The sequence below is a fragment of the Wolbachia endosymbiont (group A) of Acrocera orbiculus genome (assembly GCF_947250015.1).
Lineage (GTDB): Bacteria > Pseudomonadota > Alphaproteobacteria > Rickettsiales > Anaplasmataceae > Wolbachia > Wolbachia pipientis.
In genome coordinates, this window is the sequence record NZ_OX366272.1 from 1,268,770 (window position 1) to 1,326,440 (window position 57,671).

The following is a 57,671-nucleotide window of genomic DNA, read 5'->3' on the forward strand; positions in this document are numbered from 1 at the left end:
TAAACAAAAGTAAAGAGATGATAATATAGATAAAAATCTTACGCATAGCTAATCACTCCCCTGTTTATCCAATGATATATTTCTTGTACCCCTTGGTATGGTTACACACAAGCCGTCGATATCTTTTGTGATTTTTATTTGGCACCCAAGTCTTGATGTCTCTGTTAAGCCGAAAGCTAGGTCTAACATATCATTTTCCTCATCAGATATGGGATTATGCGTTTCTACAGCATCATAAGATTTTGGATCAACAATCACGTGGCATGTAGAACAAGCAAGAGAGCCTTCACATGCACCTTCAAGCAGATCTGGATCACTTCTATGGGCTAAATTGAGCAGAGTTTCTCCCTCTGCAGCTTCATAACTTTTCTTACTCCCATCAGGTAAAATAAAAGTAACAGATGGCATATTATTCCTATTAAAATCCTTACTAATTTCTCTATATCCTACAGGTAATAACTAATATTTGCAAACTCTTTGCAATTCCAGTGCCTATATTTCTTGTTATCCAAGTAGCTCTTTGTTGTCATCCGAGTAGCTGACACTGGTTCCTTTATGACGGCAGTGCCCTCTTCTTGTCATCCCAGTGCCCTGATTACTTGGATCCAGAAAAAAGAATGGTGTCATGCAAGTAGCCTCCTTCTCCTGTCATCCGAGTAGCTGACACTGGGATGACACCCCACTTAACCGTCATACCGCGATTCATTCGCGGTATCTCAGCCGCTAACAAGAGATCCCGCTAACAAGCAGCGGGATGACGATTGTCGTTTAGCCATAAATATTAAGAAATTTACCAAATGAAAAAAAGGCAAAAGAAGCCCCGTGGTTGGCTAATTACTTACATTATACTTTCAAGTATGGCGTTTTTTTATTCTAAACGTTTAATAACCGCGATTCAGTTGCTTTTAAGCCGCAACTAATCTAAATTATAAACATTAAGAAATTTACTCAACAGAAAAAAAGGCAAAAGAAACCCTAGGGTAGCTAATTATTCACTATCCATTTTTTAAGTTGGCGTTTTTTTATGTTTTAAATGCTTTATAAGCGCATTTTAGCTTATATTAGGTAAAAACCTAGAAATTTTATAAAGACATAAGGTGCACATAGTGCAAAAAATTAAACATGAGACGCCAGATACGTGAGTTTTTTTGTCATTTAATCTGTACAGAGAAGATAAATAAATAGCTTCAGTTTCATGATAAGGGGACTGGCGGAGGGTGTCAAGTAAGTTTTTTCGTTTCTATTGAATGACAGTTGTGACCTATGCAAGAAGTCTGTTGTAGTTTGTACGATATCTTTATAAAATGGTTCGCATAAGTTATCTAGCAGTGCAACTAAACAAATACAAAAATCAAAACGTTGCGGTTTTTGGTCTTGGTAAAACTGGTTTATCCGCCATTAACGCTCTAACAAAGAGTGGTGCAAGAATATATGCATGGGATGATCATGAAGAGCAAATAGCAAATGCAAAAATGATGTATAAAAAATGTAATTTTATTCATCCCAAGGAATACAATTGGCATGAGATCAGTGCATTGGTTTTAAGCCCTGGAGTGCCAACAGAGCCACATTGGATAGTAAAACTTGCAAGGAGATTTGATTGCAAAATAAAATCAGACATTGAGCTATTTCTTGAAGCTAAAACTACGAACCAGAAGGTAATAGGCGTCACAGGAACAAATGGTAAATCAACCACTACATCACTAATAGGGCACATATTAAAATCTGCAGGGAAAAAAGTAGCTATTGGTGGAAATTTAGGCGTTCCTGTTTTGGATCTAGAAAGAGATGCAGAAATTTATGTAATCGAACTCTCCTCTTTTCAATTGGAGTTGATGAATGAAATTAACGTGGACATTTCAGCACTGCTCAATATTACACCAGATCACATAGATAGGCATGGAAGTATGGAGAACTACATAGCAACTAAATTAAAACTGATAAACGGTAGTGAGGTTGCCGTAATAGGATGTGACAATGAGATTACTGCTGATATATTCAACAAATTCACTGGAGACAAAATTCCAATCTCAGTAACATATTCCCCGATGTCATTCCAGCGCGTGACGCTGGAATCCAGAAAAGAAAAACCATTGCCAACTACTCAGATGACAGAGGGTGGTGCCAGAGATCTAATATCATTGGCAGGTAACAATTTGCTTGATTATAGTGAACAGATTACTGGTATAGATCGAAATTATCTGGATCCCAGTGTCAGCTACTTGGATGACAAAAGGGGCACTGGGATCCAGAAGATCTCGTTAAAACTAGAGAATCATAGCTTATCAGTAAGCGACGTGAAAATAAACCTAATATCCAACGCAGAAAACATAGCAGCCACATATGCCGTATGTAAGGTACTTGGAGTAGATAGCAACACTATTATCAATGGAATCAAGTCCTTTTCAGGACTGAGGCATAGGAATGAACTGCTTGGCAAAATAAGAAATGTGTTTTTCGTGAACGATAGCAAAGCAACTAATGCAAAATCGAGCGAAAAGGCGATCTTATCTTATGAAAACATAAATTGGATCGTTGGTGGAAGAAGCAAAAAAGGTGGAATAGAATCATTAAGCAAGCATTTTACAAGGGTTAGAAAAGCTTTTCTTATTGGAAAATCAACCGAAGCTTTTGCAAATGTTATGGAGAATAAAGTAGATTATGTTAAATGTTGCAATCTAGAAGATGCATTCAGATTGGCTTTTGAAGAGGCCTTAAATAGCACAGAAGAAGTAACAATATTACTTTCTCCCGCGTGTGCTTCTTTTGATCAATGGAAAAATTTCGAGGAACGTGGTGAAGCATTTTGTAGAATGTTTGAAAATCTCAGGTACAATCACACATGCTGTTTAGTATGATGTTGCGTGGAACAAAAGTTAATAATAGATAAGCTAATTAGGGTTATTCCATTTGAAGGGATAAGCGATGAAACCCTATTAAAGGTGTGCACTGACCTTAATCTAGCTAATAGCTTTTGCAAATTTCAGAATGGAATATATAGCGCTTTGGAGCACATAGCAGAGGACTTAAATAGCTCAATGGAAGCTGAACTAAGGAATTCTAATTTAGAAGATATGAAAGTGCGAGAGCGAGTAAAGTTAGCCATTCAAATACGCCTTTCAAATTACGCTAAGCTACCAAATTATAGAGAACTTTTAAAAAATGTTTTATTATTCTCCGTATCACCAAAAAATACATATTTTTCTAGTAAACTTTTATACAGAACTATTAGTGCGATTTGGTATGGCATTCATGACCAATCAACAGATTTTAACTACTATACAAAAAGAGCAATATTAGCTGGAGTGTACTTAAGTACGATACTTTTTTTTATCAATGATTATTCAGAAGATTTTGTGGATACTTTATCGTTTCTTGATAACCGTATCAACAATGTCATGACATTTCAAAAATTCAAAACTCGCTTAAAAGGAATCATAGGAAATTTCTTATAAGCTATTGATTGTTGGTAGAAAAGTACTTGAGCACGATCCTGAAAAGGTTTGTGAAAATAAAAATATTCATGCTGATCATAAAGAACATTTAGTTTATCGTGAGGATAATAATGGTACAACAAAATACACCAGTTACGAAGAAAAAGAAAATAAATTTATTGAAGAAGCACATGAATATTTAATAGACTCTGAATTTAATAAAAATTTTGATCTAGGGCAGTACAGAATAAGTAATTTCTCCGGAAACTTGACGAAAATAGAACTGGAACTCATCAATGAAAAGTATATGCAAGTTCAAGTTAATAGAGAAAGAAAAATTATTCTCGCTATACCGTAGGTGCGTTCCAAGATTATACTGAAGTTTTTATTGCACTCAAAATCTTCGTTTTTCCTAATCTCTAGAATTATCAATGCATCATCACTTAACCAGCCTGAGTGAGCTAGTCCATTCAACGTTGATTCAACTAGATTGCTATTGTAAGGTGGGTCTATAAAAACTACATCGCACTTTGAAATAGGTTGTGGCAATTTGTTAGCACTACAACAAATTAGCGTGACATTGTTCGTAATTCCAAAATCTTCTACTGTTTTTTTAGGCAGTTGCAAATTGTAATAATCTGAATCCACCATGAATGCATGTTTAGCGCCGCGAGAAAGCGCTTCAAATGAAAAAGAGCCACTTCCGCAAAATAAATCAAGTACATTCAAGTTATAAATAGGTTTCCTTGAGGAAAGCATATTAAATATTGCTTCTCGGACAATACTCATAGTTGGCCGTGCAGCTAAATGCTTACCTGTAGTTATTTTTCTTCCGCGATATTTGCCTGCAATGATGCGTAGCATATTAAATAAGCTCCAAAATAATTAATTATTTATACTATATGATTAATGTCAATATGGCTTTAGCAGTTTAATAGAGAGAAGCTATCGAGTCGCTTGTAAGAAAAACACAAACACAAGACTCATCAGTTATCTTTTTCTGATTTGCCTGCTGCATTAATTGCTTGACCAATCTCATCTTGTAAATCATCATGATCATTTTTTTCATCATGATTTAGCCCTTCAATTCTGCTTTCTAACTCTAACTTAATTATAGTATTGATTTTATCTATATTATCAAGAAAGCCTCTACATTCTTCTTCACTATACTCTTTACCAGATGCCTTTTTTTCGATAAATAGACTTTTAAACTCTGTAAGATCAGAATTCTGATCGGTATTTAGTACAACATTTCTCTCTATGAAGCTAAGGTCTGATAGCAATAAACTAACCTCTAATAGCTCTTCACTTTTAATGTTTGCAAGATTATCAAGATTGTCTAAAATATTAGACATCTTAAGCCTTTCTTGTGCAATCTCTTTGTCTTCCTTATCAAATTCAGACAATAAACCATGATTATCTACAAATTTCTCACTCAAAGCTTTATTCAATTTAGCAAAATTGACATCCTTGTCAAGTGATGTGTTATCCCGCAACAAGTCTACCCTTGCCCTACGCGCATTTAAAATGTCGTCGTAGTCATTTAACTTTATGTTGCCATCTTTGTCTTGCTGCAATTTATAATAATCAAGGCCTTTGAAATTTTTATTAGTCTTCATCTTCAATCCTCTTCTCATCTCCTTTTGCATCTGGTTTCCTCATTGGTTCCGGTAATTTCCTTTTACTGTCTTCTCGATTTCTTTTTTCCTCTCTTTCAGCACGTTTTTTTATAGCTTCCTGGGTATTCATTTCAAAAAGTGCCTTAACGTACTCTTCTGGATTTTTTGGTTCTTTAAATAAAGGCTTAAGATTATAAACTTCGTCTTTTCGATCTCTTTCTTCTTTTCTTCTAGCTCTTTCAGCACGTTTTTCTACAGCTTCTGGAGTGTTCATTTCAAAAAGTGGTGAGAGGTTGTAAACTTTATCTTGATTTCTTCTGCCTTCTCTTTCAGCACGTTTTTCCATACCTTCAAAAGCAGATCCAAAATCATCAATTTCATCTGAACCTTTTGGTTCCGTGCCTAAATTTCGTGTCACTTCATTTGATTGATCAGGCTTATCTTCTTCTTTTGGCTGATCATGCTGTAGTTGATTAGGCTTGTCTTCTTGTTCTATGCTTAGTTCTCGTACTACCTTATCTGGCTGACCTCCCCCTCGTAGTCGAAGAGGGTCGCCTTCTTCTAGTGGCTGATCATGGTTATCTCTTACTAGTTCCGTGCCTAACTCTCGTTCTACCTTATTTGATTGATCAGGATTGTCTTTTTCTGGTTCTCTCTTACGGCCGATAGTGTAATCATGAAGCTTCTCTAAGAAATCTCGCCTATATTCTTTTGCTCTATAGAGTAGGTTATGATCATAGCCATGCTTTCCTATAGAGTCAAGACCATGCTCCCAAGTAAACTTCATAGCATCTTCTATTGTATAGCCCAAATGTGATCCTACATATCCTTTGTAATATTCTAAATATTTACCGATCCTTCTATGCGTAATATCTTCCTTATCAACTCCAAATGCCCTGTAGATTTTTTCCTCAAGTTTATCAACGTCATTTTTAGGTGATGTTGCAAATTTTGTTGCTTCAATAGTAGCACCTACAAATTTACGTGGCACATCAATAGCGTATTTCAGCACTCCTCCAACTCTTGGTATCCTACCCAGTAGATTAGCTGTACCTCCGGCTAATCTATCCGGTAAATGAGTAGCCCAATTACCTAAAGATTCTAGTTTTCCACCAATTGCGTCTTGCCAATAATGCTGTTTTAATCCTTCCATTATGCCAACCAAAGGCGATGCTTCATACATTCTAGATATATTGTAAACGCTGAATCCACCACCAGCTATACTTGAGCCCATTTGTTGTACGAACTCGCGTAAGGAGAACATTAAAAATGAAAGCAAGAATAACACAAAGATTTCCCCTGCATTGATTAAATAACCTCTCTGTATGTCTTGCACCCTTTGGTAATCGCTATTTTCTTGATAATTTTTGCAATCCTCACAATCTTTACATTTCTGACAGTATTCACTGTTGGGATCCTTATATAAATCATGAAGTTTCAGTATTCTACAACCTTGTTTTTCTACCGCACTCCGCACTAAAGATCTTATTTCATTAATTATTTCCCTATAACTATTGCATTTATTTATATCTTGACAGTAGCGTTTTATTATTTCACTAACATCACCTATCCTTTTCTCTATATTGTTGATCAGTAATATAATGTCAGCCCTCTCTGATGCATGAGATAAACTATTTGTTAAGCGCACTAGATCTTTTTCACTACAGCCATTACTAACTACCATATCACTTTCTGCAATATAGTGGTCTGCTGGATTATCTTTAGTTCCAGGAATTGGATTAAAGAAAGGATAATCTATATAACGAAACCCTTTTATATGTTCACCATTTTTATCTTTAGGGTAATCTGGTGGAAGCGGGATATATCCAGCACCACCAGTAAATTTTATTGTACCACCTTCTCTGCTTATCTTTTCTATACCTTCTATACTTTTATCTATGTTAAGAGAAGAAGCTTCTCCAAGAGTGTAAGGTACAAAAATTTGCCCTGGGGTCCAACCAAAGTACTGCTTATCAACGATACAAAAACCGCCAAACACCCATTTTGGAGCACATAACTTTACCTCGAACCATTTATTGTAGCATACAGTAAAACCTAGTTGTCTATAAAAGGTGTTCATTACCATTGAAGCCAACAATGACAAGAGAGTAAATATCATAATCGATTGTAAACAAAAACTGATGCAGAATTTTATCCAACCTTCAAATAGACTTTTCAGCGGTGAAAATAAAATAGAAATTAGAAACAGTGGCATGATAGCTATAAGAAAAGCTATACCCATAAAGCCAGAGAGAAATATTATGTAAGCATACAAGCACAACAAGAAGTATAGTACAATCCCTATGAAAATTGCCGGTATCATAAGAAGGCTTGCCCACATTTGGTAATGTAAAAACGCTGCAAACTTTTTCCAAACAGAATAAGCAAAAAATTTATTGAACATGTCCTCCATGAAGCTAAACAACTTAGCTTCATCTCCTTGAGCAATACTTCCGGTGTTCATGTTGGGAGCAAAGTTAGTAATTACACTTATCAATTGTTCAAGACCTTTAACGAATAAAACAAGAAAATGATCATAGAAAAATCTAAAACTTCCAGGAGATATAAGCACTATTACTAGAGTGATTTTCATCATTCTGATGAGCATATCATGCTTAGTTTCTCGTATCATGCCAAAAAGATAAAGAAGCGATGAAATCATTACAAATAGAACAAGCAAGGAAAGAACAAAATTGTGAAAGCTCGTACTTTTTTCAGCTATATTTTCGAACATAGCTTGTGCAACTGCAGGATCATTGCTATTAAAATGTTCTTTGCAATTTTCGTTAATCAATAATACACATTTTAGATAGTTATAAATGTAATCAAAAAACCCAAAACTACTTGGCTGCTGCACTCCACTTAAGAACTCAAAAGAGTAGCCACCTACATTATCTAAGTAATATCTATCTAATATTTTTACATATATTTTCCATCCCTTTTCTAATTTCACCGTATCACAATCCCTGTCCTTTAATTTAGTGCTATCTCTGTCTAAAGCAAAAAGACCGCTCCCATTCTCTGCCACGGAGTTGTAACCTAGATGTACAGTAGGAGATGAAGGATTGCGCATAGATTTCAAATCTTTGTTAGGACTATCGTCACCAGGCCTTTGAAACAAAAGATAAGCACCATGACCGTTGGTAAACCAACATGGAGCACCACGTGATACTGTATTTGCACTATCATCTTCATTAATGCACTTGCAATTTACAGTGCAACTTGCATTAGGCTTACTTGAAAACTTCTGTATGCTAGGTTTATAATCATTACAAACTAAGTGAAAGTCAGGTAGACTATTATCACCTGGCTCGCCTTCAAATTTAGTTGCATATTTTAACTGCTCCAAGCTTTGTAAGGTATAACTGCCTTTTTTAGATTCCTTCTTGTTATTATTACTCCAAGATGTCCATGCACCATTAACTCGCACTTTTAAACTATCTCCATTGGTTTCGAGTCCGGTATCCTCCCACTTCACCACTTGGTTATGGTGAAAACCATAATTAATTTCGCCAGTTTCAGGATCAATAACTTCTCCATCTCCTGGAATAAACGCATCGTGGTCGCTTGAAAAATGAGCGCTTACTGCAATAGGTTTAGGACCAAAATAGTCAGCAGATATACACCTTGGAAAAGGCATATCGTTTTTACTACAACCTGTGATCAGCACATAAGCTGCAAGAAGTAATACCCTAAACCAACATTTGCCTAAACGTGATTGCATATCTAAACTTTTTCCAAATACAGAATAAATTTCTAAAACTTTACTTAAAATATCTTTTTAATTAGTTACTCCATAATATCATTTATATCTTACTCCTCTTCATTTTCTTCCTTGTTTTTAGCTTTAGCACTAGGATCACTTCTTATTGTTTCATCAGAATTTTTTTGCTGATCTGATTGTTTTAATGTTTTAGGTCTATCACTCGTTGTTTTATCAGAACTTCCTTTAGAATCTTCTTTTTTGTCTGGTTGCTTTGGCGTGTTAGGTAATTTAGCCTCAATTTTTCCCCGATCTTTACTCATTTTCTGCTTGATACTCTGTATCATACTTTGGGTCTTATCATCAAGGCCAACGGTTGACAGCATAGCTTGCGATGCGCTCTTAGCAACTGTACCAACACCGCCAGTAACTCCATAACCAGAGCTAAATAGTGTTTGTACCATAGTTTCCGATATAGAAACAAAAGCTTCCATTGCACCGGCAATAATGAGGTATATAAACGCCTGGATTAGGTCTATAGGTAATGCTGCAAAGTGTCCACCAGCCCTTTCTCCGGTACTGAGTGCAACATCAACGCTAGTGCCAGGACTGTATCCAAGAGGCAGTATTGATTTCATCAAGCACAGATCATACGATAAGAAATTTACGCTAATTAAACATTGATAGCATGCAGAAAAATTTGTGAGGTTATATAAAACTGAATACATCAACTGATTTAAAAGAGATAAAAATGAAAATAAAATGACTGGTTCTAATGAAACATGAGCCAACGTTTTTATCCAATTATCAAACAAGGGTTTAGTCTTTTGAAATAGAATAAATACGATAAATAAAGGTGTTAATGACAGTAAAAACGCCACTAGAACAGTAGATATTACATATTTAAACGTAGCGCTAATAATGCATTTTAAGAACATAAAAGTAGCGTAGAGTATTGCCAAAAATGCAATAAAGCCAAAAGGACCAGAGAGCATCAATGATAAAAACTTTAACCAAGTTTCTGCTGTGAATAATACTCCTGCTGTCAAGTCTAAGAATGCAAATTTTCTCCCCCCTTCCCCTATATAGCCAGAAAAGCTATCAACCAAATAAGTGCTACCATCTATAAAAAGTCTGGATAAAGTTGTACCAAAAAGTTCCCAGCTTCTATCGCTAAAGGCAAAAGCTATAAATGCTATCTTGAACATTCTTACAATGAAATCAAATTTACTTAGCTGTATTGTTCCAAGCATATAGCCAACGATAGTAAATATAACGTATAGAGTAAGCAAAGCTCTTACCCCTTGAAGAAGACCTCTTGCATATCCTTTGTATGAATCTTTAACGCTGTCCCCAATTACTTCTTCTTTTATAAGTTTAAATACCCCGTTTACATTCGATGAAATAAAATCATTAATTTTTCTTTTAACAAATAAAGTTACTGTGTACTTATTATTTTCATAATATTTGCCATTTTTATCTGTAATGTCATCTCTCTCTACGTTGCTTACATTGATGCCGAAATATATCTTCTTAGATTCTTCGTTCTGAAAGTGTTCTCCGCTTATTACATCTAATATGGTGTACTCATCTTTTCCGTTTACTCTTTCTCTCACTCCTACCACTTTAAAATCATTAGTTCCCACACCATGCAAATCTTTAGGTGGCTCATCACCTAAATATACATATAATTTTTCGCCATTAATATATTCACATGATCTAGTCACTTTAACATGGTACCCACCTCTATTAGCTCCATAGTGACCATAATCTGCAATGGCAAGCATCACACTGCTACCAGGTGTTACACTTCCTATTGGATAGTCATGATTTAATTTTAAGGAAAAATCTTCAAAATTATCACTGATTTTTGAGCATACTAGTTTATCATTTTTCTCCTTTCCTGCTTCTCCTCTTTTTGGAAGACATTGAATACCTTTAGCATCGCCCTTCATATCATTACGCTTGCCTTCAGAAATACTTGCATCACCTGGATCGCTTATTTTTGCAACAAGAGCCTCAGCCCAAGATTTATCATCTTCAGTAAAACTACCTGCTTTAACATTCCCTTCCATTTTTTCTAGATAAGAATACATATCACATTTATTTCCTTTATCGTACTTCTTATACCTTATAGAGGAGACACAGTTCCGTTCTCCTGCTTGACCTAAACCATAGTTCCATATACCCTTCTCAGTATAGCATATATTTTGATGGTAACAGTTAAGCTCATAGGAGGAGTACTTTTTTCTCTCATCAAGACTACAGTTTTTTCCATCACATAACTCGTTCAATCCTATTTTAGCGCGGCGTAAATCAAGTAGTGAACCATATACCCATGGTTCGTTGTCTTGAATATAACCTTTATTAAAATGCACCTTATTATCATATGGGGTATACCCATTGCCAACTAGCACTTTGCTTTCCTTTGCTTTTGTTTTATCAAGAGGTAAAAATTGTATTTTATTTTTTGTACCATCTTTACCATCACAAAAAAACTCTCCCCCCTGATGTACTTCACTCACTGTAGCTTTCTTATATACAGTTTCCTTACGGTCATTTTCTACAGCTTTATAACAATTGTCATCAAAATTGATGCCTTTCCCTTCTGGATTGTCGTAATCAATTGTTATTTTTCTGGGAACTAAGCTGAAGCTTAACTTGTCACCAGGATTTACTTTAATTCCAGTGTCCACATAACGTCTATTGCTGCCAAATCCTTTGCCACCACATAGTTCGTTTTTACTTTCATTAACACCATAATTGTTAGGTACACTATTAATATCCGCAGCCTTACTATAATTTGGTTCTGAGCCATCAGCACAAAAGCTAGCTGGCACAAGTACTTTCCTTGGATTTTTGTCTTCTTTAAAAGGGCAAAAATTTACTGATCCATCGAGGGTGAATTTGATTTTCTCACCCTGACTAATTACCTGACCAGAATCAACCCAATGAATTTTATCGGCTTTACGAACTGGAACATCCACATTAACGCTGGTGTTTTTGCTCTGCAACCCAGGCTCGACACAATCCATATTACAACCAGTGATTGCAAGACACAGTATCAACAATAGTGATCTTTTACTTATCATTGCTGTCTTCCTTGTGGTATCTGAGGCGTTGACCTTTGAGTCCCTTGTGGTATTTGAGGTCTTGACGTACCTGACTGTTGAGAGGCATCTCCTCTTTCTCTTCTTTGAACGCTTTGTTCATCTAACCCTACTGTTCCCATTAAGCTTTGTTGATACTGTCTTCCAGGTTCGCTTGCTACATAAGCACCAAACAACGAGTCAGATATTGCCGAAGAAGCTTCAACTAAAGCTTTCATAGCGTGTCCCAAAATAACAAAAGCCATCATAGCGGTAATATTAGGTGTATATTTGGAAGCATAACCATAAAAAATACAAGGGTTAAAAATCTTTAGGTTAATATTAAGTATACATGTAGAGCAGACCTCAAAATCAAATACTGAATACACAATATAATCCATAACCTGACTTATCAGTGATATAAAAATTAAAAGGACCACTGGATGAATTGCAAATCTTGCTAAATTTTTAACCCAGTTTTGAAACATCTGCCTAGTATACGCAAATAAAAGACAAATAATAAAAATAGGTGCTAAAGAAAGTAATAACGCAACTATTGCTATAGATGTAATAAAAGAAAATAAGGCATTAAAAATAGATAAGCTCACTGTGATTAAACCCCAAATCACCAAGCAAAAAGATACAATGCCCAAAGGGCCAGAAAATATAAGAGATACTATTAACAATACTGAATGCGATGACAAGAACCTATTGAGCGGCAAATCAAGAAACTCAAAAACATTTGAAGTAGTGCCTCTAAAATTTGCTATTTCTATTAGTTGTTTTGGAGTGTTAATAAATATAGAGAATGCGTTGTTATAAAAAAAGTCCCAGCTATTATCCTGCAATAGCTGGGCGATGATTCCTATCTTTACGCATATAATTAAAAACTCATATATAGAAATATGAGTTAATCCAAAAAAGTAATAAAGAGTATATAAGATTATATATAGTACTAATAGTGATATTATAGTAGATCTAATGGTATTTGTTCTGCTTGATTTTATAAAACTTTCGTAAAGAGACTTCACAGGACTAGTATCAGAGTGAATTGCGTTAGGGTCTTTATAATTAGAGCCGAAAAATGCAGTTTTCACTTTTTCATCAAAGAAATTATATATTGCACTAAAAGTTTTTGTAGGTGGCTCTTTAGTTGTTAGGTTAATACTAAACTGACCTTCATTTTTGTAATCGCAGCCATGGTCTCTTATTCCGTAATATATGGTGCCTGTTTTGTCTTTTAATTTTCCTTTCAAGTTTTCCATGTCATGAACTTTGCTGATATCTACAGATATATCCGCTTGATTTTCACCAGGCTTATGCTCAGGGAATTTATCGGAAACACTTATATACAAGCTATTTTCCAGACTATGGTTCTTCGTTACTCTTATGTTGAACCCGCCTTTGTCATTTGTATTGTAGCAGCTCTTGTCATTTCTGCTACATAGACTAAAAGTTAAACTTGGTATTTGATGGTCATTCTCCATCTTATGATCACAACTAGTACATAAACCACCACCTGGAATGTGTTCAAGAGTTTCATTATCCATACCAACTTTTAGAAATGTAATGTCAGTTTTTACCTGTTTTCCCTTTAATACGTTACTAATAATTTCAGCAACAACAGATTCACCACTAGAATTTAAAGCATTGAATAGCTCAATTTCTATATTATTATATTCAATATACACGCAATCCTCGCCTCTACGACCAGAAGAAAATTTACATATACGTCTACAGAGTGAATTTAAAATGTGCGTATCTATCTTACTTGCACTGCTCTCTGAAAGCTTGCTGCAATCTATATTCTCTCCTTGTTTTATAGAGTTAATAATATTTTCAATTTCCTTTTTTCTTTCATCTTGATCTAACTTCGAAAACCAGTACTCTCTTCCACTCAACCATTGCGCATCGCCTATTATATATTTATTAGGACATATCCCATCCTTGCCACCTTGGCATTTCTCTTGATTTAAAACATGTGCAAAATGTTCCGTTTCTTGCTCGCTACACTTTTCGTCGATTTTCAAATACCTGATTTTTGTCTCACTCTCTTTATCTTTACACACTTTACTTCCAATCACACTAAAGCTTATCGTATCGCCTTTTTTAAGTGCAAATGGTAATGCAACGTCATTTCTCCCAGGCCCAATTGCAAAATCTGCATACTGCTTAGGACAAAAATTAACCTTACTAGGCACTATATCAATCTCTGTTACTCTTATTCTATCTGAAATATTAACACCAGAATCAACCCATTTCTGCTCTGTTGACACTATATCTAGTTTTTCACGCAAACCTGATAAATTTTCTGGCTTAATACAGTGATGTTCCCCGCAGCCTGACAGAAAAAAAAACGGTATTATCAGCAAAAATTTTAGCATAAATCCAACTCATTCAGTGCTTTTGTTAACACTCTCGGAGCTACTAGAACCAGAACCTCGAGATTTACTCTTGTCTCCACCACTCAACTTCTTAGCAGCAGCACCAGCAACTCCAGCAACACCCCCAGCAGCAGCTTTGGCAGCAGATAAAGCTTTGCCCACCATTTGTCCAGGTGTCTGACCTGAGCCAAGTGCTGCTCTATGGTTACCAGCAAGTTCAGCAGCCATGCCAGGAAGAATGTTTAAAAAGTGGTAAAAGAGGAATAATACTAAACACAATTTTAATAATTCTCCGATGAGAGAGCTGCCAAACTCCATGTATGTAAAGTCGAATAGACCAAGTATGCTGCTCTTTTTAAAGCTATAATTTTGCATCATACATGCAAGAGTAGTTTCATTTTTATCACATTCCCCATCTTTCAATTTAAACCACTGTTTTTTCTTACTATATGAGATTTCTGCTTGTTTCTTTTCATATGACTTGTCCGGTTGTTCATTTTTATATGACTCGTCCAGTTCAAAATTTAAATTTTTAAAATAGATTTTATCACATGCTATGAACATAAAGGACAAAAACGCAAAAAGGATAACCGGGTATAAGCTATAGGTAATCAACTCTTTCACCCAGCCTTCAAAATATCCTTTGGTGTGTTGGAATAAAACCATAGGAATGAACAAAGGTGATAAAATGATGATTACACTTAAAGCAACTAGAGATAAAATAAATACATAGCACAGCCACAAAATAACCATCATCATCAGAACGGCCATAAATATACAGACAAGAGCTACTAAAATTTGTCCACCAGCAAAAATAATACCGATTACCGAACCTGCAACTAATAAGACAGGAGCAGCACCAAGCAAGACTGCTAACGTTGCAACACCTCCAGTACCAATTTTGCCACCAATTCCATCTAAAGGGGCACCTAAATAAAATAAAATTCTACAATCAAGCCTATCCCAAGGTGCAAGATAACTGTAAGATACCCTCTTTCCTGCACGAGTATATTCATAATCTGTACCTGCTTTATAATTACATATGCCTTTACTTTCAGATGATGCTTTTAGCACTATCTCTGACAAACCATTTGAGAGACGAGTTAATTCTCCATAATAATGAGACATGGTACTGCCTGTTGTGAAGTAAATCACTAAAGCGAATTTTATGATCAACATATACATTTCTTGAGGCCTCTGAACTCCACCAGACATGGCTTTTATAGAGAACAGTATTAAAGCTAAAACTAAAACAGCAGTTACAGTGTTTTTCAGCCTTTTCTGTGCTACAGATATAAAACTCTCACCATTTGGTGCACCTTTACCTGCAACTAAATTATCTAACGATTCCTTAATGCATTGCACTATCATAGAAGTTACGGGAATAGGAGCTAATGATTTACTCCCTGCCTGGTTATAACAAGCTTCAGAAACATACGAGCTAAAACAGCCAGCATTATCATAACCTACAAAAATTTTCCCCCCTTGTCCGTTGAGTCTTTTTTCTTTAGATCTGATAATAGTTTTATAGTCATCATTATTACCAATAGGAACTTTTTCCTCTCCTGTACCATCTTTATTTTTGAATATCATCACAGATTTTTCACACATAGGAGCAAGTGGGTCAGGTGGCAATTCCGTGCACCCCATATCAACCCCTTGCGGCCAAGGAGTCATTTCGATACCAAGCATTTTCACACTTGCTAACTCCACACATAATCTGCCCATTTTTCTTACTGCTTTAAATGTAGCTCCATGTATGGGTTCGCTCTGTCCTGCTTTGAGAACTTTACATTTCAGCTCACCATCAACCTTCGGGGACCATGACCCATCTACATATCCAGTATCTTTCTCCCTGACATCAAAATCTATGTATCCAGTTTCTTTTCTGAAATCAAAGTCTTTCTTGTTAAAAAGATTACCAAAAGTTAAAGGGTTTCGATGACATACTTCTATATATTCACTGTATTGCACACCGTTTTTTGGCCAGTAATAACTCTCTGTACTCTCCTGAACGTTAGAATTTAAGGCTTCTTTTTCTGCTCTTTTCCCGTCATAATCTTTTTTGTTCACGTCTTCCCGAGCTTTATTTTGCAAACAAGAAAAATATTCCTCTTCTGTTTGGTAATTTTCATTGGTGCAGCCACTATAACCTGTGTCTTCTAATTTAAAATTTTTGTATTTTCCATCATGATCACGTGCAACTGGGTGTTTAACAAAACTATGTTCACAAACAACAATCCCTCCTATCGCTTTCCAGACTCCAACAATTGCAGCTATCATTCCAACAATAACAAGAGCGGTAAACAAACCAGCAGAAGAAACGATCAAAACAATGCCAGTAAATATTGCGCCAACAGCAATCGCTATTCCAGCAAGTGCTGCAGCTGTTTTAAACGCTCCACAATCAGGATTAGAGGCACGACTAAAACTGCCAGTGGAATTAAATCTGCTAACAAATTCTGTCTTTTCAGTACCACTTACTCCATCTGCAAGCACTGGATATGAGAGTAAAAAGTCTATATTTAGTAAAAATATCGCAATTAATAGCAATGACAGCTTAGTCTTAAACATTTTTTACCTTCTGATAAAATATAGGCAACCATACTTTTGGGTTGTCCCCAACTTCATTTAATATATCGTGTAACAATAGAACACTTTCTGCACGTCCGGATAATACGTTGATTATATCATCCAGGCCTTTTAAGTCTATTCTAGCTACTACAGCATTGACTCCTTGTTTCACCAAAAAGAATCTAGTACTCGGATCTGTGTGCTTAATTAATATATATTCACGTTCAGTTAACATAAAAACATCCCGATAGACACTAGTAGCTTTCAGATTTGGTAAAAAAATCTGTGTCGCTGTTTGTTGTACAAGCGTATCGCTAATAGTACTTTTACTTGCATCCTCAACACTCTGAGTAGCAAAAATCACAAAAGCATTTAGTTTTCTCAGTACCTTCAACCAGTCTTTTATCTTGGGTGCAAAAACTGGATTATCTATTAACGCCCATGCCTCATCAAGAACGATAATAGATGGAGTGCCATCAAGAGATATACTAATCCTATGAAATAAATAAATCAAGACCGGTCCAAGAGCAACAGGATCTTTGAGCAAGCTAGCCATCTCAAAACCAAATACTCTTGCTCGTGAAAAATCTAGCAAATCTTCTTTATTGTCAAATATTGCAGCATGAGAACCATTATCATGCCACATAGATATTGCCCCAGCTAGAGTATCAGGACCTGCAAGCCCTAAAAACGGTACGAGGTTTCTCAAGAATCTGTCTTCTTTTCTTAATTTAAAATTTCCTTCAATTGCATCATTAATTCGTGCAATATCTTCTGAAGTAAATTTATCATTATATACCGAAATTAAAGACTTTATCCACTCCATTAAAAATGTTCTATTATCAGAGGTATCATCAAGTTGTAAAGGATTAAAATTTGTTTTAGTTCTTGGTTCTATTACAGTATAGATACCACTAAGTGCTCTTAAGAAAATCTCTGCACCGCGATCTTTATCAAAAAAGAATATCCTTGGAGAAAACTTCATCGCTTGGGCACACAGGAAATTCATTAAAACAGTTTTACCAGCACCAGTTGGGCCAATTATCATAGTGTGTCCAACATCCCTTATATGAAAGTTGAAAAAAAATGGAGTACCAGATGTCGTGTCAAAAACTGTAACGGCATCTCCCCAGTGGTTATTGAATTTATTACCAGTAGGATAATTATGTTGAGATGCAAATCCAGCCAAATTAAGACTACTTATTGTAGCTTTTCTCACTATATAATCGAAATTACCAGGAATTTGCGCCCAAAATGCTGGTTCAAGGTTAACTCTCTCACGTATAGGGTAAACACCGCAATTAGAAAGCTCTGATTCTACCAACGACAGAGCGTTATCCAATGATTTAGGACTTTTTTCTATACATAAAATAGTCAGGTGATGTTGACCAAACGCAATCTTACCACTCATTGCGTCATCAAGCGCTTGAGAAATTTCTGCTATTTGAGAAATAGCTTTATCTGCAGACTGTATCATTCGATTTTGCTGTATCTGCATTTTTCCAATCGCCATTTGCCTGTTTATAAATTGAAAAGATTGCGTAATTATAAACTCGTAAGGAAGTTGTAAAAACGAATCAAGCATTCCTGCAGAAGTATGATTTCCATATTCTTTGATACTAATTATTCCAGCATATTTACTCTCATTATGAGTCACAACCTGTATCATCTTACGGCCAAAGAATAACCTATGTACTGGTAAGTATCTTGATATTTCAGTTCTTAGCGGAAAAAGCGTATTTGTAACGAAGCCACAATTTACGATTCTAGATAGAAACTCCATTATTTCGCAGAACAAACCATCTGGAGTTTCTTTTACTCCAAGAATTTTAGGCGAATAATTTCTAAGGCTTGTCACTACACGATTTGTCGTTTCCTCTAAATCTTCATACGTGGCACGTATATCACTTTCCCAAGCATGTTTTGAAGTTACATGTCCGAATTTTTTTAGTAGATGTGACAAAAATTCTACTCCTTTTGTGTCCGCTCTACGGATAATCGTAATGTATAGGTCATTAATAAATGATTGCCTTGTTGCGTGTTTTTCTCTCCATTTTAGATTTACGTGATTAGCGAAAAAATTCGGCAAACCTTGACTTGCAAATTCATTAGAAAAAATATTTTTCTTACGTCTGATAGTATGAAAATACAAACTAAATGCCGGAGATGAAATGCTTCTTAGCATCTGATTCCTGATGTTGTTCTGTATGACTAAATCCTCGTCATCGGCGGTTTCAAATGCAAAGCCACTTAATTTTATAACCTTAACCAACCAATTTTCTTTTGTCATCAAGGTTGTGCTATTCCAATAGCAAGAATAAGGAATAAATTCAGCAGCGTGAACTTCCCTGCTCAGAGTAGATTTATTCTTTGATTGAACAGCCCTAAACCTCAGCATCACACAACGTTAAGCAATATCATAAGAATTGGCTCCATGATAAAAACGATTTAAACATTTCGAGCACTTTCCCAATTTTACCATAAATAATTCAATAAACAACGGTTCTTTTGCAGAAGCTATATAACCAAGTCCATGTATACCTGGTAACATTAAGAGAATCACTCTTAAATCATTTGAATTAATGAAAATTAGCATGCAAATCAGGACGTTTAATATTGCAAACATATAACTCACACCAAAGAGCATTGCAGGTCTTGTAAGACCTTTAAATAATTGATCTGTTTGTATACTACCTGTGGACATATCTTTAACCTTCTAATAATAGCTCTAACACTAATACTATATCATTATATTAAAAATCCATTGAAACTAGTAGCACTTTAAGTTAAGATACATTATTTAATCCCGATAATGACAAGTTGGCCATTTCAAGAAGCAGAAAAAATATTGCAAGAGTTTCCTAATAAAAAAGAAATAATATTTGAAACTGGTTATGGACCCTCTGGTTTACCCCACATAGGAACCTTTGGAGAGGTTTTCCGCACTACAGTTATTGTAAATGCATTAAAAAAAATAGCTCCTGGTATAAAAACCAAAATCATTGCAGTTTCAGATGATATGGATGGTTTGCGAAAAATACCAGATAATGTGCCAAATCAAGAGATACTAAGAGAGCACTTAAATAAACCATTGACTATGATACCTGATCCATTTGGCACTCATCAGAGTTATGGTCATCATATGAATTCATTGTTGTGTAAATTTCTTGATATGTTTGAATTTGAATACGAGTTCAGGAGTGCAACAGAGTGTTATAAATCTGGCGTTTACGATGAAAAACTTTTACTCTTACTGAAAAATTATGATAAAGTGATGGACGTAATGCTTCCATCATTTCGGGAAGAAAGACAGCAGACTTATAGTCCATTCTTGCCAATATGCCCAAAAACTTCTCAAGTTTTACAAGTTCCAGTAATTGAAACAAATACAGAGAAAGGAACAATCACATATGAAGACCCAAACGGGGAAAAAATAGAAGTTCCAGTGACAAAAGGAAAATGTAAACTGCAATGGAAACCTGATTGGGGAATGAGGTGGGCCGCATTTGGAGTAAATTACGAAGCTCACGGAAAAGATTTAACTCCATCTGCTGTGCTTTCAAGTCAAATATGTGAAATACTTGGAGAAAAGCCACCACTTCTGTTTTGCTACGAGCTTTTCCTTGATAAAGAAGGAAAGAAAATATCAAAATCAAAAGGAAATGGCATTTCAATTGAAGAGTGGCTAACTTACGCACCAACAGAGAGCTTAGCATTGTACATTTTTCAGAGTCCTAAAAAAGCTAAACGTTTATATTTTGATGTGATACCAAAATCAACTGATGAATATTTAGAATTTGTAAAGCGTTATCATGAGAACAAAGAAAAGGATATAAATAATCCTGCTTGGCACATTCACCAGGGCAATGTTCCCAGTATAGAAACTTCAGGCATAAATTTCTCACTACTTTTAAACCTAGCAGCAGCTTGTAATGCTGAAAACAAAGAGATCCTATGGGGTTTTATATCCTCTTATGCACCAAACGTTACACCAGAAAATAATAAAATGCTTGATAGACTTTCAGACTTTGCAGTAAAGTATTATCACGATTTTATCAAGCCAACAAAATCATATAAAACTCCAAATGAAAAAGAAAAAGCAGCGTTACTAGATTTGAAGGACACTTTACATTCTCTATCTACAACTGCTACTGCTGAAGAAATTCAATCTCAGGTATTTTCTATTGGAAAAAAATATGATTACACCAACTTACGTGACTGGTTTCAGCTATTATATGAAACGTTACTTGGCCAAAAAACCGGTCCAAGAATGGGATCTTTCATAAAGCTTTACGGAATAGGTAATACGATTTCTCTCATAGAAAGCGCTACTAAATGTATACTTTAGAGTTTACCTCCTTTCATTTGAGCTCTTTAGTTTTAATAAGAATTCCTTGACAAACTCCGCCAGCCCCCTTATCATGAAACTGAAGCTATTGTATTTGCTTTCGCCAATCTGCAGATTAAAAGGTAAGGATTACTTAATGTATCGGCGTCTTATGTTCAATTTTTTGCAGTATATAGATACTGTATGTCTTTACAAAACTTCATCTACATCTAGATTTTTATCTAAATAAGCTGAACGCGCTTATAAAGCGTTACAAGACATCAAAAAATGCCAATACTCGACAGAGATAGTAAAAGACTAGCTAACTCGGGGATTCTTTGTCTTTTTTTCTGCTTAGTAAATTTCTTAAACGTTTGCAGCGTAAGTTAGTTGCAATTAAAAGCAGCTGAATTTCGCTTGTCAAGCGTTTAAAACATAAAAAACGCCAATATTTTAAAGCGGATAATAACCACGGGGCTTCTTTTGCCTTTTTTTTCATTTGGTAGATTTCTTAATGTTTGTGGCTGAACGACAACCGTCATCCCGCTACTTGTTAGCGGGATCTCTTGTTAGCGGCTGAGATACCGCGAATGAATCGCGGTATGACGGTTCGCGGCGGCATGACGATAAGGTTTATACCTTGTCATCCCAGTGCTTGACACTGGGATGGCTTTGTTGCATAGCAACTGAAAAAATCTGGTGGCTACTGACAAAATTCATTATAAAATAGCCATTTAACCTTGAAAGAAAAAATATGCCACAAAAAATGAGGGTCAGTAACCATAGCGAATATAACAAATTTCTAGAAAAAAGAGGAAATATTTTTCATTATATCAACGAAGCCATAGAAAAGTGGTACGAGAATGGTCCAAAAATACCAGGTGGCAACAATATTTATAGCGATAAAGTTGTAATTTTGGTGCACATAATAACTTGTTTATTTAGAATAGGCCTGAGGCAAACAGTTGGGTTTATAGCAGGATACCTTGAGCAAATTGGGAAAAATTTGCAAGTTATCAGCTATTCACAATCATCAAGAAGGTTTAAGAAACTCAATATTAAGATCAATGATTGCAGAATTGATAAAAATAATATGGAAGATATCGAAATTACTATAGACAGTACAGGAATTAGTATATACAACAACACTCCTGGTCATAGCAAAGAAAATAGCGAAGATAGAAAGTATCGCAGCTATGAACAGACAAGAAAATTGCATGTAATGTTGAATACAAACAGCAAAAAAGCCATAGCTGTAAAATACAGTAACGGTGTCTACTCTGATCACTATGGAGCTTGTGATTTGCTAAAAGAAGTCGATTTTCAGTATGTCATAAAAGTACTATATGCAGATAGGGCATATGACAGAGAAAAGCTCTATAAGCTGTGTAATCAATATGGTATAAAAACGAAAATTCCTCCGAAAAACAACGCAGCAGAGCATCCAAAATTGGATTATATGCTTGATAGAAATGCCGCTATTCAGTTAATGAAATTACATGGTGAGAATGGTATAAAAAGATGGAAAGAAGAAGTAAATTACGGAAAAAGATCGTATATTGAAGGATTTTTCTCAAGGTTGAAGCGAATATTTGGGTTTAGTTTTAGGAGCAAATCTGAGATTAATCGTGAGAAGGAACTGCTACTCAAGTGTTATTTGCTTAACAAATTTACTGAAATAGGCATGGCTAAGTTTGAGATAGCTTCATGAATTTATTGTACGTTACCTACTATCCGAAGAGCGATGCAACAAAGCCCACTGGGATCCAGCTTTCTTTATAAATTCACCAAAAGTGCTTCATTCTATAACGCAAAACCCATACTCACCAAATCCAATGCATTACTTGCAATTAAGTTTCCTGGATCCCAGTGTCTGGGCACTGGGATGACACCATCATAAAGGAATCAGTGTCAGCTACTTTCATGACACCATTCTTTTTCCTGGATCCAAGTAGTCGAGCTACTTGGATGACAGCTAGCCTGACAACCGTCATCCCGCTACCTGTTAGCGGGATCTATGCTAAGAGATACCGCGAATGAATCGCGGTATGACGGTTTGCAACGGTATGACGGTTCGCGGCGGCATAGTATAGCTCTTTCGATAAAAGTCCGGATGTGATAGGATAAGGATAGATGATGATAAGGAGGTTGAATGCCAGCAGCATATAGTTATGATTTAAGAAAAAAAGCAATGGAAGCGCTAGACGAAGGAGAAAGCAGAGAAACAGTGGCAGCAAGATTTAAGATTGGACGAACTACTTTATGGGAGTGGCAGCAAAGAAGAAAAGAAACAGGAGACTTTCAATCAAAAAAACTTGGAAATGGGGGTTACAATCACAAAATTACCGACTGGGATACCTTTGCCAAATTTGCCAGAGAACACGGAGGAAAGACTCTATCGGAAATGGCTAAACTTTGGAACAACGTTAGTATCCAAACGATCTATCGAGCCCTTAAAAAAATTGGATTTACGCGCAAAAAAAGACATATGGATACAAGGAAAGAAACGAAGAAAAACGTGCTGAATTTTTGAAAATTATAGCGACAAAAGAACCTAAAAACTTAGTGTATATAGATGAGTCTGGCATTGATAACACCGAAGACTACCCCTACGGATATTGCCAGAAAGGACAGCGGTTTTATGCCTTAAAATCTGGAAAGAAAACTCAACGAATCAGTATGGTTGCAGCCTTAAGTGGAAGAAAGATAGTTGTTCCGTTAACCTTTGAAGGCCACTGTAATATGGATGTTTTTAATGGATGGTTTGAGCAATTTTTGACACCGATCTTGGAACCTGGACAGACTGTCATTCTTGACAATGCTACTTTTCATAAGTCTGATAAGATTATCGAGCTTGCTAAAGGGGTTGGTGCAGAAATTTTGTATCTGCCGCCTTATTCTCCAGATTTCAACAAAATTGAGCATCATTGGTTTGCTATAAAAAACAGAGCCAGGAAAAACATTCCTCTATTCGAATCCTTTCTTCGTGCTGTTGATTCTGCCTTCCTATGACCTGTTTGGACTATTATGAGAAATGCTATAATTCGTCATCCCGCTGCTTGTTAGCGCCGCGGCGGTATGACGGTTCGTGGTGGTATGACGTAGAGTGCTTAGAAGCTGTTATTTTGCTATAAATGGCTGTAATGGCATCATCTATTTTATTGCTATCACAGCCTGTTTGTGCAAGTTCAGCATTCCCACCACAGTTCTTTTTAACTGCTATGGATATTAGTTCTTTTGCGCTAATCTTATTGATTAAGTCTTTACTTACTTTAATAATCAAGACTGTTTTATCTTTTTCTGTTGCCGTAAAAGCTATTACCGTTTTTGGTTTTTGTTGCTGCAAAACAAACTCTCTTATTACATTTGCTGGAATATCAGTGAAAGTGTGGCTTATAAAATTTATTCCATTTATTTCGGTGCTTTTTATATTCTCTGCACTCACAAGCTTTTTATATAGGTTTTTTATTTTGGTTTCGGATTTTTTGTGTTCTTGACTTAAAATACTTAATCTGCTTGTTATTTCACTCACTGGCGCTTTTACGAATTCTGCAACTTTTTTTAAGTTAATTTCATTATCACGTACATAATTGATTGCTTCCTGACCAGTTAAAGCTTCAATTCTCCTCACTCCAAAAGCAACAGAACTCTCTGTTACTATCTTAAATAAACCGATTTCTCCAGTATGTTCAACGTGCGTGCCACCACACAGTTCCCTTGAATCTCCAATCTTCACTACTCTTACTTGATCGCTATATTTTTCGCCGAATAACGCCATAGCTCCTTCGTCTATTGCCTGATTCATGCTTTGAATTTTTGTAGATGCGGAAAGATTTTCTCTGATTAGAGAGTTTACCATATCCTCTACCCAAAACAACTGATCTTGAGTCATTTGAGTGTTATGGCTGAAGTCGAATCTCAGTCTATCTGGTGCAACTAGGGAACCTTTTTGAGTGACATGATCACCTAGAATTTTTCTGAGTATAAAGTGCAGAAGATGTGTAGCTGAATGATTTCTTCTTAAGGTTTGCCTTCTTTCCTTGTCAATGCTTGCTGCAACTGTGTTACCTTTACAAATTGAACCGAACTTAACTATGCATCTGTGCAAATATAGGTCATTAACCTTATTGGTATTCTCGACTATAATAATACTTCTATCAGATTTGATCAGACTGCCAGTATCTCCCACTTGTCCACCTGACTCGCCATAAAAAGGTGTTTTATCAAGTATAATGGTTATCTTTTCTCCCTCCTTTGCAGAATCAATTACTTCATTTTTAGAGGAAACTATAGCTAGTATTTTCGCATCACTTACTTCATTGAACTCATAACCAACAAATTTTGTTTTGCCAAATTTATTGATCAAATCAAACCATACTTGCTCAACAGATTTTTCACCAGATCCAGCCCATTTAGCACGTGCTCTCTCTTTTTGTTCTCCCATTGCATCATCAAAACCCTTCTGGTCAAAATTTATTTTTTTCTCTTTTAAAATATCAAGTGTAATATCCAAAGGAAATCCGTAGGTGTCATATAGCTTAAACGCTGATTCTCCAGGCAAAGTATCGCCCGATTTTAAATCTGTAGTGAATTTCTCCAGGAGATTGATACCTTTCATCAAAGTGTCTTTAAAGTTTTCTTCCTCTGATTTTAACGTCGTTTCTATTAAGCTTTTAGCTCTGACTAATTCAGCTCCCATATAAGCCGAACTCGTGCTATCTATCAACACTGGAAAAATACGATGGAGTAGGGAATCATTATATCCAAGCAGGTGAATATAACGTGTGGCTCTCCTAATTAATCTGCGTAATACGTAATTCCTGCCCTCATTTCCAGGAAGCACTCCTTCTGCGATGAGAAATGCAGCCGCGCGAAGATGATCTGCTATGATCTTATGCGCTATTTTATTTTCCGTTCTTCCACAGTACTCTTGTGATTTACTTATCAGAGCAGAAAATAGATCAATATCATAGTTATCATGGACGTTTTGCATAACAGCCGCTATTCTTTCAAGGCCCATTCCAGTATCGATGCATTTTTTTGGCAATTTGTGTAAATTACCTTCTTCATCTTTGTTAAACTCCATGAATACCAGATTCCAGATTTCAACAATTCTATCGCCCTCTTGTAAATTAGGACTCCCATGGTCATAAAAAATTTCAGAACATGGACCGCACGGACCAGTGCTTCCCATACTCCAAAAGTTATCATCCGTTGTAATTCTTATGATTTTATCACTTGAAAAGCCACTTATCTTACGCCAAATCTCGTACGCCTCATCATCAGTATGGTAGACGGTTATGGATAGTCTGTTTTTATCAAGAGATAACTCTTTAGTGATAAATTCCCACGCAAATTCTATCGCAGTTTCCTTAAAGTAATCACCAAAGCTAAAATTTCCGAGCATTTCAAAAAATGTGTGATGCCGAGTTGTATAGCCAACATTTTCCAGATCATTGTGTTTACCGCCTGCTCTTAGGCACTTTTGACTTGAGACAGCACGTTTCATTTCAGTTTTTTGAGCACCAGTAAAAATATTTTTAAACTGCACCATACCAGCATTTGTGAACATGAGCGTTGGGTCATGTTCTGGAATCAAAGGAGAAGAAGAAACCTGCTCGTGGTCATTATTTACAAAAAATTTTATAAATCTTTCTCTGATTTCGTTTAGCTTCATCGTTTTTATTGAGGTTATCTATAAATAATAAGTTGTAATGGAAATAAAATCAATACCACTCTCTAGATCTCAGAACTTCTAGTGACATGCACCTTGTGGTAAGAAAAAATCAATATATTCACGATAAATTTACCTCATATCTGTGTTTTATATGTGGAAATTGGAATGGAAATTTATGTAGGCAAAGAAAAAAGAATAGCAAATGTGGTGACTCAACACTGGAATGACATAAAAGGATCAGACAGAGATTGGCCAGAAAGGCATGAAATAGACACTGCAGAAATAATGGAATCATGGCAGCATTGTTTTGTCATTGAAGTCAAGGATCAAGGTTATATTTGTGAAAATGCAGGAGAAAAGGCTGTTGAATTCTATGGTTTTGAGAAAAAGACGCGCATTGATAATAAGTATGCAATTGATGCACCATTTTTGCGACTATATAAAATAGATGCAGTTATTGATAAACTTGATACTGTAATAGAGAGTAAATGCCCGATCAATGAAGAGGAAGAAAGTGAAAGTGTTAAAATGAGGCAAGTATTGTTGCCACTTGGGAATAAAGAAGGTATAACACACATATTGGGCGTAATTACTTTTAAACTCCTTTAATATACAATTTTAATTTGATTCTTTAATAAAATTATTTATACTAATGCTTAATTACTATTAAAGAACTCAATAGTAGTGCTTGTAAATTTATTTGGAATATGAAGAAAATAAAATTAAAAACCAAATCTTCTGTGAAAAAGCGCTTTCACCTTACAGCTAAGGGTAAAGTTATTTCTACTCAGTCAGGCAAAAGGCATGGCATGGTAAAGAGAAGTAAATCTAATATTCGTAATCAGCGCGGTACAACGATTCTTGGTAAATCTGACTCGCGTATAGTTAAGCTTCATATGCCTTACGGTATTTAACAAAATGGAGGTAAAATAAAATGGCTCGGGTAAAACGTGGAGTCACTACTCACGCTCGTCATAAAAAAATATTGAAACTGGCAAAGGGTTATAGAGGACGTGCAAAAAGCTGTTATAGAATTGCATTACAAAGAGTTGAAAAAGCACTGCAATATGCTTACAGAGACAGAAGAACCCGTAAACGTGATTTCCGTAGCTTATGGATAATACGTATTAATGCAGCAGCAAGAGAGCATGGGCTTACTTATGGTAGGTTTATGCATGGTCTTACACTTGCCGGCATTGATTTAAATAGAAAAATTCTTGCTGAGATGGCAGTTAATTATAAGGATGATTTTGCCAAATTAGTAGAAACTGTAAGTGGTAAATTAGCGGAGAATTCTTAAAGCAAAAACACCATGAGAATTATTTTCATGGGATCACCAGGATTTGCTGTTAATTCTCTGAGCTTGTTACTGAAATCAAAGAGCGAAGTGGTGGCAGTATACACCAAGGCTCCAAAACCTTCGGGGCGTGGACAGAAGCCAATGAAATCTCCAGTACATGTTATCGCTGAAGAAAGTAACATAGAGGTATGTACTCCTATCTCTCTAAAGTTCTCGGCAGAGCAAGAAAAATTTAGAAATTTCAAGCCAGACGTTGCGGTTGTTGCCGCGTATGGATTGATACTTCCAAGAGAAATTTTGAATATTCCAAAATATGGTTGTATTAATATTCATCCTTCATTACTACCAAGGTGGCGTGGTGCAGCCCCGATACAGCACACAATTTTAGCAGGAGATCAAGAAACCGGGGTTAGCATTATGCAATTGGATGAAGGATTAGATTCCGGCCCTATTTTAAAACAGGAAAAATTTCTTATCGAAAAGAACGATAATTACAAGACATTGCATGATAAATTATCTAAGCTAGGCAGTGATTTACTGCTGAAAGTGCTAAACGAAATTGAAAAACAGCTTCCCTTAAAACAGAACGATAACAATGCATGTTACGCTGACAAAGTGGAAGACTATAAAATTTATGCAAGTGATGCCTGTGAAGTTGCTTATAGAAAGGTTAAAGCGTTTTACCCAAAAGCATTCATTAAGATAGAAAATAAACGTATCAGGATACTTGATGCTGACTTTGAAGCTCTCGCTTCAGAACAAGGTAAGATTGTTAACGATAATATGCACATAAGTTTAAAAGGTGGCACTTTAATTCCTAAAGTTGTACAAATGGAAGGGAGAAATCCTTGCAGTATTGAAGATTTTATTCGTGGCTTGAAATCAAGCATGGTAAAAAAATTTATAGAATAGACTACTTTGAAGGGAAGGTTAGGAGGGCTAAAGCAACTTCTACAATTTGGTATTCCGCTGCTTGTTAGCGGAATCTACAACAAGATACCGCGTTTTGGTGTACGAACATTGCAATTTGCAGGTAATTTGAGTAGTAGATGGTGTCATTCCAGTCTGGAATCCAGTTTCTATTGTACAGCCACCTGGTGTGCTCATTTAAAGTGAAGTTTTCTGGATCCCAGTGTCTGGGCACTGGGATGACATCTTTCTTGGTCTCTTGTATCACAATGTTCGTACAGTTGTGGATACCGTGGCGGTATGACGTAGTAGCTATATATAGACAAATTCCTTTTTCTTAGATATAATTTTAAAAAACTTTCCATATAAAAATGAAAATAAAAAGAGCTTTAATATCAGTATACGATAAAACGAATATAATTGATCTTGCATCGTTTTTAATGCAGCAACAAATAGAAATTCTTTCAACGGGAAATACTTATAAAACGCTATCTAGTGCAGGAATAAAAACACAAGAGGTCTCAGATTACACACAATTTCCAGAGATACTGGGTGGTAGAGTAAAAACTTTACACCCTAAAATTCATGGAGGAATACTTTGCAATAGAGAAAAACACAAAACGGAAATACAAAATCTAGGTATTGAGCCAATAGACCTGCTTATAACTAACCTATACCCATTTTGGGAGACAGTAAGTAGCGGCTCAAATGAAGAGCAAATTATAGAACAAATTGATATCGGCGGAGTGGCGTTAATTAGAGCTGCAGCAAAAAACTTTCGTTTTACTTCAGTTATTTCTAGCATTCAAGACTACGAAGCACTAAAAGCTGAGATGATAAAAAATAACAATGAAACAACATTGGAATATAGAAAATATTTAGCAACCAAAGCATTTGCTCTCACTGCACACTACGATTCTAATATTCACAGTTGGTTTTTATCCCAGATTAAAAATAATGAGTTGCCAGAGTTTTTCGCACTATATGGGCATAAAGCACAAGAATTAAGGTATGGTGAAAACCCTCATCAAAAAGCTGCATTTTATAGTAATCAATTTACAGAATATCCGTTGGAAAAACTACATGGAAAAGAGTTGAGTTATAATAATATAGTAGATATAGAATCCGCACTTAACATAACTTCTGAATTCGAAGAACCTGCAGCAGTGATAATAAAGCACAATAACCCGTGTGGCGCTGCTGTTGGTGATAATGCTTTGGAGGCATATGAAAAGGCCCTATCGTGTGATGAAGTAAGCAGTTTTGGTGGTATAGTTGCCTTAAATCGGGAGATAGATTTAAGGCTAGCAGAAAAATTAAACGAGATATTTTTGGAAGTTGTGATAGCACCATCAGTAAACAATGAGGCGCTAAAAATTTTACAAAGAAAGAAAAATTTAAGAGTGATTATTCATAAATCTTTCCAACAAAATGTGAAATACCAAATTAAAAACGTTGTTGGCGGGTTTTTGGTGCAAGAAAATAATGATCACAAGATAAAAGCAGAACAAGTAACAGAATGCACTACAACAGAAAAAGAAAAAAAAGATCTTATTTTTGCCTGGAAAATATGTAAGCATGTGAAATCCAACGCAATAGTTATAGCAAAAGATGGTTGTGCTATTGGCATCGGTGCAGGACAAACAAGCAGAATAGATAGTGTTAACATTGCAGTGAAAAAAGCAGGTGAAAAATGTAAAGGTGCGGTGCTTGCTTCAGATGCATTTTTCCCATTTCCAGATAGCATAGTAGAAAGCGCAAAACATGGGATTACAGCTATAATTCAGCCCGGCGGCTCGCTGAAAGATCAAGATGTGATAAAAGCTGCAAATGAAAATAAAATTGCTATGTTTTTCACTGGCGTTCGCAGTTTTTTCCATTAGGCTTTGTGTCTTATCGTCATACCGCCACAAACCGTCATAACGCGATTCATTCGCGGTATCTCTCAACATAGATCCCGCTAGCGGGATGACAAATATACCGCCGCGGCGCTAACAAGAGATCCCGCTAACACGTAGCGGGATGACGGTTGTCAGCCAAGTAGCCCCCTATGATGTCATTCCAGCGCCCCTATGATGTCATCCCAGCGCCCCCTGTAATGTCATCCGAGTAGCTGACACTGGGATGACACCCGGCTTTGTTGCATCGCTCAAGTGAAAAGAACTGGCAGTTACTGACAAAATTCATTATAAATAGCCATTTAACTGTTGAAGAAAAAATATGCCACAAAAAATGAGAGTCAGTAACTGCCATGAATATAACAAATTTCTCCAAGAAAGAGGAAGCATTTTTTGTTATATCAATGACGCCATAGAAAATTGGTACGAGAATTGTCCAAAAATGCAGGGCGGCAACTATATTTATAGTGATAAAGTTGTGATTTTGGTGCATATAATCGTCAGTTTCTTTAGAATTGGTTTAAGACAAACAGTCGGGTTTATAAAAGGGTATTTGCAACAAATAGGAAGAGATTTGGCAGTTATCAGCTATTCACAAGCATCAAGAAGGTTTAAGAAACTTAATATTAAGATAAATGATTGCAGAATTGATAAAAATAATATGGAAGATATCGAAATTGCTATAGACAGTACAGGAATTAGTATATACAACAACACTCCTGGTCACAGCAAGGAAAATAGCACTGACAGAAAATATCGTGGCTATGAGCAAACGAGAAAATTGCACGTAATGTTGAATATAAACAACAAAAAAGCCATAGCTGTAAAATACAGTAACGGTGTCTACTCTGATCACTATGGAGCTTGTGATTTGCTAAAAGAAGTTGATTTTCAGCATGCCATAAAAGCACTATATGCAGATAGAGCATGTGATAGGCACAAGTTTTATAAGTTGTGTAACAAATATGATATAAAGACAAAAATTCCACCAATAAACAATGCGGCAGAACATCCAGAAATAGATTATATGTCTGACAGGAATGCTGCTATTAGGTTAATAAAATTATACGGTGAAGATGGCATGAAAGAATGGAAAAAAGAAGTAAATTATGGGAAAAGATCTTATATTGAAGGGTTTTTCTCAAGATTAAAGCAAATATTCGGATTTAGTTTTAGGAATAAATCTGAGATAAATCGAGAAAAAGAACTGCTAATCAAATGCTATTTGCTTAATAAATTCACTGATATTGGTATGGCTAAATTTGAGATAGTTACATGAATTTACCATAAATCACCATCTCATAAAGTGTGATGCAACAAAGCCATGACACCCTCCTAGTAGAAACGCTTTTGTAATTGCAACATTCGTGCAATCTTTAGCCATAAACATTAAGAAATTTACCAAACGAAAAAAAAGGCAAAAGAAGCCCCGTGGTGGTTGGCTATTTACTATGTACTAAAATATCGGCGTTTTTTTTATTCTAAAACGCTTGATTAAGAGCGATTTAGCTGCTTTTATAGCTCTTTCGATAAAAGTCCGGATGTGATAGGATAAGGATAGATGATGATAAGGAGGTTGAATGCCAGCAGCATATAGTTATGATTTAAGAAAAAAAGCAATGGAAGCGCTAGACGAAGGAGAAAGCAGAGAAACAGTGGCAGCAAGATTTAAGATTGGACGAACTACTTTATGGGAGTGGCAGCAAAGAAGAAAAGAAACAGGAGACTTTCAATCAAAAAAACTTGGAAATGGGGGTTACAATCACAAAATTACCGACTGGGATACCTTTGCCAAATTTGCCAGAGAACACGGAGGAAAGACTCTATCGGAAATGGCTAAACTTTGGAACAACGTTAGTATCCAAACGATCTATCGAGCCCTTAAAAAAATTGGATTTACGCGCAAAAAAAGACATATGGATACAAGGAAAGAAACGAAGAAAAACGTGCTGAATTTTTGAAAATTATAGCGACAAAAGAACCTAAAAACTTAGTGTATATAGATGAGTCTGGCATTGATAACACCGAAGACTACCCCTACGGATATTGCCAGAAAGGACGGCGGTTTTATGCCTTAAAATCTGGAAAGAAAACTCAACGAATCAGTATGGTTGCAGCCTTAAGTGGAAGAAAGATAGTTGTTCCGTTAACCTTTGAAGGCCACTGTAATATGGATGTTTTTAATGGATGGTTTGAGCAATTTTTGACACCGATCTTGGAACCTGGACAGACTGTCATTCTTGACAATGCTACTTTTCATAAGTCTGATAAGATTATCGAGCTTGCTAAAGGGGTTGGTGCAGAAATTTTGTATCTGCCGCCTTATTCTCCAGATTTCAACAAAATTGAGCATCATTGGTTTGCTATAAAAAACAGAGCCAGGAAAAACATTCCTCTATTCGAATCCTTTCTTCGTGCTGTTGATTCTGCCTTCCTATGACCTGTTTGGACTATTATGAGAAATGCTATAACTTGCAACTAACCTACACCGCAAGTGTTTAAGAAATTTACTAAGCAGGAAAAAAGGCAAAGAAACCCCGTAGTAGCTAGCATTCAAATTCTCCCTTGTCAATTTGACGTTTTTTGCTGTCTTAAACGCTTTGTAAGCGCGTTTCGGCTTATATAGGTAAAAACCTAAAAATTTTTAAAGACATGCGATGCACGTAGTGCGAAAAATTAAACATGAGACGCCAAATACCCTAAGTTTTTTGTCATTAACCTGCACAGATTGCGAAGATAAATAAATAGCTTCAGTTTCATGATAAGAGGGCTGGCGGAGTTTGTCAAGTAAGTTTTTTCGTTTCTGTGACCAGTTGGACTTAAAGTCTACACAAAAAACGTTTACAACCAACGTTCAACATGGTAAATTAAAAACGGTTTATTCCTCGGTAGCTCAGTGGTAGAGCAGTTGGCTGTTAACCAATTGGTCGCTGGTTCGAATCCGGCCCGGGGAGCTCTTCTCTGTTGAATTTTAGTGTTGATTTTATATGGGCATTAAATCAGTCGTTTTATGTATACTAGATGGCTGGGGAAATGGAGTAGAAAACAGTAAATACAATGCTATTAGCAACGCAAATCCACCCTGTTGGCAATATATTAGCTCTAATTATCCAAAATGCAGTTTATCCGCCTGTGGAGCTGATGTGGGGTTACCTGGTGGTCAAATAGGTAATTCAGAAGTTGGCCATATGAATATTGGCAGTGGTAGAGTAGTAATGCAAAGCCTTCAGCGCATTAATCAAGAGATTGGAACAATAGAAAACAATGTAAATCTACAAAGTTTTATTAATGATCTAAAAAGTAAGAACGGAGTATGCCATATAATGGGATTGGTGTCCGATGGTGGTGTTCATTCGCATCAAAAGCATATTTCAACTTTAGCAAATAAAATATCACAGCATGGAATAAAAGTGGTGATACATGCATTTTTAGATGGCAGAGACACATTGCCAAATTCAGGAAAAAAATGCATTCAAGAATTTACAAAGAGTATAAAGGGAAATGACACAAGAATTGCTACTGTTTCTGGGCGTTACTATGCTATGGACCGTGACAACAGGTGGAAGAGAACAATCGAAGCTTATGAGGCTATCGCATTTGCAAAGGCACCTTGTCATGATAATGCAGTATCGTTGATTGATGAAAATTATCAAAATAACATAACTGATGAGTTTATTAGGCCCGCAGTAATAGGTGACTATCAAGGTATAAAACCAGAAGATGGAGTGCTGTTGGCTAACTTTCGTGCTGATCGAATGATACAATTAGCAAGTATTTTGCTTGGCAAAACAGATTACGCTAAGGTAGCAAAATTCTCTTCAATTTTAAGTATGATGAAGTATAAAGAAGATCTCAAAACTCCTTATATTTTTCCTCCTACTTCTTTCGCTGATACTCTAGGACAAACAATAGAAGACAATAAATTACGACAATTACGTATCGCCGAAACCGAGAAATACGCTCATGTGACTTTCTTTTTCAATTGTGGAAAAGAAGAACCTTTCTCTGGTGAAGAAAGAATACTCATTCCCTCACCAAAAGTTCAAACTTACGATTTGCAGCCCGAAATGTCAGCCTTCGAGCTCACAGAAAAGCTTGTAGAAAAAATTCACTCCCAAGAATTCGCACTGATAGTTGTAAATTACGCTAATCCTGATATGGTAGGGCATACAGGTAATATAAAAGCAGCCGAGAAAGCTGTGCTAGCTGTAGATGATTGTCTTGCGAAAGTGCTGAATGCTGTTAAAAAGTCAAGCAACACCGCATTAATTGTTACTGCAGACCATGGTAACGTGGAATGTATGTTCGATGAAGAAAATAATACACCTCATACAGCACACACTCTAAATAAAGTGCCATTTATTGTGTCTTGCGATAATCTAAAACTAAGAGACGGAAGGTTATCTGACATTGCCCCTACTATTTTACAGCTACTTGGAATTAAAAAACCAAACGAAATGACAGGCAGTTCGTTGATTTCTTGCATTACCCTCTGTCATTCCAGCTAGGCAGCGTTATGCACCGGAATGACATCAAATAGATGTGTTTTAACTTAATCCAACTTTTAAATTTTTCGCTGTTAGTACTAATGATTCATTAAAGAAGCTGTCAATATCACCAATACTATCTATATTTTTTGTACTGATAGATTGGTCAATTCTTTTGACCAAATTAGATAAAACTTTATTAGGGCCAATTTCAACAAATTTGTTAATGCCACAGCTTGACATATACAAAACCATTTCTCTCCATTTCACTCTGCTTACAACTTGCTTGGCGAGTAAAGTTTTTATAACTTTGGGATCACTCTCCTCTTTAGCTGTAACATTTGATATCAAAGGAACTATAGGACGGGTTATTTTAATACCCTTCAAAAACTCCAAAACTTTTTCATCAGCAGGTTTCATAAGAGATGAATGAAAAGGCCCACTAACCTGTAATTTAATTAGTTTCCTCACACTCGAGTTTTTGAATAAATCGGGTAACATTTCAAGAGCTTCTCTAGTGCCACTTATAACCACTTGTCCGCCACCGTTATCGTTTGCAATTTCACAAATTCCGTCAATTTGAACTGATTTCAATATATCTTCCACTTCATTTATCTCTGCTCCAAGCAACGCAACCATTCCGCCTTTACATTTCAGTGAAGCTTCATGCATTGCTTCGCTGCGAACTTTCAGCAGCTTGATTGCAGACTCAAGCGTTAACGCTCCTGCAGCACACAGCGCTGTATATTCGCCAACTGAATGCCCACAAACATATTTAACATTGTGATCAGTGAAAAGAGATTTGCCAAACACATGCTCCATAACACGTAGCATTGCAATTGATACTGCCATTATAGCTGGCTGAGCGTTTTCTGTAATGGTTAATTCTTCAATAGGACCGTTGAAGATTAAATGAGACAGCTTTCTACCCAATATGCTATCTACTTCATTAAATACTTGTCTTGCAACGGAAAACTCACTATATAAGCTCCTTCCCATTCCTACAAACTGAGAGCCCTGACCAGGGAAAGCGAAAATCATGATAACTATTATTTATTCCCTATTGAGTATAACATTTTATCTATTTTTTGTCAATATTTTAGAATAATGATTGACTTAGTGAATTAAGTTCACTAGAATATTAACTGACTAAAAGTTTATAAGCAACAATGAATTATCATAAAATTATTATAGTTATGACAGACGGTCAAGAGTTTGAAACTCGTTCCACTTATGGAAAGGAGGGAGACAGGGTAAAGCTTGATAGAGATCCTCTTACTCACCCTGCATGGACTGGAAGTTTGACAAGCGAGTCAGCAAGTAAAACTAGCAAATTAGCTAAGTTTAACGATAAATATGGAAGCATTTTCTAATTTTCCTCCTCTTTAAGTTTTAGAGAGTTTACTGAAGCATGCATAAATACAAAAATATAGGCTATGTTGCTTCTCCATCACCAAAGTCCCAGGAAGTATCTAAACTATTAAAGAAACTTAATTTTATCAATATAACAGAAGAAAATAAGTCCGAAATCGATCTATTGATAGTTATTGGCGGTGATGGCTTTATGCTACGCACCTTACATAATTACGTTATAGAAAACAAAAACACACACGTATACGGAGTAAACACTGGCAATGTTGGGTTTTTGATGAATAAATGCTTTAGCTGCAGTGAAGATTTAATTGATCATATAGAGCATGCAACTTCAACTCAGTTAACTTTGCTAAAAATGGAAGCAACAGACACAAGTGGCAAGAGATATCATTACATAGCAGTAAACGAAGTATACGTTTTTAGAAAAGCGAACCAAATAGTAGAGATGAATATTACTATTAATGATAAGCTAAAAGTAGAAAAATTTAGAGGGGACGGAGTAATATTATCTACCCCCACAGGCAGCACTGCATACAACTTCTCTGCCGGTGGCCCAATCTTGCCGCTAAATTCAAATTTACTTGCACTCACTTCTATCAATAGCTATTACCCAAGGCATTGGAATGGAGCGTTAATATCAAACGATACAATCGTACAAATTGACATTAACGACACAAAAAACCGTCCAGCACTTGTAGTATCAGATTACAAGGAGTTTCATAATATATCACAGATAAAAATACAAAAAGACCACGAAAACACAATAACTTTGCTTTTTGACAAAGATTACCCTCTGAATGAAAGGATCTTTGATAGACAATTTCTATACTAATAATGTATCTGTTCAGATACATGGCTAATGTACAAATATTGAAACAAAAATTCCAGTGCCCCTGTGATGTCATTCCAGTGCTTGACACTGGAATCCAGCTTTTGATCAAAAATGTTGTATAGTACACAATCAAATTTTCTGGATCCAAGTGTCTGGGCACTGGGATGACACCCATTTGTTCCTATAGTTGTCTTTTCTCGTCTACCTTATTTTGCCACTCTGCTAAACAGATACATTATCTGTAAATTGGTATTTACTACATCTTAATAACTATAGCGTAATCAATGCAGCATAGTAATTAACTTTGGAGTGAATATGCATGGGTCAGTCGAAAAATCAACAGTAAAATTAACTTCTTACGAACAAACAGGTGACAATAGCAAGATAACACTAAAAGATCCACCATCGCCTGAAGAAGCAGGAAATGCTATCTCAAGTGTACTGAATGTAGTACCACGTGTGCAGGGAATGTCACATGAAGAATCAGATGATGAGGAAGTGGATCCTACTTATGCATCTGTAAATCGACAAAAAGATGGTGATGGAGCACCACCGATTTTGCCAAAAGCTCCAGGTTTACAAGACAAAGAAGACAAAAATTTGTTTGGTCTTAGTACTGAAGTACTACCTCCTTCCCTAGAAGAAACAAAAGGTGAGACTCATGATTGGGTATCACAAACAGCAAGTTTAGGTTTAGGAGGATTATCTGGTAATGGATCAGAAGAACATATTTATGCAGCTATAGACCCAAATGCAAAATCTTCGAAAAAGAGTTTAGACAGTGGAATAGGTGGTCAAAACTCAAAAGATGATTTAGGTGCGTCTTCAAATACTTTACCATCGTATAAAAGCAAAGATGACTCTGAAGAGTCTTTGTCACTAAATTCTGATATAGGTAGCACAACAAATAAAAAAACAAACAGATTCTTGCCAAGAGCAAAGTATGCCATGCAGCAGAAGGGTTTTATAATTTTTGGTGCAAGTGCTATTATACTCAGTATATCTGCAGCTTTATTATATTTACAAGATAAAGCAAAATTTATTGCATTTTTTACAAACAGCCCAAAATATATCACTATACCAGTTATCGCACTTGCTGCATTGCTTGCAATTGGTCCAATATTTTTTGCAACAAGGCAATTTATAGATACTGAAGAACATTCCATTCAAAAAAAAGATGCGGATAAAATTTTAGCTGAGGTGTTGGAGCACCAGCCAAAAGATAAAGCTATAAAATCTGTAAGACTGGAATATAGCAATGGCACTCATTCAAATTTTGTACTTAATGCTTGGGAAGCTAAACAAGGCTTCACTAACATTGACGAAAAAGTAATTACTAGAACTAATAAAATAAAATCAGTAATTAACGACAGACCAATATTTACTGCATTATTTACTGGTGTAGTTGCTGCAAATATAGCGTTTCCTCTAGGGCTACTTGCAACACATGGTGTTAATGGTGTACAAAAATTTTACCAAAACCCTTTGACTAATAACATAGGATTATCATTACTTATAGGTTCTGGTATACTTGCATTACTCATTGTGGGTTTTGGCATACATTATTATAGAAAAACAAATTGCACTAATCTTATATATTCGCAGGAAAAGATTGACCCTGAAAGCGTTAACAAGAAATTCATTGAAGAAATAAAACACGAAAGAACAAATGTTCTTGGGGAAAACCACGGTAAAGACGCTAAACGCAGCAGCTTAACGCTTGAGCAAGTTGTGGTTCAATCTCATAATTGTAAGGATGTTGTTTATAGTGTCGGTTAATAAAATGCATGATATAGCTAGTGCAGCCCTACGTCATACCGCCGCAGACCGTCATACCGCGATTCATTCGCGGTATCTCTAGATCCCGCTAACACGTAGCGGGATGACGATTGTCAGGGTAGCACCTCCCCTGTCATCCAAGTAGCTGACTGACCTTACCCAGAAAAAGTGGAGAGAAAGTGTGGAATGTTTTTTACAAAAAGAATGATGCATCAAATTGTTCTGGAATGCAATAGTTATAGCTCTTTCGATAAAAGTCCGGATGTGATAGGATAAGGATAGATGATGATAAGGAGGTTGAATGCCAGCAGCATATAGTTATGATTTAAGAAAAAAAGCAATGGAAGCGCTAGACGAAGGAGAAAGCAGAGAAACAGTGGCAGCAAGATTTAAGATTGGACGAACTACTTTATGGGAGTGGCAGCAAAGAAGAAAAGAAACAGGAGACTTTCAATCAAAAAAACTTGGAAATGGGGGTTACAATCACAAAATTACCGACTGGGATACCTTTGCCAAATTTGCCAGAGAACACGGAGGAAAGACTCTATCGGAAATGGCTAAACTTTGGAACAACGTTAGTATCCAAACGATCTATCGAGCCCTTAAAAAAATTGGATTTACGCGCAAAAAAAGACATATGGATACAAGGAAAGAAACGAAGAAAAACGTGCTGAATTTTTGAAAATTATAGCGACAAAAGAACCTAAAAACTTAGTGTATATAGATGAGTCTGGCATTGATAACACCGAAGACTACCCCTACGGATATTGCCAGAAAGGACAGCGGTTTTATGCCTTAAAATCTGGAAAGAAAACTCAACGAATCAGTATGGTTGCAGCCTTAAGTGGAAGAAAGATAGTTGTTCCGTTAACCTTTGAAGGCCACTGTAATATGGATGTTTTTAATGGATGGTTTGAGCAATTTTTGACACCGATCTTGGAACCTGGACAGACTGTCATTCTTGACAATGCTACTTTTCATAAGTCTGATAAGATTATCGAGCTTGCTAAAGGGGTTGGTGCAGAAATTTTGTATCTGCCGCCTTATTCTCCAGATTTCAACAAAATTGAGCATCATTGGTTTGCTATAAAAAACAGAGCCAGGAAAAACATTCCTCTATTCGAATCCTTTCTTCGTGCTGTTGATTCTGCCTTCCTATGACCTGTTTGGACTATTATGAGAAATGCTATAATAGTGACGTTGTTTGTTATAAAAAATTTCTATGTATTCAAATATTGCAGTTCTAGTTTGTTGAGCAGAGTGTTGTGAAGTATCAATAAGTATTTCTCTTTTCAATGAGCTAAAGAAGCTTTCTGCAACAGAATTGTCGTAACAACAGCCTTTATTACTCATCTATATTCTTTACAGCTAAGAGATATTGATACCCTTGCGCAGTATATTGTGAACCTTGGTCACTGTGCAGCAGTAGATTTTTAACAGGTTTACGCCTATTAATGGCCATTAATAAAGAGTTCATAACCAATTGTTTATTTATTGCACTACTCATTAACTACCATACGTGAGAATTATTGCTGCCAAATATAGCCATCCCTCCTTGGTTTTGATGTAAGTAATCCCATACTTTATTTGGTTGATCAACAATAAAGTTTTGATCTAGTATATTGGGAGCTACAGCTCTATTATCTGTTTGTTGTTTTTTAATTTTAAACTTTCTTCTCAGTATAGCCCTGATGTCATTTTTCTGCATAATACTTTGCACCGTTTTCAAATTGCAACTTTTACCCAAAGCCTTCAATTCAGCATGAATTTTAGGAGCTCCATATCTACATTTAGAAGCTTGATATATTTTTTGAATAGCTTCGAGTAGCTCTTTATTTGCTGATTCTCTACTGCTTATTTTTCTTGTGGTCCACTTATAGTAGCCACTAGCAGAAAATCCTACATAATTCCTGTACTTTATAGCAGTTACTATATAAAAAAATATTTTACTCTTTTTGACTGGCCAGGGCTTTTTTTTAAATGTCTCTTTCCCTTGTTACTCTTGCTTTGTAAATCAAACCTCTCTTTGTCGTAAGGAGCCATGTTACCTCTACCTGGAAATGCATCTGCTGCCGACTTTTTTTCGTTGTGTTTCTTTATCCATTTTCCTAATAAACCACCCTTTATTCCTAAATCCTTTGCTGTTTTTGTAATTGTTTGACCTGCCTTTCTTTGTTCATTTGCCAGTTTAACAGCTTCCAATTTGAATTCTGCTGTATATTCTCTTACCATTTCTAATCCTCCAAAATTTTATTTTACCCAAAAAAACTCTTTTCTTTCTCTCCACTTTTTCTGGGTAAGGTCAGTCTGTCCAGGTTCCAAGATCGGTGTCAAAAATTGCTCAAACCATCCATTAAAAACATCCATATTACAGTGGCCTTCAAAGGTTAACGGAACAACTATCTTTCTTCCACTTAAGGCTGCAACCATACTGATTCGTTGAGTTTTCTTTCCAGATTTTAAGGCATAAAACCGCCGTCCTTTCTGGCAATATCCGTAGGGGTAGTCTTCGGTGTTATCAATGCCAGACTCATCTATATACACTAAGTTTTTAGGTTCTTTTGTCGCTATAATTTTCAAAAATTCAGCACGTTTTTCTTCGTTTCTTTCCTTGTATCCATATGTCTTTTTTTGCGCGTAAATCCAATTTTTTTAAGGGCTCGATAGATCGTTTGGATACTAACGTTGTTCCAAAGTTTAGCCATTTCCGATAGAGTCTTTCCTCCGTGTTCTCTGGCAAATTTGGCAAAGGTATCCCAGTCGGTAATTTTGTGATTGTAACCCCCATTTCCAAGTTTTTTTGATTGAAAGTCTCCTGTTTCTTTTCTTCTTTGCTGCCACTCCCATAAAGTAGTTCGTCCAATCTTAAATCTTGCTGCCACTGTTTCTCTGCTTTCTCCTTCGTCTAGCGCTTCCATTGCTTTTTTTCTTAAATCATAACTATATGCTGCTGGCATTCAACCTCCTTATCATCATCTATCCTTATCCTATCACATCCGGACTTTTATCGAAAGAGCTATATTTTTATCAATTCTGCAATCATTTATCTTAATATTAAGTTTCTTAAACCTTCTTGATGCTTGTGAATAGCTGATAACTGCCAAATCTCTTCCTATTTGTTGCAAATACCCTTTTATAAACCCGACTGTTTGTCTTAAACCAATTCTAAAGAAACTGACGATTATATGCACCAAAATCACAACTTTATCACTATAAATATAGTTGCCGCCCTGCATTTTTGGACAATTCTCGTACCAATTTTCTATGGCGTCATTGATATAACAAAAAATGCTTCCTCTTTCTTGGAGAAATTTGTTATATTCATGGCAGTTACTGACTCTCATTTTTTGTGGCATATTTTTTCTTCAACAGTTAAATGGCTATTTATAATGAATTTTGTCAGTAACTGCCAGTTCTTTTCACTTGAGCGATGCAACAAAGCCATCCCAGTGTCACGCACTGGGATGACATCATCCTTTTTTTGGGATTCCAGCGTCACGCGCTGGAATGACACCTCTCTTGGGCTCTCTTAGCTATAAATATTAAGGAATTTACCAAACGAAAAAAAAGGCAAAAGAAGCCCCGTGGTTGGCTAATTATAGCATTTCTCATAATAGTCCAAACAGGTCATAGGAAGGCAGAATCAACAGCACGAAGAAAGGATTCGAATAGAGGAATGTTTTTCCTGGCTCTGTTTTTTATAGCAAACCAATGATGCTCAATTTTGTTGAAATCTGGAGAATAAGGCGGCAGATACAAAATTTCTGCACCAACCCCTTTAGCAAGCTCGATAATCTTATCAGACTTATGAAAAGTAGCATTGTCAAGAATGACAGTCTGTCCAGGTTCCAAGATCGGTGTCAAAAATTGCTCAAACCATCCATTAAAAACATCCATATTACAGTGGCCTTCAAAGGTTAACGGAACAACTATCTTTCTTCCACTTAAGGCTGCAACCATACTGATTCGTTGAGTTTTCTTTCCAGATTTTAAGGCATAAAACCGCTGTCCTTTCTGGCAATATCCGTAGGGGTAGTCTTCGGTGTTATCAATGCCAGACTCATCTATATACACTAAGTTTTTAGGTTCTTTTGTCGCTATAATTTTCAAAAATTCAGCACGTTTTTCTTCGTTTCTTTCCTTGTATCCATATGTCTTTTTTTGCGCGTAAATCCAATTTTTTTAAGGGCTCGATAGATCGTTTGGATACTAACGTTGTTCCAAAGTTTAGCCATTTCCGATAGAGTCTTTCCTCCGTGTTCTCTGGCAAATTTGGCAAAGGTATCCCAGTCGGTAATTTTGTGATTGTAACCCCCATTTCCAAGTTTTTTTGATTGAAAGTCTCCTGTTTCTTTTCTTCTTTGCTGCCACTCCCATAAAGTAGTTCGTCCAATCTTAAATCTTGCTGCCACTGTTTCTCTGCTTTCTCCTTCGTCTAGCGCTTCCATTGCTTTTTTTCTTAAATCATAACTATATGCTGCTGGCATTCAACCTCCTTATCATCATCTATCCTTATCCTATCACATCCGGACTTTTATCGAAAGAGCTATAACTATTGCATTCCAGAACAATTTGATGCATCATTCTTTTTGTAAAAAACATTCCACACTTTCTCTCCACTTTTTCTGGGTAAGGTCATATGTGTACATCCCCATCATGAATGCTATTTTCGGTAAAATCTCTTACAACGCTCAAAAGCAGAAAAACAAAAACTTGATTTTCTCAGCTAAATAGTGGACCATCAAAAGCACGCATAAATATCTACAATGAAAGAAAAAACTTTCACAATCATCGATGGCTATGGTTTTCTTTTCAGAGCTTACTATGTACTACCTCACTTAATTACCACAACAGGAATGCCAATAGGTGGTGTATATGGCTTTCTGAATATGGTTCTTAAGTACATTGCCCATTCGGACTACTTAACTATAGCACTTGATGCAGGGAAAAAGAATTTTAGGCACAATTTATATCCTGAGTACAAAGCGAACAGAGTAACGCCTCCTGAGGATCTAACTCCACAGTTCACCATACTGAGGGAAGCGGTAGAAGCTTTTAACCTCAGCTATGAAGAGATTGAAGGTTATGAAGCAGATGATATAATTGCAACACTAGCTGCAAAATACGCCAACCACCAAGACTTTAAAGTGGTAGTCGTTTCATCAGATAAAGATTTATTTCAACTCTTGAACCACAATATTTTAATATTCGACCCCATTAAAAATATATATATAGATGAAAAACAAGTAATAGAAAAATTTGGCGTAAACTCACACAAGCTTCTTGATTTATTTTCTCTAACTGGTGATGCATCTGACAACATTCCAGGCGTTCCGGGAATAGGTCCGAAGACTGCAGCTAAATTACTAGATGAATTTGATTCATTGAATAATATTATAGAGAACATTGATAACATCGAGCAAACGAGGATTCGTAATATTCTTGCTGAACATAAGGAAAAAGCGCTAATTTCAAGAGAACTTTTATCACTATGCGAAAAAGTAGACCTTCAACATGATATTGCAAAATGTGAAGTTCGCCCTCCAAATATGGAAAAACTATTATCCTTTTTAAAGAAGTATGAATTCAATTCTTTAATAGGTAAAATGGAAAAGCTTTTTTCCTATAATGGGTCTAGCACAAAAGAGAAAATAGAATATAGTAGTGAAGAGTTAGAGAAATTTTTGGAGCATTGTAGATATGAAGGCAGAATTGCAATTCATTGCCACTTTGAAGACAACTTATTAAATAAAATTTCCTTATCTTATAGCGAAAGTAATATTTTTTATATAGAGCAAGACAGCATACAAGATGCACTCATTATAATTAACTCAACTTTACTCTCAAATGGGGCGCTTAAAATAATACATAACATTAAAGAAATCAGGAAAATCTTCCCTACAGTAGAGAAGATGCTAGATTCAGTTGATGATTTGATGATAATGTCGTATAGCTTGGATACAGGAAAACACGATCACAGTATTCCAAACATAGTTGCGCATAATTTGAGTGAAAATGCAGAAATTTTCTCGGCAAAAACTTTAATAGCAATTCATGAAAAGCTAAAGCAAAGGTTATTTCAGGAAAAATTGTTCACAATTTACGAGCGCTTCGATAAGCCACTTATGAAAGTAATATTTGATATGGAGAAAAATGGGATATTACTGAACATACAAAAATTACAGGAGCTGTCCGATAAATTTCAGCAGGTAATTGCCGTGCTTGAAGATGAGATATATAATTTGGCAGGAGAAAGATTTAATATTGCTTCGCCAAAACAATTAAGTGATGTTTTATTCAACAAAATGGGGCTTAATAAAAAGAAAAAGTCAAAAAAATCTGGATCGTATAGCACCAATTATGAAGTTCTAGAGGCACTCGAAGAAGAAGGGGTAGAAATCGCAAGTAAAATCTTAAATTGGCGACATTTAAGTAAATTAAAAGGCACCTACACTGATGCATTAATAAAGCAAGTTGATCCACTTGATGGTAGAATACACACAAGCTTTTCAACGACTGCAACTGCAACTGGAAGGCTGAGCTCCAGCAATCCTAATTTACAGAATATTCCTATCAGAAGCGAAGAGGGAAATCTTATCAGACAAGCATTTATTGCGCCAAAAGGGCATAAGATAATTTCTGCTGACTATTCACAAATAGAGTTAAGACTCCTGGCACACGTTGCAAACGTTGCAGCATTTAAAGAAGCTTTTGCAAACGGACAAGATATTCATGAGATCACCGCTAGGCAAGTTTTTGGAGTGCAAGAAATAGATGAGCAATTAAGACGCAAAGCAAAATCCATCAATTTTGGAATTATATATGGCATTAGCCCATTTGGTCTTGCAAAGCGGCTTGGAATTATCATTGCGGAAGCTGCTGAATACATTAATTACTATTTTTCCTGTTACCCAGAAATAAAGGCCTATATGGAAAAAGCAGTGTCTATCGCAAGATTGCATGGTTATGTAGAAACTTTGTTTGGCAGGAGATGCTTTGTAAGAGACATAAACAATACAATTCCTTATATAAGACAATTTGCAGAAAGGGCAGCAATAAACGCACCACTGCAAGGCACCGCCGCTGATATAATAAAACGTGCGACGATTCAGCTTTTTGACCAATTAAAAGTAGGTAAAATAATCCTCCAGGTTCACGATGAACTACTGGTTGAAGTAGAAGACGAAAAGGTACAAGAAACAGCAAAACTTATGAAAGATATAATGGAAAATGCAATAGAAATTTCTGTACCACTTGAAGTAGAAATAAAAGTTGGCGACAACTGGGGTCTAAATTCCCTTAATTATGACTTAAACATCGTGAATTCTAGGAGTATAAATCATTTGAACTAATACGAAAAATATGTTAGAATAGAACATAGCAAATGCAAATAGGTCAGCCATGACAGGCCCACAAGTAAAAAGTTCAAAACCTCCAAAGTTACCTACTCAGGTAACTAACGAAGATGAGAAAATTTTTGAAAAAGAGGAACATCAGGTAATCCATGATGCCTTTATACAATTGCTAAAAAACAAAGTACAACCTAAAGAATTAAAGGAAGATGACGAGGCAGTACTCGCTTTCATGCTAAGTCAGAATCAAATTATATTCAATAATGTCAAGCTAGAAGATGTAGAACCACTCAGTGAAGAGAATTTTTCTCAGTTTTTACTTTCCGTATTTGAGAAAATTAGAGAGAAAAAATTAGCTAATGAGGAGAATCTCAAGAATGGTAAAATAAAAGAAGTAGTAGATGACTGTGTAGCTGATATACGCGGTACAGAAGCTAAAGATTCATCCATAAAGTTTGTATTGGAAATGCTGCTGCTGCTAATTGGAGGGATCAAAATAGACCCGAAAAATATTTCTGGCTCCTTTATGGATGGGATGAAAGAAAAAATACCATTCTTAGGTAAAGACAAGAAAGAAGAGGATGAACCACCACTCAGTGATGAAGAGATGGTAACAACGTTCTTAAGCAAGATCTTTTTTCCTGTCCTTCTTTCCACTATTCCAATGTTAATTTTTGGTCCTATTACACTCGGAGTAGTTCTTACTGCTATCGGCACAATATTTGCCATAAAAGGAGGAGTGGAGGTTCTTTTTTCAAATAACAAAAAAGGTACTTTGTATGACCCTAACTCACAAGATAAAAATGATACAGAAAAGAGAGAAAAACTGAATGGAAAAATTCTCGAGGGCATTGATGATATTTTAAAAACCCCAGTTACAGAAGTTGAGAAAGGTACCTCTGTTTCTGAACAAATTTCCCAAGGAAAAGAAAAGAGTGAAAAACAACCTTTTCCTGAGCAAATTTCCCAGGAAAACAACAGGGGAAACGAAGAAAGCAAACAGCAAGATCAACCTTGGACAAGAAAGGAAAACAAACGAAGGGAAGAACCACAGAGCAGCAAAGGTAAGACTACTCAGGTTTGCCAAAAGTGAATTGTGTAAGAGATCTGCTATTATTCTATAGCACATACAACAGGAGTATGGTCAGACGGATTTTCTAGCTTACGCAATCTATCATCTATGTAGCATGTTTCCAATTTATCTACAGCTTGTGGTGATAACAGCATATAATCTATTCGCATTCCTTGATTATTTCTGAGTGAATTGCCTTGATAATGCCACCAAGTGAATTGTTGCAAATTTGGGTGAGATATTCTAAACGCATCTTTAAACCCAAGATTCAAGATCGCTCTTAACTTCTCACGTTCTTTTATATGAAAGCACACTTGGCCATTCAATAAGTTTGAATCAAAAACATCAATTTCATCCGGTGCAATATTATAATCGCCAGCTATAATAGTTAACTCTTCATTCTTTAACAAAGTGCTCATCCTTTCATATAGATTATCAAAAAACTTGAGTTTATATTCAAATGCTTGAGAGTCCGGGCTTTGACCGTTTGGAACGTATACACTTCCCACCCTTACCTTCTGATTATTGTGCTTTATTATGCACTCTATATAACGCGCTTCTTGATAACCTTCTACGATATCAATCTTAAACTTCTCCAGTATCGGATATTTAGATAAAACACAAACGCCATTTCTTGCAACTTGTCCATAGACAGCACATTCATATCCCAGCTTCTCTATCTCTGCATAAGGAAATTGCTCTTCCATACATTTTATCTCTTGCAGCAAAATTATATCTATCTGACTATCAACTATAAAACTACAAAGTTGGTTAACTCTTTTACGTATGGAGTTTACATTCCAAGTTGCAATCTTTAGCATCAACAATCCTTATTAATTATATCAATTAAACTCTCCCCAGTAGGCAACCTCGATGTTATAATTTTTTTCCATTTGATTAACTTTAAACTATCAGCAATGTTCTTACTCATAGTATATGCAACTGTATTATTCATCACATGAGATAGCCCACTTTTTAGAACTAATGAACAAAATACCCTTGCTGTCTGTGAGGAAAAAAAAGCAACACTATCAATTTTACCATCCAATAGTAAATTTTTACACCTATTAGTTAGATTCCTTTTTATAATTGTTTTATAGAGTACAACTTCTCTTACGTTAAAATCTTCTTCAGATAATCTCTTTTTTAGGTCACATGATACTTCTTGTCCCCTTATATACAAGAACTTTATTGCGTTTGAATAATGAGCTTTTATGAATGATATCAGACCATCAACGTTGCTGTCTGCTGAGATTATATCAGAAAATCCCAAATTTTTTGCAGCCTGCATGGTTGAATTACCAACTGTAATAATCGGAAAGTCATCCTCTTTGCATATTTGACTAAAAGCCTTTACACTGTTTTTACTTGTAGATATCACAACGTCAAATTCGTACGCAGATATATCAGGATTTAAGTACTTTATTGTGAATACTGGTTCTATAAAAACTTTGTATCCATACTTTCTCAATATATTTCTTGTATTGAACGAGTCCAATAAAGGCCTCGTTAATAAAATAGACTTCATTCTGATTTATTTCACTACTAGTAAAATAGTACCCTTTATACACAAATTACTGAATAAAAACTTTTATTTTGATAGCTTGAGCAATTATTCAAGTAATTGATGTGGAAGTAGGAGTACTAAGCGCTCCTACCCCAATAAGCCCACAATTTCTGCTTACACTTTTTTGACGCTAATTACATCGAACTCTTTTGAATGGCTTCCTTCAGTGGAATTATATAGCTAATATTCCTGTATAAGTTAAATAAGTTAATACTTAAGCTTGTACTCTTGCAGTATTTGAAGAGAGATTCTCAAGGACGTTTTTTGTCTGTGGTTCACTAATCATAGTTTGAACGATATTAGCTGCCATAATAACACAGCCTAGAATAAAAAAAGGCGTAGAAACAAAATAAATAACAGAAGACTCAAAAAGCGACATAGATGCAATACCTCCTATTAGAAATGAAGCACTGGATGCTATATCAAGATAGATCTTTGTTAACTTTTTTTGTCCTGGAGTGTTTTTTATGCCAGATTTCTTATTAAGATTCTGTTGTCGGGAATGATCATTTAGTGACCATATATTTAAAGCAAACGAAAGTGCACTGAATATAGTGCCGGCAATACTAAAATACAGACTTAAGACAGGAATATTCAAGACCAATGCCGCTATGTATCCAATGAAAGAGATAGTAGATAGTGTAGTAACTAAGCGTTTCGAGTAAGTTCGTACCTTCTTTCTGTAGGCTAACTTATCTTTTTCACCATACATAGCATAAATATTACCTAATATGTTATATTATAACATTAATTAATTCAATAAGCAATATGGAAGCTAAGAGTGCCCGAGAGAAGACTTGAACTTCCACAACTTAAAAAGTTACTAGCACCTGAAGCTAGCGCGTCTACCAATTCCGCCACCCGGGCTTTTTATAGTTTACTATGTTAAAGTTAAATAATATACTTAAACAATTTTTAGTTCAAAGGTAATGCCAAATCTAGATCAAATATTTTTTGCTCAAAACAATGTTAATATTAATAACGTATATAAAATAGTCAATAACGCTTTGAGCAATAGCGATGGTGGTGAGCTGTTTCTAGAATTTTGCCAGTCGGAGTCCCTGGTTTTTGAGGATAACATATTAAAACACATGGACTTGAATACTAGAAGGGGATTTGGTTTAAGGTCTTTTTGTGAAGATAGTACATCTTTCGTTTGTTCTTCTGAGATCAGCGAAAAAGAAATTAGTAATGCTGCTTCTATGGTAAAAAGCTCAGTGTCTTTAAACAAGACAAATTCAATAAATTTAAACGAAGAGACAAAAAGCCTATATTCGAGGATTAACCCTATAAATGAAATGGATCTGAATTCAAAGATTAAGCTACTCAATGAGGTTAATGAGTATGTAAGGTCCAAAAATAACTGCGTGAAGCAAGTAAAAATAACTCTAAGTGGAGAATGGCAAGTTGTACAAATAATAAAGGGTGATCACAGATTAAGCGATATCAGGCCTCTGGTACGTTTTAATGTGCTAGTCATTGTAGAAAAAGATGGCCGTACCGAAAGAGGTTCTGCAGGGCATGGTGGAAGGGACTCTTATAGTAAGTTTATTTCTGAGAAAAAGTGGAAAGAAGTTGCAAACCAAGCGTTAGAACAAGCACTGGTAAATCTTGAAGCAATTCCAACTCCAGCCGGAGAAATGACAGTCGTTTTAGGTCCAGGCTGGCCAGGAATATTGTTACACGAAGCCGTGGGTCATGGACTTGAGGGCGACTTCAATCGCAAAAAAGTCTCAGCATTTTCAAATTCTGTGGGTAAACAAGTAGCAGCTAGTGACATCACAGTAGTTGATGACGGAACTCTGCCCAATTTGCGCGGCTCTATCAGCGTAGACGATGAAGGCACTCCACCCAGTTATAATATATTGATAGAGGATGGGATCCTAAAAGGATACATGCAGGATCATATGAACGCTAAACTCATGGGTGTAAGCCCAACTGGTAATGGTAGAAGAGAAAGTTATAAAGAAGTTATTATGCCGCGCATGACAAACACCTATATGTTGCCCGGAAAGTATACACCGAAGGAAATAATATCTAGCGTAAAGAAAGGTCTATATGCAGTAAATTTCGGTGGTGGGCAGGTTGATATAACGTCAGGAAAATTTGTTTTTTCATCTTCGGAAGCTTACCTAATAGAAAATGGCAAAATTACACAGCCAGTCAAAGGGGCAACACTAATTGGTGACGGTCCAACAGTGTTGAAAAAAGTATCTATGGTTGGTAATGACTTAAAGTTAGATCCTGGTGTTGGCACATGCTCGAAAGATGGACAAAATGTGCCCGTTGGAGTTGGTCAGCCGACACTCAAAGTCGACGCAATAACTGTTGGTGGAACTGAGATATAGATAAGGGCTAAAACGGATTCCAGCGCACGGCGCACAGCTGTACAAACATTATGATTTGGAAGCAATTGCCACCAATAGGGTGTCATCCCAGTGTCTGGGCACTGCCTTTGTGTTTGAGGCAAAACTGGCTATAACATTTAACACACTGCTTTCGCAAATAAATGTTCGTACAGTTATGTGTCAGCTACTTGGATGACACTTTTGTACTTGATGCAAGATTATATCTTGAAAAAATTAAGTTTTAATGCTATAAAATAATTGTAAATTTTGTCTCCGTGGTAGCTTTATGAATGTTGAAAGTAAAAAAATACACGATGCTAAAATAAAATTACCAATATTTCTTGATTATCAATCTACTACTAAAGTAGATCCCCGTATTTTAGAGGTGATGATACCTTACTTTGGTGAGTTCAGCAATGCACACTCTCGCAGCCATTCATTTGGTTGGACTGCTGAAGAAGCAGTGGAAAAAGCAAGGAAACACATCGCTGATCTGGTGAACGCAGATAGCAAAGAAATTATCTTTACCTCAGGTGCAACTGAGTCAAATAATACAGCAATCAAGGGCGTTGCTCACTTTTATAAAAATAAAGGAAATCATATAATCACTGTCTGCACGGAGCATAAGTGTGTTCTGGATTCTTGTCGGCATCTGGAAAATGAAGGCTTTAAAGTTACATATTTGCCTGTTAAGCAAAACGGAATTATAGATTTATCAAAGCTTGAGGAAGCAATTACTGATCAAACAATCCTGGTTTCAGTGATGATGGTAAATAATGAAATCGGAGTAATTCAGCCTGTCAAAGAAATTGGTGTAATATGTAGAAAGCATAATATATTTTTCCACACAGATGCAGCTCAAAGCTTTGGAAAAGTTCCAATTGATGTTAATGAGATGTGCATTGATCTTATGAGTCTCTCTAGCCACAAAATTTATGGACCTATGGGAATAGGCGCATTATATGTACGTAGAAAGAATCCTCGTGTTAGGCTGATACCACTAATTAGTGGTGGTGGACAGGAAAGAGGCATGCGTTCTGGAACAGTTCCAACACCTCTTGCAGTTGGTTTTGGTGAAGCGGCACGTATTGCTAGAGAAGAAATGAAAAAAGAAACAACTAGAGTGGAAGAATTAAGGGATATTTTGTATAACAAGATAAAAGAAGCGTTTCCTGATATCGTTTTAAATGGTGATTATGAAAATAGAATTCCTGGCAACCTAAACTTGAGCTTTCCCTATGTTGAGGGTGAGTCTCTCATCATGGCAATCAAGGATTTAGCAGTAAGTTCTGGTTCTGCGTGCACGTCTGCGTCTCTTGAGCCTTCCTATGTAGTACGGTCGCTAAATAATGGCCATGACCTTGAGCATTCATCAATTAGATTTGGCCTAGGCCGATTTACAACTAGAGAAGAAGTTTTGTATGCAGCAGATCTTGTTGCTAAAAATGTTGGCCGACTGAGAGAAATGAGCCCACTTTGGGAGGTGGTACAAGAAGGAGTAGATTTGAACACCGTGAAATGGGACTCTCATTAAATGTATCCGTTCCAACTGCAAATGCACTTTGAAATTACTCTGTACCGTTCACACTTAATTCTTCAATCTCACTAATAGAAAGGCCAGTAAATTTGACAATAGTGTTGACATCAACATTGTTAGCCAGCATTGCTTTTGCGACTTCGATTTTTCCTTCGATTTTTCCTTCCTCTTTACCGATTTGGATGCCTCTTTCTTCGCCAATTTGGATGCCTTTTTCAGTAGCAAGATCAAGTCTGTATTCAAGAATGGCTTCTTCTTTGCGTAGATCCATTATTCTTTCCTCGTAAGCTACTAAATCTTTTTCATTCCAGCTAAACCTGTCTAATTCATCGTAGGCTAACTTTATTATCGGTGCTTTTTCTGCTATTTTCCTTAAGTCTTCTTCCGTAGTTTCATCTGCATATTTGAAGAAAAATAACCAACGATCCACTATGCTTTCTAGCTGTTCTTCCTTATTCTTAGGAAATTTAGGTAGTTCAATAAATACAAATTGAAAATCTTTTAAGTCATGCTCATTGGTTTTCTCATCTCTTATAGTGTGGCTGGATATATAATCAACTTCTTCAGGAAGTAAGTTACAATTTGATATAGCAATAAAGAAGATTTTCTTTAAATCAATGTAGTTGCCAGATTTATCTAATTGTCTTGAGTAAGCCTTAGCAGCATACAGTTGAGCTCGTTTTTCGAAGCCTTTATCGCGAGTAAGCTGCATTTCAATCACATACCTGGCCCCACTAGAATCCCTGCAAAGAACATCAACTATACTTTGTCTCTCGGAGACAATTTCAGGATTCAAAATGGTGCTGATAAATTCTATTTCTTGTATAGTATTATAGCATTTCTCATAATAGTCCAAACAGGTCATAGGAAGGCAGAATCAACAGCACGAAGAAAGGATTCGAATAGAGGAATGTTTTTCCTGGCTCTGTTTTTTATAGCAAACCAATGATGCTCAATTTTGTTGAAATCTGGAGAATAAGGCGGCAGATACAAAATTTCTGCACCAACCCCTTTAGCAAGCTCGATAATCTTATCAGACTTATGAAAAGTAGCATTGTCAAGAATGACAGTCTGTCCAGGTTCCAAGATCGGTGTCAAAAATTGCTCAAACCATCCATTAAAAACATCCATATTACAGTGGCCTTCAAAGGTTAACGGAACAACTATCTTTCTTCCACTTAAGGCTGCAACCATACTGATTCGTTGAGTTTTCTTTCCAGATTTTAAGGCATAAAACCGCCGTCCTTTCTGGCAATATCCGTAGGGGTAGTCTTCGGTGTTATCAATGCCAGACTCATCTATATACACTAAGTTTTTAGGTTCTTTTGTCGCTATAATTTTCAAAAATTCAGCACGTTTTTCTTCGTTTCTTTCCTTGTATCCATATGTCTTTTTTTGCGCGTAAATCCAATTTTTTTAAGGGCTCGATAGATCGTTTGGATACTAACGTTGTTCCAAAGTTTAGCCATTTCCGATAGAGTCTTTCCTCCGTGTTCTCTGGCAAATTTGGCAAAGGTATCCCAGTCGGTAATTTTGTGATTGTAACCCCCATTTCCAAGTTTTTTTGATTGAAAGTCTCCTGTTTCTTTTCTTCTTTGCTGCCACTCCCATAAAGTAGTTCGTCCAATCTTAAATCTTGCTGCCACTGTTTCTCTGCTTTCTCCTTCGTCTAGCGCTTCCATTGCTTTTTTTCTTAAATCATAACTATATGCTGCTGGCATTCAACCTCCTTATCATCATCTATCCTTATCCTATCACATCCGGACTTTTATCGAAAGAGCTATAATATTTATATGATGTACTTACTTATAAATATCTTTTCTGTGTCCTATCTCTGTGATAACCACTTCATATTTTATAATATTTACGGAATAGATAACGCGATAATCACCTACCCTTAATCTTCTTTGTCCTTTAAATCTGTAATATAATGGCTCACCAAGGTTAATGGGATCAACTGTAAGGCGCTTATTTATCGCATTTATGATCCTTAATCTTATTGTTTTTGGAAGAGCTGGAAGGTCTTTCTCAAGAACGCTTTCTATGAAGATAATATTGTATTCCAGTCTACATCCTCACTTCTAATTTTCTTTACACCTGAAACATTACGTTTAGCAGCACGCTCAATTAGTATTTTATCTTCCTCATTTTCAATTGCTTCTTGTATTAGCTTCTCTGTTAGTTCTTTAATGGACTTATTTCTTATTTTAGCCAGTCCAGCAAGACACTCTGAAATTTCGTTGTTGAAAGTTATGCTAAATTTTGAGTTTGCCATATATTTTACCTAAAATCTACTAATAATTATACAACATTTTTCTGAATTTTTCAATAAAAAAAGTTGCCTATACGTAAAGAGGACCTGTGTTGACAAATAATTAAACATTTGTCATGTACTATGTTTGTTAAGGAGAAATAGCACAGAAGTTAGTATTAAGTATATTAGGAATAAGAAAGGCTGCGCCCAGTGTCACACACTGGAATAACAGGAAAAAACGAACTGCTATACTAAAAAAAAAGAAATAGAATATGACAGAATGGCTAATATCTAATCAGCTTATTGATTATAACTGTGCTGTAAAATCCATGGAAGAGAAAATTCAACAAATTCACAATAATTCAGCAGACGAATTGGTATGGCTACTCCAGCACCCTCCACTTTATACTGCAGGAATCAGTGCAACAGCTGATGATATTGTTGAAAAACTATTTCCCATATATAAAACAGGAAGGGGTGGTAAACACACATATCATGGTCCAGGACAGCGCATTATATATTTAATGTTAAACCTTAAAAAAAGAAACAAATGCGATATAAAGCTATATATTAGAGATCTAAGTAAGTGGATCATAAATGTTTTAAAGCAATTTAATATACTTGGAGAGTTTAAAGAAGATAGAATAGGCATTTGGGTAAACCATAACGGAGTAGAAAAAAAAATTGCAGCTTTTGGTATTCGCTTAAGAAAATGGGTAACTTATCATGGCATAGCGCTTAACGTCTTTCCAGACCTCTCTCACTATAAGGGTATTATTCCTTGTGGGTTGCAAGGTTATGGCGTCACGTCAATGGAAGAACTAGGAGTGAAAGTTCCACTCTCTGAATTGGATGATATACTAAAAAAAGAGTTTTATAAGATATTTTAATGATTGTTTATCTTTTATATTTCATTCTCACTTTATGTGCTAACACAAGTATTCATGCAATCGACCAAGTTGATATTATTGCTCCTTCCTCCAAGGGAAAAGAATCAGATCTGACTACCATAAAAGAATATGTAGAAGCTTTGGATTTTAATCCCCATATTTCGGAGAAAATATATAGTAATGATAATCCATTTTATTCCAACTCTGATGAATTCAGAGCAAATGATTTGGTTAGTGCACTAACCGGTGATAGTAAAATAATCTGGTGTATCAGAGGAGGAGAAGGGGCTTCTCGGTTAATTCCCTATCTAGAAAAGTTACCCAATGATAAAAAAGAAAGGATTGCTCAAAACAAAAAGATCCTCATAGGCTATAGCGATATAACTGCCTTGCACATCCATCTACAAGCTAAATATGATTGGCAAACTCTTCACGGCACCATGTTGGAAATGATAGTAAATAACTCCGTTTCTGAAAGCTCTGTTGAAAAATTGAAAGAGTTAATTCTTAACAAGCGGGATTCTATCAGATTTGATAACCTAAAGACGATAAATAATGGCATTAGACTAAAAGATGGCAGATTAAAGTCTAAAATCATCGGTGGTAATATGACTTTAGTTGAAAACAGTATAGGAACTGTTTGGCAAATAAATGCGAAAGGTAAAATTCTATTTTTAGAGGACATAAGAGTCTACCCATACGCAATAGAGCGCAGTTTAGATCACCTAAAACAAGCTCACATCTTTGATGGAGTACATGCAGTAATCTTTGGGGATTTCGTTAACTGCTATAACGATAACCTTGTTGAAGTTATAAAAGAAAGGTTTGCAAAAAGTGTTAACTTTCCTGTATTTACAATGAAAGGGGTAGGCCATGGACATACAAATGATCCTTTACCTTTTAACACTCACGCTATTATTAGCGTTCAAGACGAAAAAGAAGGTTTGTTTTTTATGGACGTGCAGAATTTAGCTAATCTTATAGCTAACGCGAGCTCTACGTCATACCGCCGCAGTATCTCTTAGCCGCTAACACGTACTTAACCGTCATACCGCGATTCATTCGCGGTATCTCATCCGCTAACAAGAGATCCCGCTAACATGTAGCGGGATGACGAATTGCTTAACCGTCATTCCGCCGCGGTATCTCTTAGCCGCTAACACGTAGCGGGATGACGGTTGTCAGGGTGTCATGCAAGTAGCTGACTACTTGGATCTGGTAGACTCAAATCACAATGCCCGTAAAGCTGCGACCCTAGAGCTATA

The 57,671-nt window shown here is 36.0% G+C and carries 46 protein-coding genes, 2 tRNA genes and 6 pseudogenes (1 of these 54 running past the window's edge); 27 read left to right on the forward strand and 27 right to left on the reverse strand.

The features are described from left to right. Both OOL03_RS06255 and OOL03_RS06260 read right to left on the reverse strand, forming a co-directional pair. Positions 1-46: the 5' end (the start) of a hypothetical protein gene (locus tag OOL03_RS06255; protein WP_264707321.1), read on the reverse strand. Its footprint begins 995 nt before the window's first position; 46 of the gene's 1,041 nt are visible here — the first part of the coding sequence; it begins with the start codon at positions 44-46; the stop codon falls past the left edge of the window. 2 nt (positions 47-48) lie between these two features. Continuing rightward, positions 49-408, reverse strand: a complete 360-nt coding sequence (locus tag OOL03_RS06260; protein ID WP_155969176.1) for a ferredoxin family 2Fe-2S iron-sulfur cluster binding protein — start codon at positions 406-408, stop codon at positions 49-51. An 896-nt stretch (positions 409-1,304) separates the two neighbouring features. On the opposite strand from OOL03_RS06260, the gene OOL03_RS06265 reads away from it, so the two are divergent. The 3 genes and pseudogenes from OOL03_RS06265 to OOL03_RS06275 all read left to right on the forward strand — a co-directional run. Next, positions 1,305-2,858, forward strand: a complete 1,554-nt coding sequence (locus OOL03_RS06265) for a Mur ligase family protein (RefSeq protein ID WP_264707322.1) — start codon at positions 1,305-1,307, stop codon at positions 2,856-2,858. Between the two features lie 6 nt (positions 2,859-2,864). Further along, entirely contained in the window at positions 2,865-3,455 is a 591-nt protein-coding gene (locus tag OOL03_RS06270) for a COQ9 family protein (protein WP_264707323.1), read from the forward strand. A gap of 22 nt (positions 3,456-3,477) precedes the next feature. Continuing rightward, a pseudogene (locus tag OOL03_RS06275) lies at positions 3,478-3,792 on the forward strand (hypothetical protein); the annotation flags it as partial. On the opposite strand, the gene rsmD reads toward OOL03_RS06275, so the two are convergent. From rsmD to OOL03_RS06315, 8 genes are all read right to left on the reverse strand, one after another. After that, complete coding sequence (gene rsmD, locus OOL03_RS06280) at positions 3,750-4,298, reverse strand: 16S rRNA (guanine(966)-N(2))-methyltransferase RsmD (RefSeq protein ID WP_264707324.1); 549 nt, start codon at positions 4,296-4,298, stop codon at positions 3,750-3,752. The pseudogene OOL03_RS06275 and the gene rsmD overlap by 43 nt on opposite strands. Before the next feature lie 122 nt (positions 4,299-4,420). Next, entirely contained in the window at positions 4,421-5,053 is a 633-nt protein-coding gene (locus tag OOL03_RS06285) for a WD_0853 family protein (protein WP_253303722.1), read from the reverse strand. Then, positions 5,043-8,777 carry a TrbL/VirB6 family protein gene (locus tag OOL03_RS06290; protein ID WP_264707325.1) on the reverse strand — a complete coding sequence of 1,245 codons (3,735 nt, stop codon included), beginning with the start codon at positions 8,775-8,777 and terminating at the stop codon, positions 5,043-5,045. Before OOL03_RS06290 ends, OOL03_RS06285 begins: the two co-directional genes overlap by 11 nt. Positions 8,778-8,866: 89 nt before the next feature. Next, entirely contained in the window at positions 8,867-11,848 is a 2,982-nt protein-coding gene (locus tag OOL03_RS06295; RefSeq protein WP_264707326.1) for a TrbL/VirB6 family protein, read from the reverse strand. Next, positions 11,845-14,229, reverse strand: coding sequence for a TrbL/VirB6 family protein (locus tag OOL03_RS06300; protein ID WP_264705365.1), 2,385 nt, complete (start codon positions 14,227-14,229; stop codon positions 11,845-11,847). The genes OOL03_RS06295 and OOL03_RS06300 overlap by 4 nt, the downstream gene beginning before the upstream one ends. Before the next feature lie 9 nt (positions 14,230-14,238). Then, positions 14,239-16,803, reverse strand: coding sequence for a TrbL/VirB6 family protein (locus tag OOL03_RS06305; protein ID WP_264707328.1), 2,565 nt, complete (start codon positions 16,801-16,803; stop codon positions 14,239-14,241). Next, the gene (locus tag OOL03_RS06310; RefSeq protein ID WP_264707695.1) at positions 16,796-19,201 is read right to left on the reverse strand and encodes a VirB4 family type IV secretion/conjugal transfer ATPase; all 2,406 of its coding nucleotides are present in this window, start codon (positions 19,199-19,201) and stop codon (positions 16,796-16,798) included. The genes OOL03_RS06305 and OOL03_RS06310 overlap by 8 nt, the downstream gene beginning before the upstream one ends. Before the next feature lie 9 nt (positions 19,202-19,210). Continuing rightward, positions 19,211-19,507 carry a type IV secretion system protein VirB3 gene (locus OOL03_RS06315; RefSeq protein ID WP_007548615.1) on the reverse strand — a complete coding sequence of 99 codons (297 nt, stop codon included), beginning with the start codon at positions 19,505-19,507 and terminating at the stop codon, positions 19,211-19,213. A 108-nt stretch (positions 19,508-19,615) separates the two neighbouring features. Between OOL03_RS06315 and OOL03_RS06320 the strand changes: the two genes are divergently transcribed. The 4 genes from OOL03_RS06320 to OOL03_RS06335 all read left to right on the forward strand — a co-directional run bounded on the left by OOL03_RS06320 (position 19,616) and on the right by OOL03_RS06335 (position 24,142). Beyond that, a complete protein-coding gene (locus tag OOL03_RS06320; RefSeq protein WP_264707329.1) occupies positions 19,616-21,151 on the forward strand; it encodes a lysine--tRNA ligase in 1,536 nt (511 codons plus the stop codon). 733 nt (positions 21,152-21,884) lie between these two features. Next, entirely contained in the window at positions 21,885-22,841 is a 957-nt protein-coding gene (locus OOL03_RS06325; RefSeq protein ID WP_253303449.1) for an IS5 family transposase, read from the forward strand. 33 nt (positions 22,842-22,874) lie between these two features. After that, complete coding sequence (locus tag OOL03_RS07095; RefSeq protein ID WP_264707330.1) at positions 22,875-23,030, forward strand: hypothetical protein; 156 nt, start codon at positions 22,875-22,877, stop codon at positions 23,028-23,030. Positions 23,031-23,282: 252 nt separating this feature from the next. After that, positions 23,283-24,142 (forward strand): IS630 family transposase gene (locus tag OOL03_RS06335; RefSeq protein ID WP_264707034.1). Its coding sequence is split into 2 segments (ribosomal slippage): positions 23,283-23,607 and positions 23,607-24,142, totalling 861 coding nucleotides; the frame shifts between segments, so codons are not numbered across the junction. A gap of 25 nt (positions 24,143-24,167) precedes the next feature. Here OOL03_RS06335 and alaS read toward each other — a convergent pair. Next, a complete protein-coding gene (alaS, locus tag OOL03_RS06340) occupies positions 24,168-26,807 on the reverse strand; it encodes an alanine--tRNA ligase (protein ID WP_264707331.1) in 2,640 nt (879 codons plus the stop codon). Positions 26,808-26,972: 165 nt separating this feature from the next. Between alaS and OOL03_RS06345 the strand changes: the two genes are divergently transcribed. From OOL03_RS06345 to fmt, 4 genes are all read left to right on the forward strand, one after another. Further along, a complete protein-coding gene (locus tag OOL03_RS06345; RefSeq protein WP_010962890.1) occupies positions 26,973-27,416 on the forward strand; it encodes a PAS domain-containing protein in 444 nt (147 codons plus the stop codon). A gap of 98 nt (positions 27,417-27,514) precedes the next feature. Beyond that, positions 27,515-27,721 (forward strand): 50S ribosomal protein L35, encoded by a 207-nt coding sequence (gene rpmI / locus OOL03_RS06350; protein ID WP_007548610.1) that lies wholly within the window; start codon positions 27,515-27,517, stop codon positions 27,719-27,721. A gap of 20 nt (positions 27,722-27,741) precedes the next feature. Beyond that, positions 27,742-28,107: a 50S ribosomal protein L20 gene (gene rplT, locus OOL03_RS06355; protein WP_006279340.1), complete on the forward strand. Its 366-nt coding sequence runs from the start codon at positions 27,742-27,744 to the stop codon at positions 28,105-28,107. Between the two features lie 12 nt (positions 28,108-28,119). After that, positions 28,120-29,019, forward strand: coding sequence for a methionyl-tRNA formyltransferase (gene fmt / locus OOL03_RS06360; RefSeq protein ID WP_264707332.1), 900 nt, complete (start codon positions 28,120-28,122; stop codon positions 29,017-29,019). Between the two features lie 87 nt (positions 29,020-29,106). Here the strand turns inward: fmt and OOL03_RS07215 are convergent. Further along, a pseudogene (locus OOL03_RS07215) lies at positions 29,107-29,254 on the reverse strand (WPE palindromic element domain-containing protein); the annotation flags it as partial. Positions 29,255-29,387: 133 nt separating this feature from the next. Between OOL03_RS07215 and purH the strand changes: the two are divergent. The 5 genes from purH to gpmI all read left to right on the forward strand — a co-directional run bounded on the left by purH (position 29,388) and on the right by gpmI (position 35,422). Further along, on the forward strand, positions 29,388-30,899 hold the full coding sequence (purH, locus tag OOL03_RS06365; protein ID WP_264707333.1) for a bifunctional phosphoribosylaminoimidazolecarboxamide formyltransferase/IMP cyclohydrolase: 1,512 nt from the start codon (positions 29,388-29,390) through the stop codon (positions 30,897-30,899). Between the two features lie 337 nt (positions 30,900-31,236). After that, entirely contained in the window at positions 31,237-32,193 is a 957-nt protein-coding gene (locus OOL03_RS06370; protein WP_253303014.1) for an IS5 family transposase, read from the forward strand. 301 nt (positions 32,194-32,494) lie between these two features. After that, positions 32,495-33,354 (forward strand): IS630 family transposase gene (locus OOL03_RS06375; RefSeq protein WP_264707019.1). Its coding sequence is split into 2 segments (ribosomal slippage): positions 32,495-32,819 and positions 32,819-33,354, totalling 861 coding nucleotides; the frame shifts between segments, so codons are not numbered across the junction. Positions 33,355-33,796: 442 nt separating this feature from the next. Then, positions 33,797-33,868: transfer RNA gene (locus OOL03_RS06380), tRNA-Asn, on the forward strand. A gap of 33 nt (positions 33,869-33,901) precedes the next feature. Continuing rightward, positions 33,902-35,422 carry a 2,3-bisphosphoglycerate-independent phosphoglycerate mutase gene (gene gpmI / locus OOL03_RS06385; RefSeq protein ID WP_264707334.1) on the forward strand — a complete coding sequence of 507 codons (1,521 nt, stop codon included), beginning with the start codon at positions 33,902-33,904 and terminating at the stop codon, positions 35,420-35,422. Positions 35,423-35,461: 39 nt separating this feature from the next. Here gpmI and fabD read toward each other — a convergent pair whose 3' ends face one another. Continuing rightward, complete coding sequence (fabD, locus tag OOL03_RS06390) at positions 35,462-36,442, reverse strand: ACP S-malonyltransferase (protein ID WP_264707335.1); 981 nt, start codon at positions 36,440-36,442, stop codon at positions 35,462-35,464. A gap of 128 nt (positions 36,443-36,570) precedes the next feature. Between fabD and rpmE the strand changes: the two genes are divergently transcribed. Continuing rightward, positions 36,571-36,774 carry a 50S ribosomal protein L31 gene (rpmE, locus tag OOL03_RS06395; RefSeq protein WP_264707336.1) on the forward strand — a complete coding sequence of 68 codons (204 nt, stop codon included), beginning with the start codon at positions 36,571-36,573 and terminating at the stop codon, positions 36,772-36,774. Between the two features lie 38 nt (positions 36,775-36,812). Next, positions 36,813-37,607 (forward strand): NAD kinase, encoded by a 795-nt coding sequence (locus OOL03_RS06400; protein ID WP_253303647.1) that lies wholly within the window; start codon positions 36,813-36,815, stop codon positions 37,605-37,607. A gap of 64 nt (positions 37,608-37,671) precedes the next feature. On the opposite strand, the pseudogene OOL03_RS07220 reads toward OOL03_RS06400, so the two are convergent. Continuing rightward, a pseudogene (locus tag OOL03_RS07220) lies at positions 37,672-37,770 on the reverse strand (WPE palindromic element domain-containing protein); the annotation flags it as partial. A gap of 152 nt (positions 37,771-37,922) precedes the next feature. On the opposite strand from OOL03_RS07220, the gene OOL03_RS06410 reads away from it, so the two are divergent. Next, positions 37,923-39,386: a hypothetical protein gene (locus tag OOL03_RS06410; RefSeq protein ID WP_015589260.1), complete on the forward strand. Its 1,464-nt coding sequence runs from the start codon at positions 37,923-37,925 to the stop codon at positions 39,384-39,386. Positions 39,387-39,687: 301 nt separating this feature from the next. Further along, a protein-coding gene (locus tag OOL03_RS06415) for an IS630 family transposase (protein ID WP_264707034.1) occupies positions 39,688-40,547 on the forward strand; the annotation gives its coding sequence in 2 pieces (ribosomal slippage) (positions 39,688-40,012 and positions 40,012-40,547; 861 coding nt in all). Here the strand turns inward: OOL03_RS06415 and OOL03_RS07225 are convergent. The 5 genes and pseudogenes from OOL03_RS07225 to OOL03_RS06455 form a co-directional block, all read right to left on the reverse strand. Next, positions 40,542-41,618, reverse strand: a pseudogene (locus tag OOL03_RS07225) (IS3 family transposase). The gene OOL03_RS06415 and the pseudogene OOL03_RS07225 sit on opposite strands and share 6 nt — an antisense overlap. Positions 41,619-41,690: 72 nt before the next feature. Continuing rightward, positions 41,691-42,343, reverse strand: a pseudogene (locus OOL03_RS06440) (IS630 family transposase); the annotation flags it as partial. A gap of 42 nt (positions 42,344-42,385) precedes the next feature. Continuing rightward, a pseudogene (locus OOL03_RS06445) lies at positions 42,386-42,742 on the reverse strand (transposase); the annotation flags it as partial. Then, on the reverse strand, positions 42,727-42,885 hold the full coding sequence (locus OOL03_RS06450; RefSeq protein WP_209472578.1) for a hypothetical protein: 159 nt from the start codon (positions 42,883-42,885) through the stop codon (positions 42,727-42,729). The gene OOL03_RS06450 and the pseudogene OOL03_RS06445, both read right to left, overlap by 16 nt. Before the next feature lie 128 nt (positions 42,886-43,013). After that, positions 43,014-43,873 (reverse strand): IS630 family transposase gene (locus tag OOL03_RS06455; RefSeq protein WP_264707034.1). Its coding sequence is split into 2 segments (ribosomal slippage): positions 43,014-43,549 and positions 43,549-43,873, totalling 861 coding nucleotides; the frame shifts between segments, so codons are not numbered across the junction. A gap of 279 nt (positions 43,874-44,152) precedes the next feature. Here OOL03_RS06455 and polA point away from each other — a divergent pair. Next, complete coding sequence (gene polA / locus OOL03_RS06460) at positions 44,153-46,738, forward strand: DNA polymerase I (protein WP_264707338.1); 2,586 nt, start codon at positions 44,153-44,155, stop codon at positions 46,736-46,738. A 49-nt stretch (positions 46,739-46,787) separates the two neighbouring features. After that, entirely contained in the window at positions 46,788-47,831 is a 1,044-nt protein-coding gene (locus OOL03_RS06465) for a hypothetical protein (protein ID WP_264707339.1), read from the forward strand. Between the two features lie 20 nt (positions 47,832-47,851). Here the strand turns inward: OOL03_RS06465 and OOL03_RS06470 are convergent, their stop codons facing one another. From OOL03_RS06470 to OOL03_RS06485, 4 genes are all read right to left on the reverse strand, one after another. Then, positions 47,852-48,631: an exodeoxyribonuclease III gene (locus OOL03_RS06470; RefSeq protein WP_264707340.1), complete on the reverse strand. Its 780-nt coding sequence runs from the start codon at positions 48,629-48,631 to the stop codon at positions 47,852-47,854. After that, positions 48,631-49,338 (reverse strand): uroporphyrinogen-III synthase, encoded by a 708-nt coding sequence (locus OOL03_RS06475; RefSeq protein ID WP_264707341.1) that lies wholly within the window; start codon positions 49,336-49,338, stop codon positions 48,631-48,633. The genes OOL03_RS06470 and OOL03_RS06475 overlap by 1 nt, the downstream gene beginning before the upstream one ends. Before the next feature lie 253 nt (positions 49,339-49,591). Beyond that, positions 49,592-50,089, reverse strand: a complete 498-nt coding sequence (locus tag OOL03_RS06480; RefSeq protein ID WP_010962975.1) for a hypothetical protein — start codon at positions 50,087-50,089, stop codon at positions 49,592-49,594. 70 nt (positions 50,090-50,159) lie between these two features. Then, positions 50,160-50,244, reverse strand: a tRNA-Leu gene (locus OOL03_RS06485). A gap of 62 nt (positions 50,245-50,306) precedes the next feature. On the opposite strand from OOL03_RS06485, the gene tldD reads away from it, so the two are divergent. From tldD to OOL03_RS06500, 3 genes are all read left to right on the forward strand, one after another. Then, positions 50,307-51,725 (forward strand): metalloprotease TldD, encoded by a 1,419-nt coding sequence (gene tldD / locus OOL03_RS06490; RefSeq protein WP_010962974.1) that lies wholly within the window; start codon positions 50,307-50,309, stop codon positions 51,723-51,725. Positions 51,726-51,780: 55 nt separating this feature from the next. Continuing rightward, on the forward strand, positions 51,781-51,921 hold the full coding sequence (locus OOL03_RS06495) for a hypothetical protein (protein WP_153296798.1): 141 nt from the start codon (positions 51,781-51,783) through the stop codon (positions 51,919-51,921). A 90-nt stretch (positions 51,922-52,011) separates the two neighbouring features. Beyond that, positions 52,012-53,259: an IscS subfamily cysteine desulfurase gene (locus tag OOL03_RS06500; protein WP_264707342.1), complete on the forward strand. Its 1,248-nt coding sequence runs from the start codon at positions 52,012-52,014 to the stop codon at positions 53,257-53,259. Positions 53,260-53,293: 34 nt separating this feature from the next. On the opposite strand, the gene OOL03_RS06505 is transcribed toward OOL03_RS06500, so the two are convergent. The 4 genes from OOL03_RS06505 to OOL03_RS06520 all read right to left on the reverse strand — a co-directional run bounded on the left by OOL03_RS06505 (position 53,294) and on the right by OOL03_RS06520 (position 55,537). Then, the gene (locus OOL03_RS06505) at positions 53,294-54,127 is read right to left on the reverse strand and encodes an Rpn family recombination-promoting nuclease/putative transposase (RefSeq protein ID WP_264707343.1); all 834 of its coding nucleotides are present in this window, start codon (positions 54,125-54,127) and stop codon (positions 53,294-53,296) included. Beyond that, positions 54,124-54,983 (reverse strand): IS630 family transposase gene (locus OOL03_RS06510; protein ID WP_264707019.1). Its coding sequence is split into 2 segments (ribosomal slippage): positions 54,124-54,659 and positions 54,659-54,983, totalling 861 coding nucleotides; the frame shifts between segments, so codons are not numbered across the junction. Before OOL03_RS06510 ends, OOL03_RS06505 begins: the two co-directional genes overlap by 4 nt. An 81-nt stretch (positions 54,984-55,064) precedes the next feature. Beyond that, positions 55,065-55,328 carry a type II toxin-antitoxin system RelE family toxin gene (locus OOL03_RS06515; RefSeq protein WP_080717643.1) on the reverse strand — a complete coding sequence of 88 codons (264 nt, stop codon included), beginning with the start codon at positions 55,326-55,328 and terminating at the stop codon, positions 55,065-55,067. After that, complete coding sequence (locus tag OOL03_RS06520; RefSeq protein ID WP_010081986.1) at positions 55,304-55,537, reverse strand: DUF6290 family protein; 234 nt, start codon at positions 55,535-55,537, stop codon at positions 55,304-55,306. Before OOL03_RS06520 ends, OOL03_RS06515 begins: the two co-directional genes overlap by 25 nt. A gap of 251 nt (positions 55,538-55,788) precedes the next feature. Between OOL03_RS06520 and lipB the strand changes: the two genes are divergently transcribed. Together lipB and OOL03_RS06530 are read left to right on the forward strand one after the other, a co-directional pair. Further along, positions 55,789-56,406 carry a lipoyl(octanoyl) transferase LipB gene (gene lipB / locus OOL03_RS06525; protein ID WP_264707344.1) on the forward strand — a complete coding sequence of 206 codons (618 nt, stop codon included), beginning with the start codon at positions 55,789-55,791 and terminating at the stop codon, positions 56,404-56,406. Continuing rightward, complete coding sequence (locus OOL03_RS06530) at positions 56,406-57,431, forward strand: LD-carboxypeptidase (protein ID WP_264707345.1); 1,026 nt, start codon at positions 56,406-56,408, stop codon at positions 57,429-57,431. The genes lipB and OOL03_RS06530 overlap by 1 nt, the downstream gene beginning before the upstream one ends. Positions 57,432-57,671 lie beyond the last annotated feature (240 nt).

Bases quoted from the DNA above. Each gene is read 5' to 3' on its own strand.
- OOL03_RS06260 (WP_155969176.1), bottom strand. From the start codon at position 408: ATGCCATCTGTTACTTTTATTTTACCTGATGGGAGTAAGAAAAGTTAT.
- OOL03_RS06265 (WP_264707322.1), top strand. From the start codon at position 1,305: ATGGTTCGCATAAGTTATCTAGCAGTGCAACTAAACAAATACAAAAAT.
- rsmD (WP_264707324.1), bottom strand. From the start codon at position 4,298: ATGCTACGCATCATTGCAGGCAAATATCGCGGAAGAAAAATAACTACA.
- OOL03_RS06285 (WP_253303722.1), bottom strand. From the start codon at position 5,053: ATGAAGACTAATAAAAATTTCAAAGGCCTTGATTATTATAAATTGCAG.
- OOL03_RS06290 (WP_264707325.1), bottom strand. From the start codon at position 8,777: ATGCAATCACGTTTAGGCAAATGTTGGTTTAGGGTATTACTTCTTGCA.
- OOL03_RS06295 (WP_264707326.1), bottom strand. From the start codon at position 11,848: ATGATAAGTAAAAGATCACTATTGTTGATACTGTGTCTTGCAATCACT.
- OOL03_RS06300 (WP_264705365.1), bottom strand. From the start codon at position 14,229: ATGCTAAAATTTTTGCTGATAATACCGTTTTTTTTTCTGTCAGGCTGC.
- OOL03_RS06305 (WP_264707328.1), bottom strand. From the start codon at position 16,803: ATGTTTAAGACTAAGCTGTCATTGCTATTAATTGCGATATTTTTACTA.
- OOL03_RS06310 (WP_264707695.1), bottom strand. From the start codon at position 19,201: ATGCTGAGGTTTAGGGCTGTTCAATCAAAGAATAAATCTACTCTGAGC.
- OOL03_RS06315 (WP_007548615.1), bottom strand. From the start codon at position 19,507: ATGTCCACAGGTAGTATACAAACAGATCAATTATTTAAAGGTCTTACA.
- OOL03_RS06320 (WP_264707329.1), top strand. From the start codon at position 19,616: ATGACAAGTTGGCCATTTCAAGAAGCAGAAAAAATATTGCAAGAGTTT.
- OOL03_RS06325 (WP_253303449.1), top strand. From the start codon at position 21,885: ATGCCACAAAAAATGAGGGTCAGTAACCATAGCGAATATAACAAATTT.
- OOL03_RS07095 (WP_264707330.1), top strand. From the start codon at position 22,875: ATGCAACAAAGCCCACTGGGATCCAGCTTTCTTTATAAATTCACCAAA.
- alaS (WP_264707331.1), bottom strand. From the start codon at position 26,807: ATGAAGCTAAACGAAATCAGAGAAAGATTTATAAAATTTTTTGTAAAT.
- OOL03_RS06345 (WP_010962890.1), top strand. From the start codon at position 26,973: ATGGAAATTTATGTAGGCAAAGAAAAAAGAATAGCAAATGTGGTGACT.
- rpmI (WP_007548610.1), top strand. From the start codon at position 27,515: ATGAAGAAAATAAAATTAAAAACCAAATCTTCTGTGAAAAAGCGCTTT.
- rplT (WP_006279340.1), top strand. From the start codon at position 27,742: ATGGCTCGGGTAAAACGTGGAGTCACTACTCACGCTCGTCATAAAAAA.
- fmt (WP_264707332.1), top strand. From the start codon at position 28,120: ATGAGAATTATTTTCATGGGATCACCAGGATTTGCTGTTAATTCTCTG.
- purH (WP_264707333.1), top strand. From the start codon at position 29,388: ATGAAAATAAAAAGAGCTTTAATATCAGTATACGATAAAACGAATATA.
- OOL03_RS06370 (WP_253303014.1), top strand. From the start codon at position 31,237: ATGCCACAAAAAATGAGAGTCAGTAACTGCCATGAATATAACAAATTT.
- gpmI (WP_264707334.1), top strand. From the start codon at position 33,902: ATGGGCATTAAATCAGTCGTTTTATGTATACTAGATGGCTGGGGAAAT.
- fabD (WP_264707335.1), bottom strand. From the start codon at position 36,442: ATGATTTTCGCTTTCCCTGGTCAGGGCTCTCAGTTTGTAGGAATGGGA.
- rpmE (WP_264707336.1), top strand. From the start codon at position 36,571: ATGAATTATCATAAAATTATTATAGTTATGACAGACGGTCAAGAGTTT.
- OOL03_RS06400 (WP_253303647.1), top strand. From the start codon at position 36,813: ATGCATAAATACAAAAATATAGGCTATGTTGCTTCTCCATCACCAAAG.
- OOL03_RS06410 (WP_015589260.1), top strand. From the start codon at position 37,923: ATGCATGGGTCAGTCGAAAAATCAACAGTAAAATTAACTTCTTACGAA.
- polA (WP_264707338.1), top strand. From the start codon at position 44,153: ATGAAAGAAAAAACTTTCACAATCATCGATGGCTATGGTTTTCTTTTC.
- OOL03_RS06465 (WP_264707339.1), top strand. From the start codon at position 46,788: ATGACAGGCCCACAAGTAAAAAGTTCAAAACCTCCAAAGTTACCTACT.
- OOL03_RS06470 (WP_264707340.1), bottom strand. From the start codon at position 48,631: ATGCTAAAGATTGCAACTTGGAATGTAAACTCCATACGTAAAAGAGTT.
- OOL03_RS06475 (WP_264707341.1), bottom strand. From the start codon at position 49,338: ATGAAGTCTATTTTATTAACGAGGCCTTTATTGGACTCGTTCAATACA.
- OOL03_RS06480 (WP_010962975.1), bottom strand. From the start codon at position 50,089: ATGTATGGTGAAAAAGATAAGTTAGCCTACAGAAAGAAGGTACGAACT.
- tldD (WP_010962974.1), top strand. From the start codon at position 50,307: ATGCCAAATCTAGATCAAATATTTTTTGCTCAAAACAATGTTAATATT.
- OOL03_RS06500 (WP_264707342.1), top strand. From the start codon at position 52,012: ATGAATGTTGAAAGTAAAAAAATACACGATGCTAAAATAAAATTACCA.
- OOL03_RS06505 (WP_264707343.1), bottom strand. From the start codon at position 54,127: ATGACCTGTTTGGACTATTATGAGAAATGCTATAATACTATACAAGAA.
- OOL03_RS06520 (WP_010081986.1), bottom strand. From the start codon at position 55,537: ATGGCAAACTCAAAATTTAGCATAACTTTCAACAACGAAATTTCAGAG.
- lipB (WP_264707344.1), top strand. From the start codon at position 55,789: ATGACAGAATGGCTAATATCTAATCAGCTTATTGATTATAACTGTGCT.
- OOL03_RS06530 (WP_264707345.1), top strand. From the start codon at position 56,406: ATGATTGTTTATCTTTTATATTTCATTCTCACTTTATGTGCTAACACA.